Raw genomic sequence first — 57,500 nt, 5'->3', positions numbered from 1 at the left:
GGCGACTCGTCTGGCGGCGCCAGCACCACAACCAGACGCCGGGGATCGCCGTCCACCAGCAGCGGCGCCAGATTGCGCAACCGGTGCAGGCGTTTCATGCGCTCTCTGGCGTCGCGCCTCGTCATCGGCTCGACGACCAGTGCCGCCTCGCCGCGCACCGTCAGCAGCGCCACGCCAAACGTTCCGGCGTTCGGGTGGTACAGCTCCAGGTCGCTGAGCGTCTCCGCCTGCGGCGCCAGGGCGCGCAGCCGGTCAGCAAGCAGCAGTTGCAACCAGCCGCGGGTGAAAAAGTGCTCCGCTGGCGGGTCGGGAGACACCCAGACATGCACCAGATCGCACGCGCTGTCGTCGCCGGGACGCTGACGACGGCGCAGTACCCGCACCCCGTCGAGCAGGTCCCCCGCGCGTAACGGCGGCAGCAGGTCGGCAATGAGCCTCTCCAACGCCGTTCGCGCTGCATCCGGCGTCATCCCGGCGCACGCAGCGATCTCTTCCAGTGGCGCCACCGCGTGCAACGCCTCGCCGGTGAATGTGCCGGGTGCGTCTGGCGGCGCCCACGCCGCCACCCGGGCACGCTGCTCCTGTGTCAACCCACGCCCGCTGCGCACATACCGGGCGTAGGCGTCCGCCGGAATGCCGATTTCCGCCGCCGCTGCGTCCACCGTCAACCCGAGCGCCTGACGGCGCGCCTCGGCGCGCAACGCGAGTTCTGGCAAGCGATTGAGCGCACGCCGGATCAGGCGAAGCAGCGCTGGCGCCAGCGGGTGGCGTTGCAGCGCATCGGCCAGGCGCAATGCCTGGCGGGTGCGCGCACATTCACGTGAAGGCAGCCATACGTCAAGGGTGCGCAGTGCCAGACCGTGCTGCGCCAGCCAGGCGGCTGTCTGCGGCGCCTGGCGGCGTACATCAATCCCGGTTGCGGCGGGCGCCGCAGTCAGTGTTCCCCGATCGGCGTCAATCATGACGAGCGTGGGGAGAAGCGCATCCGGGTCGGACTGCGCACCCGACACGGACGGCATCGGAGCATCCGGGCCGGGCTGCGCGCCCGACACGGACGGCGCCGGTGTGACGACGGTCGTCGTCATACCGGCAGGGTCTGGCGTCCGACACGCCTGCGGTACCGCACTTGCGGATACCGCAGACGCCGGGCGGCGACGCCGACGCTGGCGCAGATGAGCGCCAGCGCCGGTTGCCCGAAAGGTCGGATCGCCAGCCACGGGATCAATTTTTCGGTTTTTCATGTTGATAACCACAGAAGTGTGGTATCTATACTTTACCACAGCCACAGACTTTTGTCTACGAGAAAACAGAACTGGCAAGCGCCTGCGGCAGCATCCGGCGACACTGCCCTATGAGAGCGAGACGCTCTCGCTCCGTCCTGTCTCTTCAATAAGGCGGGCGTGCAGAAAACGCACCTGAGCGAGAGTGAGGGATTTCGTTGCCGCGCCAGAGAGTTCAGCGCCGGACGATACTCCTCAATAAACGCCGCAACCTGGCAAGCAAATTCCCTATCGATGTCAGGAAGCGCCAGACTCATCGAGCTGATAACGAGTGGTTTTCTGCATTCTGTGCGCTTTTGCCCCTCACCCCCCATGCCCTCCTGCTCCCACACGGGGAGAAGGGGGAGGGTGGGGCGTCCTGAAGCCCTTTCTCCCGCCCTTCCCCCAAACGAGTGACCTGAATTCACTGTGTCAGGGGTAGCGCATTGCTGCCAGCGCCTGTATCCTGATCACTGCACGTTCCAGTGTATCAGGCGGATGGAGCAGGGCATGGCGAATCAGGATCAAAGTATCAGACGAATCCAGATCATCGCAGCAACGCTGGTGATCGTCACCAGCGGATTTTTCGTCGGGTTTGGCGCGCGAAACATTGTTACAGGCGATTGGGCAGTGGGTGCGGCATTTCTGGCGATCGGGCTTGCCAGCGTGCTCTTTTCGTTGAGATTTCGCCCCTTACAACATGATTACGCCTCAATCGAGATGCTGATCATACTGATCCTGAAAGCTGGTTTTAGTGTTGCAGCAGTAGCGTCCATCTTCCTGATCGTTTCCGCTCCAGACCGGATTGCCGTCTGGTTGGGCGATCAACCGGTAGCGCGTCAGGTGTCCAACCTCGTCGCATTGGCAGTCACCGTCGTGCTGGGCGTAGTACTACTGGTGTTGGCAATGACCTTTCGACGGGTGATCATCCCGCAACTGCGGTATGAAATCGAAATGCGCACGCGCGATCTCAGTGAGCAACAATCGATGCTGATCGCCCAATTGCGCGAAGCCGCCGTCCAGGAGGAGCGCAACCGCCTGGCGCGCGACCTGCACGACACCATCAAGCAGCAACTGTTCAGCATCAATGTCGCTGCTGCAACCGCACAGAGTCTGCGTCACCACGACCCTGAAGCCGCAGCGCAGCACATCCGGCATGTGCGCGACCTGTCGCAGGCGGCGATGGCGGAGATGAAGGCGCTGTTGACCCAACTGCGCCCGCAGCCGCTGGCAACCGTGGGGCTGATCGAAGCCATCCGCGATCAACTCGAGGCGCTGCACTTCCGCGCCGAGGTGACCACCGAACTGCACCATGATGCGTTGCCCGACGAGGGGCGCCTGCCGCCCGGCGCGCAGGAAACCATCTTTCGCGTCGTGCAGGAGGCGTTGTCGAACGTGGCGCGCCACGCGCGCGCCCGCCATGCGCAGGTGACCTTTGCCAGCGAGACGACGAACGGCAGGGAGTGGCTGCAGGTCGGTATCACCGACGACGGACAGGGGTTTGATCCGGCGACAACCTCTTCTGGCATGGGGCTGACCAACATGCGCACGCGCATCGAGGCGCTCGGCGGAACGCTGGAGGTGCACTCGACGCCGGACGCTGGAACGACAGTGCGCTTTCGCATCCCGCTCCTCGAACTCGAAGACTATGCGGAAAAGAAACGACGTATGAAAGAAGAGCACCTTCAGCAGGTCTATATTGCTGGCGGTCTGACGGCGCTGACGGGAACTGCGTTCGTTCTCGCTCTGTTCCCGCTGCTGATTGCGATCACCGGAAGCGGCATGTCATATCTGGCGGGCTTTGGGATCGTCGGCGCAATCGCCGGTGTGCCGCTGGCATTTGCAACATGGAACTGGCGCCGTCGTGCGCTGAAGCAGGACGCCGATCCGATCTGGCGGATGGTGTTGCAATCCTATGACCTAACGACGGCGATCTTTCTGCTGATCATCGTGGGATGGATCGCCTTCTCGCTGCGCGGCTTCGCCATCGCGCTGATCGTCGCCATTGCGCTGGTGGCAGCCGTCGTCAATCTCGTGCGCGTCTACCGCGTGCTCGACGCCCGGCTGGCAGAATGGACGACCGTGCCCGCGCTGCGGATCCGGTTGCACGAGAACTGGTTCATGCTTGCATTTGCGGTGGTGTTTCAAATCCTGGTCTACAGCGGGTTGTTTGGTCCGATGCAGGCGGTGCGACTCTTCCACGACGCCCTCGATCAGCGCTGGTTCGTCTCGTTCCTTGCGCTTGGATACCCGCTTTTTATGCTGTTCAACATCGCTGGCATCGTGCTTACCCGGTGGCAGATCCGGCGGTTGGAGGCGCTGGAGAGGACGCAACCGGTCGCCGAACCGGTCGGCGATGCGCGGGTGCGCCGGTTGCGCATGATCGCCCGTGGTCTGACGCTGGCATACCATGCGCTCTGCGTTGCGATCGGATTGTTCATATGGCTGCGTGTACCGCTGGTCGCGGCATCAGCAGGCGCGATTGCTCTCGTCCTGCTGGCGATCAAGTGGTGGGTCGAACGCACTCTCACGGCGCGTGTTGGCGAATGGTCGTCCCTTCAGGCGCAACAGTCGGCGATGGCACTCTACGTCACATTCCTGTTCACCAACATCGCTGGCATCCTGGGAGGCATAGCAGGTATGGCAATGGCATGGAGCGGGCTCGACACGTCCGACGCGGCGTTCGACACCGGCGCCGGTACGCTGCCGACGCTCGCACCGTGGACGATCATCGGCTTCGGAACGTGGTGGCTCGGCACATGGCTCTACCTGTCGATGCAGGTGATCGTCACCCGGCAGCGCGTCCGCGCCCTGGAGCGACCGGCGACGAGTGACTGATGAGAAAAGACTCAGACAGGTTCTAGAGCGAAATGCAAAAGGATTGAGCCACGTGCATGCCGGGTGCGCGGGCGTCCCGCCCGCATGACCGTATGAGGCGCGCAATTCCGGCGGTCAACTGTTTTGCAACTTCGCTCCAGGTATTCGGGTGTGTCACAAACGGGCGGGTATGTACGTCTTATAAGTGTCTGGCACAGAAAGGAAGGCGATTATATGTCACACACGATTGCACCAACCGCGGCGCGTGAACGGATCGACCTGCTCGACATCCTGCGCGGGTTTGCGCTCCTGGGCATTCTGATCGTCAACATGGGAATCTTCAGTTTCCCGTTCATTGCGCAGATCACCCGAACACCACGCGGCGACAGTGCGCTCGACCACGCGACGGAATTGCTCATCGCGGCGCTGGCGACCGGCAAGTTCTACCCGCTGTTTGCATTCCTTTTCGGGCTGGGCATGTGGATGCAAATGGAGCGCATTCAGGAGGCTGGCGGCAGTCCGGGGCGTTTTATGGTACGCCGCTTGCTGGTGCTGATGGGGTTTGGTCTGGCGCACGCGCTGCTGATCTGGAACGGCGACATCCTGTTCGTCTATGCGCTGGTCGGGCTGGCAGCGCTCCTCTTCCGCAAGGTTCAGCCGCGCACGCTGCTGATCTGGGCGGGTATCCTGATAGCGATCCCGATCATCATCGGCGCAGGCTTCGTGGCGCTGGGCGCACTGCTGTCGGGCGACGCGAGCGGCATGGCGGAAGGAATGGCGGCGATGCGCGACCTGGAGCAGCGCACGATCGAGACCTACGCCCGTGGCTCGTGGGGGCAGATCTTCGTCTGGCGCGCCGTTGAGTGGCTGATTACGATGGTGATCTTCTTCCTGTTTGGGAATGTGGTCCAGATCCTGGCGCTATTCCTGATCGGTATGTATTTCGGCAAGCGCCAGATCTTCCAGCGTCTGAACGAAAAGCCAGCGTCCGAGCGTCGGTTGCCTGCCGGAAGCGTGTGCCTGGCGGTGGGGCTGATCGCCAATCTCGCGCTGGCGTGGCAGATGCGGGTAACGGATCTCTCATCGCCACTTGCAGGATTGTGGTCCATCCTGACGCTGATCGCCGGACCGGTGCTGAGTTACGGGTATCTGGCGCTGTTCGTGACGCTGACGCGCACCGACGCCTGGCGCCGTCGCCTGCAACCGCTGGCGGCAGCGGGACGGATGGCGTTGAGCAACTACATCACCCAATCGATCATCTGCACTCTGATCTTCTACAGTTATGGACTGGGGTTGTTTGGACAGGTGGGCGCATTCATCGGGCTGGTGATCAGTGTTACAATCTGGCTGGTGCAACTGGGCGTCAGCGTCGTATGGCTGAAGCGCTTCCGGTTCGGTCCGCTGGAGTGGGCGTGGCGCAGCCTGACTTATGGCAAACGTCAGACAATGGCGCTGCCAGCGAGTCGTCCATCGGCGGCGTAGAGAACGACCACTTCTCGCTGTGTGGGAAAAGTGAGGAAAGTTCCAGGAGCAGGTTTTTTGGGAAGCCCCTGCGTGCCATCTCCCGTTGCAGGCATCAGGACGCCCAACTCCCCCCTTCTCCCACAAGGGGAGAAGGGGGGCAGGGGGGATGAGGGGCAACAGCGCGCCGGAATGCAGAACATCACGCATCTCTCCCAAGAAATCCACCCTTGAGAGACGGGGGATGAGGGGCAAAAGGGCGTCAGGATACAGAAAGAGACTGTTCTATGCATCCCATCCGTGTCGCACTGGTCGACGACCACAGCATTGTCCGGCGCGGGTTAAGCGCCTACTTTGCCGCTCAACCCGACATCACCATCGTCGGGGAGGCCGCCAGCGGCGAAGAGGCATTGCACCACGCAGCAACCTGGCAGGCGGATGTTATTGTGATGGACGTCCTCATGCCGGGCGGGATCGACGGCATCGAAACCACCCGCCGCCTGAAGCGTCTCCTGCCGCAGACACAGATCATCATCTTGAGCGGGTACGCCGACGACGCGCGGGTGATCGGCGCATTGCGCGCAGGCGCCATCACCTACGTGGAGAAGGACAGCCAGCCGGAACAGTTGCTCGAAGCGGTGCGCGGCGCCGCGCAGGGCAAAGCGATCTTCGAGCCGGCGCTCATGCAGCGCATTCTCCAGGCGCAGACGATGAGAAGCAGCGACGCGCTCACCGAACGCGAAGGGGAGGTGCTGAAACTGCTGGCGGAGGGATTGACCAACGCCGAAATCGCCGCGCGCCTGTCGGTCGGCGAAGAGACGGTCAAGACGCACGTCGCCAGCATCCTGCGTAAACTCGGACTGGCGCACCGCACACAGGCGGCGATCTACGCCCTGCGGCATGGGTGGGTGTAGCGGGAAGGGCGGCGGCGCCTTTTATCGAATTATTTTTACAAAAAGAAGGCGGTATGCAACACGAAATGCTCAACTTTGTGAAAGCCCTGTTCCACGTCGATCGCCTGCGAATGATTGGCGCGCTGACTACGCAACAAGGCGCAACCATCCAGGAATTGGCCCAAAGCCTGAACCTGCCGTTCCGTGACGTGTTCCACCACCTGACCTTTTTTGAGCGCCTCGGCGTAGTGCGTAAGCAAAACGACCTGTACATCCTGAACCCGGATGGCGTGGACTCCCTGGCGCGGCGCCAGTTCGATGGCCAGCCGCGCGAATCCTATACGCCCGCGCCGGACTTAAGCGAACAGCGCCGCAAAGTGCTGAAGGCTTATCTCAATGCGGACGGCTCGCTGAAGCAGATTCCTTCCCAACCAGGCAAACTGCAAATCATTCTCGATTATGTGGTGGAGGCTTTCACGCCTGGCGCGCTTTACACCGAAAAGGAAGTGAACACGCTGATGCGCCGTTTCCACATCGATACGGCTGCGTTGCGCCGATACCTGGTCGACCGGGGCATGCTGGAGCGTAAAAGTGACGGTTCGCAATACTGGCGGACCGAACCGGAGGCAGAATGACCGAAAACGCGGAACTTATCGCCATTTTCAAGGCTCTGGCAGACTCGAGCCGCCTGAAAATCGTCGGATTGCTGGCTCAACAGCCTTAGAGCCTATCCGAATAACCCAGCGGCACGCACGGCGATCACGCCACAGGCGAAAAGGTTACAGTTTTTCGGATAGGCTCTTACAGCGTGGAGCAACTGGCCGCTCTGCTCAATCTGAAGCCATCGACGGTTTCCCATCACCTGGCGCGCTTGAGTGAGGCGGGGCTGGTCAGCGCCCGCGCTGAAAGTTCCTCCAATATCTATTCTCTCGATAAAACCGCGCTCGAAGAAACCACCCGGCGCATTCTTTCCCGTGAAGAGATGTCTGAGGTTGCTGCCGACATTGACCTGGATGCCTGCGACCGCAACGTGCTGGCTGATTTCACCCGTCCTGATGGACGCCTGAAAACCATCCCTGCCCGGCGCAAAAAATTGGAGGTCGTCTTGCGGCGCGTCATCAAAGCCTTCGAGCCGGGAACCCGCTACAGCGAGCAACAGGTTAACGAAATCCTGGCGCGCTTCCACAGCGACACCGCCACCCTGCGCCGCGAACTGGTCGGGAGTAACCTGATGGAGCGCGAGGGCGGGGGAGGGGAATACTGGCGGGTAGCGTAACCTGGCGCAGCCGCGCCTGTACCGCCGCCCCATCCACTGTGGAGAGCAGTCGGAAAATGGCAAGCGTGCTCACAATCGCCGGCGCCAGGTGAACGAAAAAGGTCCAGGTGCATCTTCCATTCTAAAGTGGATTATTCCCAACGATACAGCCTCCTCACCAAAGGCCATAAGGCAAAACCGGGCAGCGCCACTCCGTTGACGAGCATAACGTACTGAATGCCGGTAGTGAAGCCAATCAGCATAGCCTGTACTGCCAGCCAGAGCAGCAGGAGGAATCCGAGGAAAAGCGTTCCCGTCCAGGCCCAGTAATGACCGCTCCAGCGGGTAAGCGCGTCAGCCCAGGCCCAGTTTGGGCGGGCAAGCAAGCCAAAGACGAGAACGAGCGGGGCTAGTCCTATCCCGAAGAGCAAGAAAAGCCCCGGCAGGATAAAATCCGGCACGGGCAGCAGCGGCAGGAGTACATCCACACCCATCGCATCCCCAGAGGGGTCGATCAGCATGGCGATACCGCCATATAAACCGCCAAAAGCCAGGAAAACCAGCCAGAGTAATAAAATCCAGAGGGGAAGTGGTCGTTTCATGGTGTGTCCTTTTGTGAGTATGACAGAGAACTAATCTGACAGATGGACATGCTCAGAAAGATGACGAAAGAACGCCACCGTCAGCCCGACTGCAAAAGCGCCCAGCACAATCCATGTGCCAACCATGCCGATATAAACGCCGATGGGGAAAATCAACCCGGCGAGGGTCTGGCTCACCGCCTGGGCAATGACGACCACCCCCACCAGCGAAATCAGGACGAGCAGCGGGGCGGCAAGCAGGTAGCCGAACGGTTTGCGCTGTAAGAGCAGAATACCCGTCAGGACTGTCGTCGGGACGATGACCGCCAGGTCAAGCCCGTGCGTGAACAGCGTCGTGTAGGGTCCAAGGACTTCGGGCGCGGTCCCGGCCAGGAGCGGGGTGAGCAATTCGCTTGTCCAGACCAGCATGGCGCCGAAACCAGCCACAAACAGGAAGAGCGCCATGCCGCGCCGCGGAAAGCCCGGCTGGACTCGTTGTGCGAGCGCGCTGGCGTCCAGACTCGTCAGGGCAAGCACAACCGCGAAGAAACGGGCGGAAAACAGGGCGGTATACACCAGGAACAAGGCGTTGAACGCCGCCGAAAACGTCATGGACGCGCTTTGGTCATCCATTCACTCCCAAAAAGATGGGTCGTTCAGCACCTGCACCACGCGCCGCCGCACCCAGGGCAGGCGTTTGAGCAGACCAAAGAACGGCACAGGGATGACTTCCTGGCTGGCGCGCCGCGCCGTCTGCCAGGAGACCGCCCCGCGCTCAGCCAGTTCCCGCCCGGCTTGCTCGAAAGCCGCCCACACCTGCGGGATTTTCGGAAAGCGCCGCTGCATGGTCTCGGCATTTTGGGCGGCGAAAAGTTCCGAAGCGTTCCGAACCAGCAGCCCGACCTGCTGCGCTTCCATGAAACGGGCATAGATGCGGAAATACCTGGCGGCATTGCGCCAGGAAAGCGTCTCCAGGTTGCTGCACACCAGGAGCGTCACGAACGGCTTGCGGGAAATCGCCGGGTTGACGTGATGATGAATCAGCCCGCCCATCATGCACACATCGGAGATGTCCATCGTGGAGTACGTCCGGTCGAGCAGGTTTTTCATCAGCCCGCTCATCGTCATCAGATAGATAGGCGTGGCAAAGATGAGCAGGTCGGCTTCCGCCATGCGGTCGAAGACGAAGCGGGCATCGTCTTTATCGTTGTACACACATTCCAGGTGATTTTTACCTTCCTGGCATTGATGACACGAGAGGCAGCGGTTGATTTTCAGGCGCGCCAGGGTGAGCGTCTCGAACCCGGCGCCGGCTTGCTGCGCGCCTTCACCCAGGCGCGAAAGCAGCCGGGCGGTGATGCCCCTCTCGCCGCGGTGACTGGCATTGAGCGCAAGGAGTTTCATGGTCGGTCCTTATGCCACCCGCCGGAAATCGTACCGGGCGAAGTGTTTCCAACCGCCATCGGGCTGTTGGGCGGTGATTTCCAGAGCCCAGGAATCGCTTTCCGGGAAGTAGTCGAAGCGGTCTTTGAAGGCGCTCTGCGGGTACAGGACAATGAACTCGATGACGTTGCCCGCCATACTGCCCGTGCCGTGCGGGATGGAATCAGCCGCGCCGAAGTTATCCATCCAATGCGCAATAACCTGCTGCGATTCGCCGTCGAACCCGATAAAGATGCGGGCTTCGCAGTGCGAAGGCGCCCGGACATCGTTCATCGAGATTTCGGTGAACTGCCCTTGCAGGGCTGGGGCGACGATGACATCGTACTGCGCTGGCTCGCCGGTCACATCGCCGGTTGCCGTCCAGCGTCCGTCCAGTTTTTGCATGAGCGGGGGGCGGTTGTCAGGGTTTGGGATCATTTTTCCTCCAATCCATTTCATCTACCGTTACCGATTTCCTGCGAGCGTTGTACAAACCATACTGTCGTCAGCAGAACGGCAACCGCCAGCAGGAAAGTCACCCCGGCGGCAATCCATCAGGCGCGTTGCGGTTGTTCAGGCAGGACAATCGGGTTATCCCCGTGTTTTCTATCAAACCTGCTGCTTCCGTCACTCCATCCGGCTTTGCACAAGCCGGGCGCCAGGGCGATGTAGGGCTGCACGTCGCTGCGCGCACCGATGGTGGGGAGGATGATGTTCACAGATCACCTTCGCCGAACTCGCCAGCGGCCGGCTTGGGCAAGACGATTTTCGCGCAAGAAGTCCTTTCGGCAAACGAGGCGAGAGAGCGCGCGTTGACTGGCTAATGGAACATTCGTCAAAATGAATAATGCGCTGCGTCAACCGCTACGACAAGCGCTGGATCACAACCCGGCGCCATCCATCAGCGTCCTGGACTCCCAATCAATCAAAACGACCGAAGCAGGCGACGAACGCGGCTTCGACGGGGGAAGACTATCGCAATCTGGAATCGAGTGAGGTCTTTCTTTATCCTGGTTCCATCGCAATGCTCCTGAGTCAGCTCTATCCGCGATCATAGTTTCTGATCACGCTCTTATTTGACAAAAAAACGGCTGGGACAATCAAAATCCAGGAAAATTTTGCCAGATCTGGGTTGAAATAGGATAGCCCGATGGAGAAAAGAAAGATAATAGGGACAATCAGGTTTCTTACCACGCCACGCTGGATGACCGAACCTGGCAGATTTTGTGAGGTAAGACGGCGTTTGTGCGAAGCATACACCCAGAGGAGCGTGGAAAGCATTCCCACCAGCGAAGCGCTCAAAGCGTAGAGGATGGTGGCGGTACGGTTTCCATTCTCACTGATGACAGCCGTTGGGAAGGGAATGAACGCCACCGCCATCAAGACGAGCAGGTTGATGAACATCAGGCGGGTATCATATCTTTCTATATGACGGTATTGGCGATGGTGAATGACCCAAAAATTTCCAATACTCAAAAAAACCGACCATATAACCAAGATATTTTGGCCAGATGGCAAGCAGCATATTCAAAAGTTCAGCGTTGCTGACGTGGGCGATTTCTTTTGGCAGGCGAATTTCCAGCGCCAAAATCGTGATAGCTATTGCAAAAACGGCGTCACTGAAGAAGACAATCCGCTCTATGCCCATTTCACCTTCATCGGCGTTCGGGTTGATTTGTTTGCTCATCGGTTTCTCCACAGTTAATCCCGCTTCGAGAGGATGCCTTGCGCCAACACCACAGCGCCCAGGGATATCAAAATAGACATCATCAAGATTTAGTGATATACTATTTTTGTACAATCTGAAAATGGAGAAAAACAATAGACTTCATCAAGGTTTAGTGGTATACTATTTTCATAAGAACCAAAATGGAGGGAAACGTGATGTGCAAGTATCAATCCATCATCGAAAATCCGGAGAAATTACGTTCTATGACCGGACTGACCGCTGATGAGTTTCACGCGCTGGTTCCGATCTTCCACACTGCATTTGAAGCGTACATGAAACATCGAACCATTGATGGTCACGTCCGATATTGCCGTCGCTATGTCTCTTATGCAAACTCGCCGCTTCCAACAACGGAAGATAAATTGCTCTTTATTTTGACCTATCTAAAACAAAATCCGACACAAGTGATGCACGGACACATCTTTCAGATGAGCCAGTCGAACGTGAGCAAATGGGTGCATCTTTTGCATGGGGCGCTCAACTACGCGCTATCCCAGCAACATCTCCTTCCGGCGCGCACTGCCGACGAACTGGCGCAGCGATTGCAGGAGGAACCGCCGCCTTCGGCGGCTCCAACCCCCCTTTTATCCATGACGGCGTAGAACGTCCCATTCATCGTCCGAGTGATAAATTTGACCGGGAATTGTATTACAGTGGCAAGAAGAAACGGCATATGCTCAAGAACGTTCTTGTTGTCGATGAGTTCGGCGCTATCCACTTTTTGAGCGATACATACGAAGGAAGGGTGCATGATAAATGTATCGCGGATGAAGCGGGATACACCCTTCCGAACGCGAGTATGCTCTATCAAGATGTTGACCACCGTACAGAAAATACGTTCGACATAAGAGCCTGAAACAAGTACGCGCCGCAGCTGATAGGATACCCAACGAGGTTCGCTGCCAACGACCCGAAGGGAGACCAATCATGCGCGACACGTACCGCCGGTATCGTGCCATAGCTCAGTGTTTGCTGCAACTCTATCCCCAGGTCGGTGGGCATCAACGGCGCCATCTGGCGACCTTGGCGCTCTTGATCTGCGGGATTGTCGGCAGCCAACACACCCAATTGCCAAAAGTGGTTGAACGGACGCCTGGCGGACGCGCCGCCGACGAGAGTGTCGTGATGCGTTTTCGACGCTGGCTCAAACACGACAACGTAACCTACAAGCGCTGGATGCTGCCCGTTGCCCAAGCACTTATCGCCATGTTGGGGCGTCGACCATTGGTGTTCGTCATTGATGGGAGTACCGTTGGGCGGGGATGCATGTGCCTGATGATCAGCGTGTTGTATCAGCGTCGGGCGCTTCCGATCACCTGGCTCGTGGTGAAAGCGCGCAAAGGCCATCTGCCAGAAGCACTGCATTGTGCGCTGCTCGAGCAACTCGCTCAGCTCGTTCCGGCCGAGGCGAGCGTGACGATCTTGGGGGATGGTGAATATGATGGCGCCGATTGGCAAGCCGCGATTACTGCGCGCGGGTGGAAGTATGTCTGCCGAACCGCAAGCAATATCCTGCTGACGCTGGCGGAGGCGACTATTGCTCTTGGCGATCTCGCGCCGAAGCGTGGCGAGGTTATCGCCGTCGAGCAGGTCTGCATAACGGCCGCACAGTACGGTCCGGTTAACGTGCTGGCGGTGTGGGAAGCGGCCTACGAGCATCCAATCCATCTGGTGACGACGCACGCTGACGTGGCGTATGCCTTGGCCTTGTATCGCCGCCGTGCGCAGATCGAAACCTACTTCTCGGATCAGAAGAGTCGCGGCTTTCGGATCAACCGTAGCCATATCAGTGATCCGACACGACTTGCGCGCCTGTTGATCGCGACCGCGCTGGCGTATCTGTGGGTCGTCTATCTGGGCGTGGTGGCGAGACGGGATGCGCTGCGTGGGCGCATCCATCGACCGGATCGCTGCGATCTCAGCTTGTTCTCGCTTGGCTTGCGGCTGCTAGCCTACTGTCTGCGCCATCGACGAACCATCCCGCGCGGGTTGCCCAAACCACTCTTCACGGCATGTCAAACCGCGTTCATATGTTCTGTACGGTAGTCAATCAAGATGCCGGGTTTCAAGGATTTAACCTGCCTGGCGTGCAGATTATGCAGCCAAAGAAGAAGCCGCGCAATGGAACGCTCACGCCGCAGGAAAAGGAGGAAAACCGGCGTATCTCATCTGTTCGCGTCCGTATCGAACATGTTATCGGCGATATCAAGCGGTATCGGATTATTCGCGACATCATCCGCTTCAGTTGTTCCGAATTTCGGGATATGGTCATGGAAACATGTTGTGGGCTGCATAACTTCCGAATTTGGTTGAAACGCAAAAAGCATTTCAAAAATCAAAACAAATCTTGATGAAGTCTATTGGCGTCTCTCGATAAACGGAATCCCACGGTGTATACAACAAGGCGGCCTAACTATTGATTATACGGACTCCGTTTTTGCCTCTCTAAAGGAGGGATATACGGAATCCGCAGATCCCTCCCCAGGGTTGACGTTTACGGCATCCGGTTCTACAACAGGACCCACCATGATCTGCTCCGGTCATTGCAAGACGGCTTATGGTCTTTGAGTAATTATTCCGCCATAGCCCGCGCAGGCGGGCTTCGCCCTGGCTAGCCGAGGGCTTATGGTCTTTGAATAAATAATCCGCTATCCGAGACCGACATACTGTAAAAGCTTTGACGAGCCGGTTGCAAACGACGCGAAGAAGGCATCCAGGTGGTTGCGCAACTGATCGAGATCCGTCGCCCAGCGATGCACGCGGGTGACCTCCTGACGCATCCACCGCCACAGCTTCTCGATCGGGTTACACCACGACGCATACGTCGGCAACGGCATCAGTTGGATGGGCAGGCGGACATCTCCAGCCCGGCGCACGGCCCGCACACTGGGGGTGGCCGGCCAATTGCCAGGACGGGAAAACGCCCAGCGGGTTGTTTGCGGCTCAAGCGCCACCAGGACATCCGGATGAAAATGGACCGGCCAATTATCCAGAATGACATCGATGCGCTCAGCCTCAGGATAGGCAGCGCGCCGGTCCGGGAAGCACGGCGCCAGCGTCGCCAGGCCAATCGTCTTCGCCCGCCGGGTGACCACCTGGCCCGTCACAACGTCCAAACTGCCCACGATGCGCAGTTCGCAATCGGTCGCCAGACTCCGTTCCGCCCGCACCTGATCGGCGCCCGCCCGCCCATACCCGTTGGCCAGGGTCGGTTGCCGGGTGACCGTGACTTCATCCAGATACACGGTCACCACCTGGTTGGGGTGCGCGCGGGCATCCTCCACCACGTCTGCGATCTCCTGCAGTTTGGCCTGATCGTGGGGATCAGGGCGATGCACATGACTGCGGGCGCGCTGCCAGGTGATGCCCAACCGATCCAGAATACGGGCGATCCCGCTCAGCGAGGCGTCGCGCCCCCACGCCAACTGGCTGCGGATGGCGTCCAGGGTCCAGCGCGTCTGGGTCAGCCCGCACTGCCGCGGGTCACGGCGGACCAGATGCTCTACCTCAGTCGCCGCCGTCTCAGGGTCATGGCGGTCAGGGGGAAAAAGCGGGCGTGCGCCCGCGTCCGTCCCGGATGGGGAGGCTATCGATGCCCTCGGCTTCCCAGCGATTCAGCCAGAGATAGACGGTTTCCGGATGGCGCGGACGCAGCAAGCGTTCGCGGGCCACGACGGCAGGCGGTACGCCAGACGCGATGAGCAGTAATGCCGCCGCCCGTTCGCGCAAATAGGGCTTGGGGGCGTGATCGCGCAGGTCTTCGAGGGCCTCCCGCTCCTCGACGGACACGTGAAGGGTCCGGCGTGCCGGCATCGCAACCTCCTGAGAAAGGCTTGACACGGATGAATATTAGTATAACGGAATATTTATTCAAAGTCCATCAGCCCCACGGCTAGCGCGGGATAGCGGAATAAATTCTCAATCGCCATGAGCCCGACGGCTTGTGCGGTAGAGCGGATTATAGCAGTTCTCAGATACATTGACCCCTGGTCGGGTCTGCCGTGTCGCGCGAGACGCCCGCTTCCGCTCGCTCCCCATCTCCGCGCCTCCGCGTGAGCCGGTCTGATGCACACAGAGACGCGGAGCACGCGGAGGGATGGCGCACAAGGCATCTGCGTTCGATGGCGGGTGCAACCCTGCCCAACCAGACCAATCTTTGTGAGAACTGCTATAATTCTCAATCTCCATTAGCCCCACGGCAAGGGCGAATACCGGATTATATTCTCAATCTCCATAAGCCGCCAAAGGGCTACGTCAAGGCTCATCCGAGACGCAATCCCTGTGCGGGTCTGGAGATGGCTTCGCCGCCTTCGATTACACTGCTTTCAGCCACATCGCAACCGGTTCGCCGCGTGGCGACGGCTCACACTGATACGGGCAGGGCAGGTGTTTGTAGCATAGCACAGCGGAACAGCTGTGTCTAGAGTCCACCCAAACCTCCAAAACCGGCCAGTCTTTCCTCCGCTCCGAAACTCCTGAACCGGACACGCCAGGTGATGCCGCTTCATCCTTATTTCATGGTAAACGCCAACCCCCCCCCAGAAATGGGCGCTCAGGAAATCGAAGCCTTTCTCACCCACCTGGCTCTCCACGAACACGTCGCTGCCTCTCCCCAACATCGGGTCCTCCAGGCTATCTTTTTCCTCTATTGCGAGGTCCTCGGACGGGAAATCACTGAGCCTATCCAGTCCCCGCGCGCCCGCAAACCCAAACGCCTCCACATCGTCCTTGTCTGTTCGGAAGCCCAGAACCTGCTCTCCTGCCTCTCCGGCGCCTATACTCCTGATCGCCCAACTCTTTCTCTCGCCCCGATGCACGGCGCACGTCCATTCGGAGCGTATCGGTGCGCCGCGCCCAGATCGCGTCCTTCCGCCACCGACGAACCGAAGGATAGACTGTCAGCCCTGGCGGGACGTCGCGGGGAAGCATGCACCAGGCGCATCCACGCCGCACGATGGGGACGATGGCATGCACCATCTCGCGGGAGAATCTCCCATCCATGTGATATTTCTCCCCGGCGCGCCTTGACAATCATCTCTAAATAGAGTAACATTGACACTAACAGGCGGAACGCCGATTTTTATTTCAGACGGGAATAGTGTAAAAATGACACTAAATCTCTCTCTCCACCCCGACATCCTCGACGCCATTCGCCGCGCGCTCGCCGAGGACGTGGGAACCGGCGATGTCACCACCAACAGCATTGTGCCGCCCGATGCGACAATGCGCGGGCGGATTGTTGCGAAGCAGGAGGGCATTGTTGCCGGGCTGGACGTGGCGCACGCGGTGTACCGCATGGTCGATGAACGGGTCGTCTTCACGACCGACGTTGCTGAAGGCGCGCGGGTTGCCAGGGGGCAGACCCTGGCGCTTGTCAGCGGTCCGGCGCGTGCGTTGCTGACCGCCGAGCGGGTGGCGCTCAACTTTCTGGGGCGGATGTCGGGCATTGCGACATTGACCCGTCGCTTTGTCGATGCGGTTGCCGGAACGCGCGCCGTCATTCTCGATACGCGCAAAACCGCCCCCGGACTGCGCATGGTGGACAAACTCGCGGTCCGGCGCGGCGGCGGGCGCAACCATCGCATCGGGTTGTACGACATGGTGCTGATCAAGGATAACCATATCGACTTCGCCGGTTCGCTGCGCGCTGCCGTGGAACGCGCCAGGGCGCACGCGCCGCACCTGGGGATCGAAGTCGAGGCGCGCTCCCTCGCCGATGTGCGCGAAGCGCTCGACCTGGGGGTGCAACGCATCATGCTCGATAACATGTCGCTCGACGCGATGGCGGAGGCGGTGCGCCTGGTCGCCGGTCGTGCGCGCCTCGAGGCGTCGGGCAACGTTTCGCTCGAAACCGTCCGGCGGATCGCCGAAACCGGCGTGGACGATATTTCCATCGGTGCGTTGACCCACTCGGCGCCGGTTTTTGATGTCAGTTTTGAATATCTCGCATCCGACGCTTCTGATGAAGCGCCGGAAACTACAGGGAGACCACAATGAACGCGCAGGAGATGTTTACGCGGTTGCAGGTGAAACTCGGCAATCTGGCGCCGGAGTTCGAGTTGCACTACAAGGCGGAACTGGCAGTCGAAATTCTGGAACTCAAACGGCAGCGCAACGCCGTCATTCTGGGGCACAACTACATGGAGCCGGCGCTGTTCCATTCCATTCCCGACTTTACCGGCGACTCGCTCGACCTGAGCCGCAAAGCCGCCACGACCGACAAAGATGTGATTGTGTTTTGCGGTGTGCGCTTTATGGCGGAAACCGCCAAAATTCTCAACCCGACAAAAACGGTGCTGCTGCCGTCGGAAAAGGCGGGATGCTCGCTCGCGGCAAGCATCACGGCTGAAGACGTTCGCGCCTTGAAAGCGCGCTTCCCCGGTGCGCCGGTCGTGTCTTACGTCAACACCTATGCCGATGTCAAAGCCGAAAGCGACATCTGCTGCACATCGTCCAACGCGGTCGCCGTGGTCGAATCGCTCAAGGCGGACACGGTGATCTTTGTGCCCGACGAATACCTGGCGCGCAATGTCGCCCGCGAGACCGGCAAACATATCATCTTCCCGACGCTGCACCCGGTGAATGGCGACACGCTGCTCGATTATCAACTGGTCGGCTGGCACGGACGCTGCGAGGTGCACGAAAAGTTCACCGTCGATGACATCCGGCGCGTGCGCGCGCAGTTCCCCGATGTGGTCATCCTGGCGCATCCGGAGTGCAGTCCAGAAGTGGTGGCGGCAGCGGATTTCGCCGGCAGCACCAATGCCATGATCCGCTATGTGCAACAGACCCGCGCGCCGCACTATCTGTTGCTCACCGAGTGCGCAATGGGCGACAATATCGCCGCTGCCAACCCGGAGAAGGATATGCTGCGTCTCTGCATGGTGCGTTGCCCGCATATGAATATGATCACTCTGGAAGATACCCGTGACGCCTTGTTGTTCAACCGGTATGTCATCGAGATCCCGGAAGACATCCGCCAGCGCGCGTATCGCGCAGTGGAACGGATGATCCAGATCGGGTGAGACCTGGACGTAGCCTGATCTTTTGTGACGATCCTTCTGGCAGCCGGCGCATCGAGCCGCCGGACTGTGGTTTCGCCCGACGGGCGACTGGAACGAGAGAAAACCGATGAAAACCACCGATGTTTTGATCATCGGCGCCGGTATCGCTGGCGCGGCTGCGGCGCTCGAACTGGCGCGCAATCCGCGTCGCCATATTACGCTGCTGACGCGCGAAATTGATCCGTGCGAATCGAACACCCGCTATGCGCAGGGTGGCATTATTGCGCGTGGACCGGACGACTCCGCCGATCTGCTGGTGCGCGACATTCTGGCAGCTGGCGCCGGTGCTTCATCGTCCCGCGCCGCGCAGATCCTCGCCGAAGAGGGACCGCGCCTGCTCGAAGAGGTGCTGATCCGCACGGCGCGGGTCGAGTTCGACCGCACACCGGACGGCGATCTGGCGTATGGCAAAGAAGCGGCGCATTCGCGCCGCCGCATTCTTCACGTTGGCGATGGAACCGGCAGGGCAATCATCAGCGCCATGATGGAAGCCATTCGTCAGCGCCCCAACATCGAAGTTATGACCGGTCTCACCGCCGTCGATCTGATCACCTCGCCGCACCATTCGCACAACCCGCTCGCAGCGTATGAACCTGTCGTCTGCCATGGCGCATATGTGTTTGAACGGAAACGCCGCACCGTCCACCGTACCCTCGCCACCTTCACCATCCTGGCGACCGGCGGGCTGGGGCGCCTCTACCGCAACACCACCAATCCGCCCGGCGCGCGCGGCGACGGGCTGGCAATGGCGCATCGCGCCGGTGCGCGCATCGTCAACGCCGAGTATATTCAGTTCCATCCCACTGCGCTCGCCGTGCCCGGCGCCGAAGGGTTCCTGATCAGCGAAGCGGTGCGCGGCGAAGGGGGCATTCTGCTCACCCCCGAAGGTCGTCCTTTTATGCACAAATACGCGCCGGAATGGAAAGACCTGGCGCCGCGTGACGTTGTTGCGCGCGCCATCCACGCCGAAATGGAAGAACACGGCTACTCCCACGTTCTGCTGGACATCGCCTCGCGGCTGAAACCGGACGTCATCCGTTCCCGTTTCCCTAACATCTACGCTGAGTGCCTGCGGGTCGGCGTGGACATCACCCGTGAGCCGATACCGGTCGTTCCGGCGGCGCACTACTCCTGCGGCGGGGTGCTGACCGATGAATGGGGGCGGGCGAGCATCGCCAACCTGTACGCGGTCGGCGAAGTCGCCTGCACCGGACTGCACGGCGCCAACCGCCTGGCATCGACCTCGTTGCTCGAAGGTCTGGTGTGGGGCGTGCGCGCCGCGCGCGACATCGAGGCGCGTCTGAACAACGACCCGGCGATCATCCGTCCACCGGCTCGCGACATCCCGCCGTGGGACGAGTCGGGATTGACCGAGGACTCCGACCCGGCGCTCATCCAGGGTGATATGCAGACCATTCAGAACATCATGTGGCACTATGTCGGGCTGATCCGCTCCGGCGACCGGCTCTCGCGCGCTATCCGTGAACTGCGCCACCTGCAAAACGAGATCGAGACCTTCTACCGCGCCACGAAGTTGAGCGATGGACTGATCGGGCTGCGCAACGCCGTCGAAGCGGCGCTGATCATCGCCCAGGCGGCGCGGCATAACCGCCAGAGCCGCGGGTGCCACTACCGCGTCGATTCAGTTGCAGTGGGAGAACGGTTGTTGTAGATCCGATGACCAGCACCTGTGTTGCCGTCGCCATCACAGGTGCGCCCCCGTGACCTTCAAGATATGTGCGATACAAACCTCAGACTGCATCACAACTCTACCTTGATTGCTAGTTGACGACCACCGACACCTCTGGCACGATCGCGGGCGCCAAACCAACATCATCGCCAGGAGGAGCCGACGGTCGCTCGCCCGATGATGCCTGCTTTTGTCGTGATCGACACGCTGATGGACCACCTGGGGCATCGCCGTGATGTGCGGGCGCAGGTTCCCGACTCCGAGATTCTGACGATTGCGGTCGTCGCCGCCACGTAGTTTGGCCGTCATCACGAACGGGCGGCGCCGATGATGCGCGAGTTAGGCTCTCTGTCGGGGCGGATCAGCGTCTCGCGCTTCAATCGTCGTCTGCATCAGCTCGCCGATTGGATGGCCTGGATTCCGGACGTGTTGGGGGAGGTGTTCACCACGGGCGACGGGTTCATTATCGATAGCCTCCCCCTGCCAGTCTGCCGTCGCGTGCGCGCCCGGCGCTGTCGGAAGGTGCGCGGGCGCGAATTCTGCGGGTAGTGCGCGGCGAAACGGGAGACGTTCGTTGGATGGCGTGTGCATCTGGTCTGCCGCCCGGATGGCGTGCCCGTGCGCGTTCAGATGCTGCCCGCAGGGGTGCATGACCTGACGACCCCCCCGAACCCCCCCGCGCGCGGGGGGGACTGGGGGGGTGCGTATGGCCTGCCCACCGGGGCGCGGCGGTTGGGCGTAGCGACCGTAAGGGCGAATAATTATTCGCCCTTACGGTCGCCCTTACGGTCGCCCTTACGGTCGCCCTTACGGTCGCCGCAACAGCGCCGCTGATGAGGCCAGCATCCTGGCGGAGACGGGGGTGCGCCTGGTCCCGATGCGCCGGGCGACCATGCGTCCGCACGCCTGGTTTATGGACGCCATCGAATTGCGCGCATATCGTCATACGATTGAGACGGTCAACAGTCAACTGGAGAAGATGGGCATTGAGCGGCTTTACGCACGTACCAATGCCGGGTTTGAACTGAAGGTGCACGCAACGCTCATTGCACTCATCTGTACGAACATGAACTAGCAATCAAGGTAACTCTGTATCTCCAAAACCCCCGCTGCTGCCGATCCGGGCGCCGCCGCGCTGCGCCCCTACGTCGCCTCGCGCCTCATCCTTCATCACCCTTCTTCCATTTCGACCAGCGTTGCGCCTTTGGCGACCAGCGCACCGACAGCGTAGGGCAGACGCAGGATGATGCCGTCGTGAGGGGCGGCGACGATATGTTCCATTTTCATCGCCTCCAGCACCACCAGCGGTTGGTGCGCCGCCACGCGATCCCCTTCGTTCACCAGAATGCGCACAATCGTGCCTGGCATCGGCGCTTCCAATCCGGCGCGGCTGTGACTATGCCCGCGCACCCCAAGATGTTCAACATCGAGCGTTGCGTGAGAGAGATAAAAACGCTTCCCCTGCCATTCGACGCGCAACCCGGCGCCGTCGCGCGCTATGCCAAACCGCTCGATGCGTCCGTCCGTCGTGCGCACGATCAGGTGATCGGGGTGCGTTGCCAGCACCCCGACGGTGCAGGTCGTTCCATCGATCTCAACGCGCCACTCGCTGGCGCATTCGGTGACGCGCACACAACGCTCGCGTTCCCCGTCACGGTAGCGGAGCGGCATATCGGCACGCAGCAGGCGCCACGGTCCCAGCGCAGACCACGGATCGCGCGCAGCGGCTCTTCCGAACGGCAGCGCGAGAACATCGGCGATTGCCGCCGCCAGCACCACCTCGTCCGGCAGAGGCGCAGGCGCAGGGAGACGCGCCGCTACCTGATGGGTCGTCAGAAAATCGGTGGTCGTTTCGCCAGCGGCGAATGCCGGATGTGCAGCGATAGCGCGCAACAACGGCAGGTTGGTCGTCACGCCTTCGACGGTGCAGGCATCGAGGGCGGTGCGCAACTTCGCAATTGCGACGGAGCGATCATCGGCATGAACGATCAGTTTCGCCAGCAGCGAGTCGTAGTACAGCGTTACCTCGTCACCGGTTTCAAAGCCGCTATCACAACGAATATCGTCCGGCAGATCGAAGCGCGTGAGCCGTCCACCGGCTGGCAGGAAGGTCACCGGGTCTTCGGCGCAGAGGCGCACCTCGATGGCATGCCCGCGCTGCTGCACATCTTCCTGGCGGAAGGGAAGGCGCGCGCCGCCGGCGATAGCGATCTGCAACTGCACCAGATCGACGCCGGTCACTGCCTCGGTGACCGGATGTTCGACCTGTAAGCGCGCGTTGACTTCAAGGAATGCAAAACTGCCGTCAGTTTCGTCGTACAGGAACTCCGCAGTACCGGCATTCACGTAACCGGCGGCGCGCGCGAGGCGCACTGCCGCTTCGCCGATCATCTCGCGCTGTTTGGGAGTCAGCGCGGGGGAGGGCGATTCTTCGACAATCTTCTGGTAGCGACGCTGGATCGAGCACTCGCGCTCGAACAGATGCACGGCGTTGCCATAGGCGTCCGCCAGGAACTGGACCTCGATATGGCGCGGACGGGCAATCAGCTTTTCCAGGAAGACCGTATCATCGCCGAACGCGGCGCGCGCCTCGCGGCGGGCGCTCTCCAGCGCCGGCATCAGTTCATCGGCGTTCGTGACGATCCGCATGCCGCGTCCACCGCCACCCGCGCTGGCTTTGATCAGCAACGGATAACCGATCCGCGTCGCCTCGCGCAGCAGCGTCTCGTCACTCTGATCGGCGCCGTGGTAGCCGGGCGCCACCGGGACGCCGGTAGCGAGCGCCAGGCGGCGCGCGGCGATTTTATCACCCAGCGCCTCGATCGCTTCCGGCGGAGGACCGACGAACGCCAGACCGGCATCGCGGCAGGCGCGCGAAAAAGCAGCGCGTTCAGAGAGGAAGCCGTAGCCGGGATGGATCGCCTGCGCACCGGCGCGCAACGCTGCCTCGATGATCGCCTCGATGCGCAGATAACTCTCCGGCGCAGGCGCGGGACCAATCGGCAGCGCCTCGTCCGCCATGCGCACGTGCAACGCCCGACGATCCGCCTCGCTGTATACGACAACGGCGGCAATACCCATCGCGTGACAGGCATGAATGATCCGAACGGCGATCTCGCCGCGGTTGGCTATCAGAAGTTTGGCAAACACGGCTTTTGTTCGACTTCTCTCATGCGTGAGCGGATGACGGAGAGTGTCCCGCGCGCCCTCCGATGGTGTCTGGTTCGATCAATCACTGCGCAGGACGTTCTCTGTGAGATGCCATTATAGTGCAGATAGCGCACCTTCTGGCAACCAGGCGGCGGGGTTCTGAATAGCCGATAGGCGATAGGCGATAGGCGATAGCCGATACTCGATACTCGATAGCTGATAGCCGATAGGGGCGCCTGGCGTGGGGCTGATGGAGATTGAGCATTGAATCCGCTCTGCCGAATGAGCCGTCGGGCTGATGGAGATTGAGCAATACATCCGGTATGCGCCCTTGCCGTGGGGCTGAAGCCCTCGGCTATGGAATGCAAAGCCCGCCTGCGCGGGCTTTGGCGGATTATAGCAGTTCTCAGATACATTGACCATCGTCCGGGTCTGCCGTGTCGCACAAGGCGCCCGCGTCCGGCGACGGGTGCAGCCCCGTCCAACAGTCCCTGCGGGAACCGCGCTGCCTCCGCGTGAGCTGGTCTGATGCACATAGAGACGCGGAGTAACTGTGTTGCTTGTCAAGGGGCGCTCGTATGCACAGCCGGATCCCAGGGCTTTTGCTGACGCAATATTGCGCCGAGAATAGTCAGCAGCTTGCGCATCGCAGCGACGATGGCGACCTTGCGCGGCTTGCCAGCTTGACACAGGCGCTGATCGAAGGCGCGCCTGACCAGACGGCGCCGCGTGGCCGCCAGGGTCGCCATGTACAACACGCTGCGCCCATCCCTCCTGCCGCCGGAGATATGCCGGGGTTTGTGCTGTGCGCCGCTCTGATTGGCATACGGCGCAACGCCCACAAAGGCCGCCGCTTCCGTGCGATTGATGGTCCCCAGTTCGGGCAGGCGGAGCAGCAGGTTCAGTGCGGTGATCGCGCCGATGCCGGGCACGCTGTCGCGCAGCTCCCGTTTCCGGCGCACCTCGTCGGTGCGCTCCGCCTCGTTGTCGCGTTCCTGCTCAAGCGCACGGATCTCCTGATCCAGCCAATCAATATGCTGCTGGATGCCCGGGCGGAGGTTCGGCGCGGCAGCCGTCAACCGATTGATCTCAGCCGTCCGCATCTGAATCAACTGCTCCCGCCGGACCAGCAGGTCGCGCAAGGATGCGCGCTGCTCGTCCGTCGCCTGGTGGTGCGGCGGGCGCACCCGTTCGGCAAAGCGGGCGAGCAACCGGGCATCCAGGCGGTCGGTCTTCGCCTGGCGTCCTTCCGCGTGCGCCAGGGCGCGCACGCGGCGTGGCTGCACCCGCGCCGTCGGCAAGCCAGCCTGGAGCAGTTGGGCGAACACCATGCGCTCCAGCCCGCCGGTCGCCTCCAGCACAATCAGGGTCGGCTGCAGGCGCTGGAGTCGCGTGACCAGGAGCTGGACACCTTCGTCGGTAGACGGTATCGTCTCGCGTGGCGCGTGCGGGTCGGCGCCAAACGCCACATCCAGCGTCTGTTTGGAGACATCAATGCCGATAAAGAGCGACTCACGGGAAGCCATACACAGAACCTCCTGAGGAAAACGGCGCCAGCCTTGCTAGCATATGCGGGTTTGAGGGCCCAGATAACTGTTCGGCTTGGTCGCGTTGAAGGACACGGCTACCCAACACTCCGCGGCGATCTCGTGAACCTGGCGCAGAACGGTATACCGTGTCCCGTTAGATTATACTAGCACGCGGAGGGATGGCGCACAAGGCGTCTGCGTTCGATGGCGGGTGCAACCCCGCCCGACAAGCCCAATCTTTGTGAGAACTGCTATATTTACTCAAAGACCATACGCCCTCGGCTCTACGAGGTGAAGCCCGCCTGCGCGGGCCAGAGTCGTGCACCCTGCTCCAGGAGCGGGAGAGACGCCACCTCCGGTGCGCGCGCCTCCGGCGCGCATCCGGACGCCACCCTTCCCCTTCTCCCCGTGTGGGTTGAAAGGGGGGCGGGGGTATGAGGAGCAGCAGGAGAAGAGGCAGGGGAACGAGGGGAAACACTGCCCCCTTCACCCCTCAACCTTCCTGATCCCCAGCGGAACCAGCGCGCCGTCATGCCAGATCCCTTCGACCTGTACCATCCCGTAGCGCACCGCGCCGCCGGGGGCGGCGGTGAGGCGTGCCAGGAGTGCGGCGTCGCGCAACGGGGCGCGCAGTTTCACCTGGCGCGCCTGGGGCGCTGGCGCACCGCCGGGATCAAGCGCCTCGACGAGCACTGCTTCGCCGGCGCTGGCAACCAGCGCACCGGTCACCCGCACCGCCTGACCGGATGGCGGCAGCGCCGCCAGCAGCGCGACCGTCGTTTCCTGCCAGGGAAGCGGCGTGAGGGTCGGCGCGCGCATCCGGTAACCAAAGGCGCCCTCCGGTCCGAACGCTCCTGGTCCTTCCAGATCACCACTGACGGCGACCGCCAGGTACTGCGCATCACCGGAAGGCTGAGCGCGCCTGACGATATCGGCGAGCCGGTCATCGGGATCGAGCCACACCTGGCGATCAGGCGGATCGGTGGGGAGAGGGGTTGCGCCAGCGCTGAAACTCAACCCTGCAACCAGGCGCGCGCCGCTTGCGTCGATCAGCAGGTACGCCCCGATGGGTCCTGATCTTCGAGGCGAGGCGAGCGCCGTGTCGAGGGGAATAAACGTCGGTGCAGGAAGAGAAGCGTCGCCTGGCGACTGACTGCATGCCGCCAGAACGATACACATTACCATGGAGAACATGAAGAGCTTTTGCATACCCTGGTATCGTACCACGAAAGTGTCAGACAGATGTTTGATAGGTTTTGACAGCTTTCACAGGGTATTTGAAGGGATCTCCCTGCTATACTCGCCCGTAACAAACTACGGAATGTGCAAAACATCACAGGAGAAACAACACGCATATGGGAACGCGCAACTCACGGATCAGCGGGTTCTATCACCTCAGCCCCCGCGAACGCCTGGAAGTCGTCCGGTCATTCGACGGGCTGAATGATGAGGATCTGCGCCAGCTCCACGGCGGCAATGGCGCCCTGACCGTCGAGCGCGCTGACAAGATGATCGAAAACGTAATCGGCACCTTTGAACTGCCGCTTGGTATTGCGACCAACTTCCTGATCAACGGACGCGATGTGCTCATCCCGATGGTGGTCGAGGAGCCATCGATCGTGGCAGGCGCAAGTTATGCGGCAAAACTGGTTCGTGATGGCGGCGGGTTCCAGGCCAGTTCAACCCCGCCCCTCATGATCGGTCAGGTGCAACTGGTTCATGTCGCCGATCCGCAGCGCGCCCGGTACGACATCCTGGCGCAGCGCGACGCTCTTCTGGCACTCGCCAATCGCCAGAGCAGCAGCCTGGTAGCGCTCGGCGGCGGCGCCAAAGATATCGAGGTGCGCTTCTTTGAAACCAGCCCCATGGGACCAATGCTGGTGGTGCACCTGATCATCGACTGCCGCGACGCGATGGGCGCGAATGCAATCAATACCATGGCAGAAGCAGTGGCGCCGATGCTCGAAGAGATCAGCGGCGGCAAGGCGTACCTGCGCATCCTCTCGAACCTGAGCGACCGACGCCTGGCGCGGGCGCGGGCGATTGTGCCAGCGCAGTCGCTGGCGCGCGACGGTCTGAGCGGCGAAGAGGTTGTCGAAGGGATTCTGTGGGCGTATGCATTTGCGGTCGTCGATCCGTACCGCGCAACGACCCACAACAAGGGGATCCTGAACGGCATTGATCCGGTGCTGATCGCCACCGGCAACGACTGGCGCGCCGTCGAAGCTGGCGCACACGCCTACGCTGCACGCAGCGGTCGGTACACATCACTGTCGCACTGGGAGCGTGATGCGCACGGCAACCTGGTCGGCACGCTCGAAATGCCGCTCGCGGTTGGCGTTGTCGGCGGTGCGACGAAGGTTCACCCGGCGGCTCAGGCAGCGCTCAAACTGCTTGGGGTCACCCACGCGCACGAACTGGCGGAGATCTGCGTCTGTGCCGGTCTGGCGTCGAACCTGGCTGCAATGCGCGCCCTGGCGACGGAAGGCATTCAGCGCGGGCATATGAGCCTGCACGCGCGCCAGATCGCGCTGGCTGCCGGCGCGCAGGGGTCTGAAGTGGATATCATTGCAGCGCGTATGGTGCAGGAACGCCAGATTAAGCCAGCTCGCGCCGAAGCGCTCCTGACGGAATTGCGCGCTGCCGGAACAGGGCAGGCGCCGTCTGCAATGGAACCGGACCACTCCGCCGCAGTGGTTGAAACCACGTCTGTATCTGGCGGGTAGGGCGTTCAAGCAGCGCGTCTGATCCCGCGCTTCGTCAGACCACGCCGCACAGACAGCGAAGGGGAAAGATACCTGACGTTTGACATCACCTGACTGACGACCTGGAAGAGAACCCGGAACGCTGCATCCCGCCGTTGTGATGCAACCACGTATGTGCAGACGCACGGTGTGCGTTCCGCGTTCTCTTTTCGTGTGTCTGGAGGAGCATTTCTTATGATGAAGCCTGAACGACCTGTCGGTATCACGGGGTATGGCGTCTACATCCCGCGCTTCCGTATCGCAGCGCGGGAGATTGCCCGCATCTGGGATGGCGCTAGCGGAACGCCGGTCGACTCGAAGAGCGTACCCGGTCCCGACGAAGATACGATCACAATGTCGATAGAAGCGGCGCGCAACGCGCTGGCGCGGGCGCGCATTACGCCCGATCGCCTGTCGGCAGTCTGGGTTGGCAGCGAGAGCCACCCTTACTCGGTCAAACCGTCCGGCACGCTGGTCGCCGAGACGCTCGGTGCAACGCCGTGGGTCAGCACGGCAGATTGGGAATTCGCATGTAAAGCCGGTTCTGAAGCACTGACCGCTGCGATGGGAATGGTCGGCAGCGGCATGGCGGAGTATGTGCTTGCGATTGGCGCCGACACGGCGCAGGGTCGTCCGGGCGATGCGCTGGAGTACACTGCCGCAGCCGGTGCAGCTGCGCTGATCGTCGGTCCGGCGATGGATGCGGTCGCGGTCATCGAGGGAACCACCTCGTATGTAACCGACACCCCTGACTTCTTTCGCCGCGCCGATACGGCGTACCCGGTGCACGGGCATCGCTTCACCGGCGAACCTGCCTATTTTGGTACGGTGCGCAGCGCAGCCGAAAAGTTGTTGCACGATCTGGGCGCAAAGCCGTCGGATTTCACCTATGCCGTGTTCCACCAACCGAATACGCGCTTCCCGCAGACGGTGGCACGACAACTGGGGTTCACGCCGCAGCAGATCGCGCCGGGGTTGCTCTCGCCGAAGATTGGCAATGCCTATTCGGCAGCGGCGTTGCTCGGTCTGTGCGCCATTCTTGATGTGGCGCAACCAGGCGATACGATCTTTGTGACCACCTACGGTTCAGGCGCAGGCTCCGACGCCTATGCGCTGCGGGTGACTGATGCGCTGCCGGATCGTCGTGATCGCGCACCGTTGACCGCCGCCTATCTGGCGCGCGAAACATTTGTCGATTACGCCGTGTACGTCAAGTGGCGCGGCAAACTGGTGATGGAGTGATGGTTATGCGACATGTCTATATTATTGGAACCGGCGCAACGCCGGTTGGAGAACACTGGGATCGCAGCCCCGCGTCACTCGCAATCGAGGCGTTGACCGGTGCGCTGGGGACTATCCCTGCATCACGGATTGGCGCGCTCTATGTTGCCAGCGCTCTCAGCGGATCGCTGCACACCCAGAGTCAGATGGCTGCGCTGATCGCAACCGCCGCTGGCATCCCCGGTGTCGAAGCCGTGACCGTCGAGGCAGGCGGCGCGTCGGGTGGAGTGGCACTGCGCCAGGCATGCCTGGCCGTTGCAGCCGGTGCGGTCGATCTGGCAATGGTTGTTGGCGTCGAAAAGGTGACCGATGTGCTTGATGCGCGGCGCGAAGCGGCGCTGGCGCTGGCTACCGATGTTGATTGGGAAGCCATTCACGGGGTGACGCTGACTGCGCTCTGGGCGTTGCTCATGCGGCGCTACATGCACGAGTACGGCTACACTGCCGACGATTTTGCGCCCTTCCCGGTCAATGCCCACGCGAATGGCGTTGCCAACCCACGCGCGATGTACCGTTTTGCGATCACCGCCGAGAAGGTGCGCAGCGCCCCAATGGTTGCCGAACCGCTCGGATTGCTCGACTGTTCGACCGCTGCCGATGGCGCGGCTGCCGTGCTGATCGCCAGCGAAGGTCTGGCGCACGAACTCTGCGCCACGCCGGTGCGCATCGCAGGCTCGGCGACGGCGACCGACACGCTGGCGCTGCACAGCCGCCCCGATCCACTGTGGTTCCCGGCAGCGGCGCACTCCACAGCGGCGGCGCTGCGCACGGCGCGCCTGACGCATAGTGACGTGCAGGTATTCGATGTGACCGACCCGCACGGTATCGCAGCCGCGCTGGCGCTTGAATCGAGTGGGTTCGCCGAACGTGGAACAGCCGTAGCGCTGGCGCGTGAAGGCGCAATCACGCCGAAGGGGCGGTTGCCGCTGGCGACCGGCGGCGGGTGCAAGGCGCGCGGTGACGCGGTTGGCGCCAACGGCGTGTATCAGATTGTCGAACTGGTTGCACAGTTGCGCGGGCAGGCAGGCGCAGCACAGGTGAACGGCGCGCGCGTCGCACTGGCGCAGTGCATGGGAGGCATTGGCGCCACGGTCGCAACACACATTCTTGCGCTCGAATGAGGTGGAGGTTCAACGATGGATCTGGCAAAACACTGGCGTCTTCGCCATGCGCGGTACCGTCTGGAGGGGCAACGCAACCGGCTTACCGGTGAAGTGCGTTTTCCGCCCGCGCCGCCGCTTCCGGGCGAACGTGAAGATATATGGGAGCCATATATCCTGAAAGGACGTGGGCGCATCTACTCGTTCAGCGTTGTGCGCCAACCGCCGGAAGGGTTCGACGATCAACCGCCGTACCTAGTGGCGCTCGTGCGTCTGGATGAAGGACCGCTGGTAACCGCGCAACTCACCGACTGCGATCCTGATCAGGTCGCAATCGATATGCCGGTCGAAATGGTCACGCGCCGCCTGCGTGATCTTGGACCGACGGGTCTGATCGTGTACGGCTACAAATTCCGCCCGATTGTGTCGTAGCGTGACCTGGCGTCGTCGCAGCGGCGCCGGGACATGACGCTTCTGCCCCATAATGGCAGGTGGGCAAAGGCAGTACCTTTGCCCACCTGTATACTCTTCGCCCCTGAGCAACATAGCACAGGGCGCAGAAGCTTCGTTTCACCACATCGACCGCAGCACACCAACGACGCGCCCCTGAATATGAACGCGCGCTGCATCGACGTAGATCGGCTCCATAGTGACGTTAGCAGGTTGCAGACGCACCTTATCGCCCTCGCGATAAAAGCGCTTGAGCGTCACGGCATTATCGTCCTCGATGCGCACCGCGACCATCTGACCATTATCGGCGGTCTCCTGATAGCGCATCAGCACAATATCGCCATCGTCGATCAGCGCATCGATCATCGAATGACCACGCACCTTCAGTGCATAGACGTTCTGCAATTTCTCAGGCGGCGCCAGATCGACAGGAACCTCGATCATCTCGACGGCGGTGGTGCTCGTGTCTTCCGGGTTGGGCAGCGGCTGACCGGCGGTAATGACACCCAGGAGCGGCACCCGACCGCCCTGCGCACGGCTCAGGGGCATCGGTGTCATGTTCTTGATCTTGATGCCGCGCGATACCCTGCCGTCGCGATCAATCAGGCCCTTGCTCTCCAGAGCGCGGAGATTGTAGGCAACAACCGATGTCGAGGAAATGCGCAGACCATCCTGTATTTCGCGGATGGAGGGCGGATAGCCGTGTTCCTGGGTAAACTCCTCGATGAAGCCAAGAATATCGCGCTGCCGCGCCGAGAGTTGATCTGATGATCGCATACGTTTTGCCCTTTCATCTGGCGCCGTTCCACAGAACCGCAAGCCTGTTCGATAGAACTTTTGTGGTAGATTCATTATGACATAACACACCTGTTCTTGTCAAGCCCATATTTTCTACTTTTTCTCCCTCACTACGCCCGGTTTGCATCTCGTCGCGCGGTATAGTACAATGCGCGACTCGGAGCTACCGGGCAATGCCCTTAGCTTGAGGCGAAGGTATTTGCAACACGATAAGGAGCATCGATTTCAGTATGTCGGAAAAATTCACACTATCGCTCGAACCGCGTTCGGTTTTGGGCAAGAAGGTCAAACGGCTGCGGCGCAGCGGCATCCTGCCGGCGACAGTCTATGGGAAGGGCATCGAACCAATTGCCGTGCAGATCGATGCGCGCAGTTTCCAGGCGATCTATCGCCAGGCCGGGCGCACCTCGCTGATCGAACTGCACATCGCCGGTCATCCGCCGCTCGCAGCGTTCATCCATGCGTTGCAGCGCCATCCGGTGACGCGCGATATTATTCATGCCGATTTCCGCGCGGTCGATCTGCGCCAGGAGGTGGAGGTGGCCGTCCCGCTCCATATCGAAGGGAAGTCGCCGCTTGTCGAAAGCGGCGAAGCAGTGCTGAACCAGGTGTTGAGCACAATCGAAATCCGTGCGCTGCCAACCGCAATCCCTGCTCACATCACGGTCGATATCAGCGCGCTCGATTCGTTCGACAAGAGTATCCACGCGCGCGATCTGATGCTGCCGCCCGGCGTAACGCTGGTGACCCCCGGCGAGGAACTGGTGGTGGGTCTCGCGCATACGCGCGCGGCTGAGGGCGAAGAAGAGGAGGCGGCAGCCGAGACGCCAGCCGAGCCGGAACTGGTGCGCGAACGCCGCGAGTCGAAGGAAGAGGAAGAAGAATAGTCTTCGTTTCCCCGGAATCAAAAAACCCTCGCTGTTGCGAGGGTTCTTTGTTTGCCCTGGGCATCACCGCGGATGGACTTAGCGCACCACCTCGACAGTGATGCCCTTACGCTTATTACTCATGGGCATCACCTCCTTTACGCCTGAACGGCAATTTTGAAGGATTGACATTGCAAATATACCGAAAATCGCTTCGCCTGTCAAGCGCCATTTTTCCGGTCACTACGGGGTCGCCAGTGTCGGGGTTGCCGGCGCCGGAGTTTGATCCGCCGTCCCCGCACTAAGGGTCGGCGTTGCCCGCAGCGACGGCGATGTATCCACCAGCGAGGGGATGATCAGCGGTTGCCCGACCTGCAATGAATCAGGATCGGTCAGGCCGTTGGCGGCCATGATCTCAGCAACCGTTGTGCCGAATGCGATTGCCAGTTCGCTCAGCGTATCGCCCGGCTGAACGATGTACAGCCCGGCTGGCGTCGGTGAGGGAACGAGCAATGTGGCATATGCGGTCGCAGTGGCGTCCACATCCAGCGTCGGCGCTGGAGTGATCTCAAGAATGACCGGCGCCGTCGGGCGCGGGGTTGTCGGTTGTGGCGGCGCAGGGAGTGTGCATGCCGACAACCATGCCGTCAGGATCAGGATCAGGACAATGCGGATCATACGATGTCCGGTATGCTGGCAGATACTCGTCAACCCGAGTGCCATCACAGATGTGCAATCTTGACGCACCCCAGGGAGCGTGCTATCCTCAGCGGCGCGGCGGAGATGGGAAAATGGCTCCTTTCTGCGCCGCAGCGCCACTGCTGACGATGCTGGTCATTATAGCACGAGGTTCATTACTTGCTATGAGGATCGCGCTCGACCTGCGCTTTGTCAATGATCACTTTCCGGGAATCGGACGCTATGTGTTCAGCCTGGCATCGGCGCTGGTCTCCCTGGACGCGCCGCACGAGTTTGTGTTCCTCTCCACGTCGGATGCGCCGCGCCGCACACACGAACGACCTGGCTCTTTCGCTGCCGCAAATACGCGCTATGACCTGGGGCATCTGCTGCGTGCGTCGCAGGTGCTGGCGCTTGCCGCTCCACCTCCCTTCAGCGTCGCCGGACAGGTTGCTCTTCCTGCGTTGCTGCGGCAGGCGCGCGCCGATCTCTTCCATGCACCCTACTATCTCTTTCCCTATGCCGGTCTCCCGTGTCCTGTCGTAGTGACGCTCTATGACATCATTCCGCGCCTCTTCCCACGTGAGTCGTCGCTGCGCGCGCGCCTGTTCTTCGATCTCTCGACCCGGCTGGCGTTGTGGTCGGCGCGACGGGTCATCACACTGTCACGCTGCGCACGCGACGATATTGCCCGCGTATACCGCATGTCGCCAGCGCGCATCGATGTGGTGTACGGCGCCGCCGACGCGCGCTTCCGCCCCGCCGACCCGGCAATCGTGGCGGAGGTGAAAACACGCTATCGCCTGCCAGACCGCTACATCCTCTGTGTGGCATCCGACAAGCCGCACAAAAACGTTAGTACACTGGTAGAGGCGTGGCGCAGGTCGGCTTCTGGACGTTGCGAGGCAGCGCCTTTGCTCGTGCTCGCCGGTCACCGTGACCGTGGGGTGTTATCCTTTGACCATCCCGCCATTCGTGATCTGGGAGCGGTTGCGGAAGCCGATCTTCCCGCCCTGTACAGCGGTGCGCTGATCTTTGTCTATCCGTCGCGCTACGAAGGGTTCGGCCTGCCGCCGCTGGAAGCGATGGCATGCGGTGCAGCGGTGATCTGTAGCCGCGCTGGAAGTCTGCCAGAGGTCGTTGGCGATGCAGCGTTGCTGATCGATCCCGACGATCCGGGGGCGCTTGCAGCGGCAATCGACCGCGTCCTGGCAGATACGGCGCTGCGTGCGGCGTTGAGCGATGCCGGGCGTCGGCGCGCTGCAACGTTCTCGTGGCAGCGCACCGCCGAAGAGACGCTGGCGGTCTATGCGCGGGCAGTACGATGAGGGATTCGCTCCCTCATCCCCCAACCCCCTTCTCCCACACGGGGAGAAGGGGGATTCTGGGCGTCCTGATGGCTGAAACGGGAGATGGCACGCAGGGGCTTGCCAAAAAATCTACCCCTGTGAGCCCCTCATCCCCCCTGCCCCCTTCTCCCACAAGGGGAGAAGGGGGAGATGTGGAGCGTGCTGGATTGATTCAGCCCGCAGGGCTTTGGCTCGTCATCTGGCATGCGCCCTCTGAGGCGCGGCGGTTGTCTGAAAAAGGAGCACGACGTATGCCTCTCGCCGATCTGCGGAAAGAGTACACCCTGCACGGGTTGAGTGAGTCCGACCTCGACCCCGATCCGTTGCGCCAGTTTCAGCACTGGTTCGATCAGGCGCTCAACGCCGGGTTGATTGAACCGAATGCCATGACGCTGGCAACCGCCACCCCCGATGGCAAACCATCAGCACGGATGGTGCTGCTCAAGGGAGTGAATGCTGGCGGGTTCGTCTTTTTCACCAACTATGAGAGCCGGAAGGGATTGGAACTGACAGCCAACCCGTGGGCGGCGCTGGTGTTCTACTGGCCCGAACTGGAGCGTCAGGTGCGCGTCGAAGGGCGCGTCGAACGGGTCTCGCCGGAGGAATCCGACGCCTATTTCGTCTCACGACCGAACGGCAATCGCATTGGCGCATGGGCATCGCGCCAGAGCGCGGTCATCAGCAGTCGCGCCGAACTGGAACAGCGTGTCGCCGAACTGGAGGCGCTCTACGCCGACCGCGACATCCCGCGCCCGCCATACTGGGGCGGGTTCCGGGTTATTCCTGATATGATCGAGTTCTGGCAGGGACGCCCCAACCGCATGCATGATCGTCTGCGCTACCGACGCACCAACGACGGATGGATCATCGAACGATTATCACCATAACACTGGAGTACTCCCATGAACCCAATCCTGGCACATCTCGGTTTCCGCCCCGATGATCGGGTCGTCATCATCCATGCCGACGATCTCGGCATGTGCCACGCGACCATTCCCGCCGTTGCAGAACTTTTCGACGCGGGGCTGGTCTCGTCGGCGGCGACGATGGTTCCCTGCCCCTGGTTTCCGGCAGTCGCCGCATATGCCCGCGCCAACCCCGCCGTTGATATTGGCGTCCACGCCACGCTCACCTGCGAATGGGAAGCCTGTCGCTGGGGTCCGCTCAGTACACGCGAACCGGCATCGGGGTTGCTGGACGATGAGGGGTACTTCCACCGCACGACCGCTATGGTTCAGGAGCGCGCCGATCCGGCTGCGGTTGCTGCGGAACTGAACGCTCAGATCGACAGGGCGCTCGCAAGCGGTATCGATGTGACCCATATTGATTCGCATATGGGATCGGTGTTTGCCCCTCATATGCTGCCGGTGTACCTTGCTGCCGCTGCGCGCGTGCATGTGCCGCCGCTTGTGCCACGCCTGAGCGAGGAACGCATGCGTGAACAGGGCATGCCGGACGAGATGATTGCCTTTGCGCGTGAGAGCGCACAACACCTGGAGGCGCAGGGGGTGGTGATGGTCGATGATCTGATCGGCATGCCGCTCGACCGGTATGAAGAACGGATCGAGACGGCAAAACAGGTGCTTGGCACATTGAAACCGGGGCTGACGTACCTGATCATCCATCCGGCGATTGACACGCCGGAACTACGCGCCATTGCCAGCGACTGGCGCGCCCGCGTCGCCGATTACCAGGCGTTTTGCAGCGCCGAACTGCGCGCCTGGGTTCGTGAGCAGGGCATTCAGGTCGTCGGCTGGCGCCCGATACGCGACGCGATGCGCAGTCGGTAATCATCGGTATACTCCTACAGCGAAGCGCAGAATTATTGAACCACGTGCGTGCCGGGTGCGCGGGTGTCCTGCCCGCCTGCACGCAAGACGTGCGCGACCCCGGCGTTCAACTGGTCTGCGCTTCGCTGTAAATAGCAGCAAGGGGGGAACCTTTTCGTTCCCCTCTGCGTGCATAGAAACTCTTCCTGCGGCTATGGCCGATACACGACCGGAATGAACACCTGATGCGGGATGATTACCACTGTGCGCGGCAGCGGGGAGTAGTCCAGCGGACTAATGCCTAATCGACCGAATAGATTACGCCCCCAGCACCGCGCCGCGCCGGTATTCAGCACGGCGCAGGTATGCTCGCTACCCGCCGCCAGCGCGGTTATTCCGCTCAGTCCGCTCACCGCCACCGGCGTCAGGCGGTCGGTCGTCGTCCCGTCACCCAGTTGCCCAAACTCGTTCTTCCCCCAGCACTGCACCGTTCCCGTCGGCATCAGCGCGCAGGTATGATTAGCGCCTGCCACCAGCGCGGTTACCCCGCTCAGCCCGCTCACCGCCGCTGGCGTCACGCGGTCAGTGGTTGTCCCGTCACCCAGTTGCCCAGACGAGTTCCGCCCCCAGCACTGCACCGTTCCCGAATCCATTAGGGCGCAGGTATGATTGGCGCCTGCCGCCAGCGCGGTCACCCCGCTCAGCCCGCTCACCGCCGCTGGCGTCACGCGGTCGGTTCTTGTCCCGTCGCCCAGTTGCCCAGACGAGTTCCGCCCCCAGCACTGCACCGTTCCCGAATCCATTAGGGCGCAGGTATGATTGGCGCCTGCCGCCAGCGCGGTCACCCCGCTCAGCCCGCTCACCGCCGCTGGCGTCACGCGGTCGGTTCTTGTCCCGTCGCCCAGTTGCCCAGACGAGTTCCACCCCCAGCACTGCACCGTTCCCGTATCCAGCAGGGTGCAGGTGTGACTATTGCCCGCCGCCAGCGCGGTTGCCCCGCTCAGCCCGCTTACCGCCACTGGCGTCACGCGGTCGGTTCTTGTCCCGTCGCCCAGTTGCCCAGACGAGTTCCGCCCCCAGCACCGTACCCTCCTCGTATCCAACAGGGCGCAGGTGTGACTATCGCCTGCCGCCAGTGCGGTCGCTGCGCTCAGCCCACTCACCGTTACTGGCGTCAACCGGCGTTCCGTCGTCCCATCGCCCAATTGCCCAGACGAGTTCCGCCCCCAACACTGCGCTGTCCTCACATTCATCAAGGCACAGGTGTGACCATCGCCCGCTGCCAGGGAGGTCGCCCCGCTCAGCCCGCTCACCGTTACCGGCGTCAACCGGCGTTCCGTCGTCCCATCGCCCAGTTGCCCAGGGGAGTTCTCTCCCCAGCACTGTGCCGTCCTCGTCTGCAGCACGGCGCAGGTGTGCCTATCGCCTGCCGTCAGCGCAGTTGCCCCGCTTAACCCGCTCACTACCACCGGCGTCAACCGGCGTTCGGTCGTCCCGTCGCCCAGTTGCCCGAACTCGTTCCGCCCCCAGCACTGCACCGTCCCCGTCTGCAGCAGGGCGCAGGTATGCACACCACCCGCTGCCAGCGCGGTTGACCCGCTCAGCCCGCTCACCGACACCGGCGTCAACCGGCGTTCGGTCGTCCCGTCGCCCAGTTGCCCAGAGGAGTTTAACCCCCAGCACTGCACTGTCTCCGTCTGCAGCACGGCGCAAGTGTGGAAGTCACCCGCTGCCAGCGCGGTCACCCCGCTTAGCCCGCTTACTGCCACCGGCGTCAACCGGCGTTCGGTCGTCCCGTCGCCCAGTTGCCCAGATGAGTTCAACCCCCAGCACCGTACCGTGCCCGTATCTAGCAGGGCGCAGGTATGCTCGAAACCTGCTGCCAGGGCGGTTGCCCCGCTCAGCCCGCTCACTGCCATTGGCGTCAGGCGGCTGGTTCTCGTCCCGTCACCCAGTTGCCCGGCCCCATTCCCTCCCCAGCACTGCACCGTACCCGTATTCAGTGCAGCGCAGGTGTGACGACCACCCGCCGCCAGCGCGGTCACCCCGCTCAGCCCACTCACTGCCACCGGCGTCCAGCGGTCGTTCGTCGTCCCATCGCCCAGTTGCCCATGCTCGTTCTCTCCCCAGCACCGCACTGTCCTTGTATCCAGCAGAGCGCAGGTGTGCCTATCGCCCGCCGCCAGCGCAATCACCCCGCTTAGCCCGCTCACCGCCACTGGCGTCACGCGGTTGGTTATCGTCCAATCGCCCAGTTGCCCGGAAGAGTTCAATCCCCAGCACTGCACTGTCCCTGTATTCAGCAGGGCGCAGGTATGATATCGACCCGCCGCCAGCGCGGTCACCCCGCTCAATCCGCTCACTGCCACCGGCATCGCGCGATCAGTAGTCGTCCCGTCGCCCAGTTGCCCAGACCCGTTCCATCCCCAGCACCACACTGTCCCTGTATTCAGCAAGGCGCAGGTATGATATCGACCCGCCGCCAGCGCGATCACCCTGCTTAGCGGTAGCGGCGATGCCGGAGCTTTGCCCGGATTGGTCATGAGTCTCCCCTCGCTGCCGGTGCTGTCTATCCAGGTGTGTGCTACACCTGGGTACAGATACCTATCGAGTTTGACCGGTCGTTTATCAATTGCCACATCCGACACCTTTCTTGCCTGTGCTGGCGTGGACGAGAGCACTAATGTCAGCGCGATGAGGGCGATGATCACGTTCCGCTTTCGCATTGCGTAGTCTCCTTCCTCCTGCTGCTAACAGAACTTGTACGTGTTCACATTTCTCCTGGGAGCAAGGTCATCTTGCCCGCGTCGTCGACGCGATGAGGGCCGGACGCCCTCGCTCCCAGGCGCGTGTGTTAACCGAGGTGTGAACAGTTGCCAGAATACAGATTCTTCACCCGCTATATCTCATCCGGCATCTCAACCCCGAGTTCACGCAGTTTTGCCCAGGCTGCTTCACGGGCGGCGCGTTCGGCTTCCGCCTCTGTCGGCGCAATCCGACCGTCGGGGAGCATGAGGCGGAGCAGAGCGCCGTCGGGTACGAGCCAGCATTCCAGTTCATCGCTCCAGACACGCCCCTGTGCATCGGCATTGACTTCGACAACGCGGTCGCCTGTGCAGCGCCAGACGCGCAGCCGACCCATTGCAGCGGGCCAGTATGGAGGATCGTTCGGATCATAAGCAATGTACTCGCGAACTCCCAAATCTGCATATCTGGCCGGTTTTTTGGAGATATTCGCCTGCCACGTTTCTTCGGAACTGAACTCAAAAACGACCTGAGGCGGGGGACGATTCGCTTCATATAATCTCCAACTGCGAAACTCACGTGATGCCGGGTTGGGGATGCTGATTCCCTTGAATACTGCAATATCGGGCGCCATTGGATATTCGTAGCGACGACGATGACGATAGATGTTGAGATTACTGACGATAAAGCAAGGTCTGGCGCGGAACAGATGCGTCAAGACACTGAGCAGGTAGTGGATTAACGTCGATTGCGCCGCGCTCTCACCCATTAAGTCCTCTTTCGTAGGATGCATATCGTAATAATGGACGAATGGTTGCTCATCAAGATCGTGAGCAACCATTCGTGATGGCTTCTTTATTCGCATCGAACCTCTCCTTCCTGATTGGAGATCATCCGTCAGGCTGATTCTGGTCCTTTTTGCGCGATGCGCCAGAGCGCCGCACCCGCCCGCGCACATAACCGCCGCGAAACGCCAGCGCCAGGAGGAATGCCAGTATGAAGAAAATAATCAGCGCCTCGCCCCAACCGATTGTCATGATACTGCTTTCCAGCGCGTTGGTTCATTCCAACGCAGCACAGGATGAGTGATTTTCTGTATTCCAGTGCGCTTTTGCCCGTCATCCCCCTGCCCCCTTCTCCCACAAGGGGAGAAGTGGGATTTTGGTCGTCCTGATGCCTGAAACGAGAGAGGGTGCAGACTGAAGCCCTCCGTGAGCGATTGGAAGCCCCTGCGAGGATGGAGCGTCTCTTCCGGTGTGGCGCGCCGGAGGCGCGCGCACCTGAGGTGGCGTCTCTCACACTCCTGGAGCAGGGCACACGATTCTGGCCCGCGCAGGCGGGCTTCGCCTCCCATAGCCGAGGGCTGATGGTCTTTGCGTCATTATTCCGCTCTAGCCCGTGCAGACGGGCTTCGCCCTGGATAACCAGGAGCTCATGGTCTTTGAAGAAATAATCCGTCATAGCCCGCGCAGGCGGGCTTCGCCTTGCATAGCCGAGGGCTGATGGTCTTTGAAGAAATAATCCGTCATAGCCCGTGCAGGCGGGCTTTGCCCTGGATAACCAGGAGCTCATGGTCTTTGAAGAAATAATCCGTCATAGCCCGCGCAGGCGGGCTTCGCCTTGCATAGCCGAGGGCTTCAGCCCGACGGCTAGCGCGGGATAGCGGATTTATTTCTCAATCTTCATCAGCCCCACGGCTCGCGCGGTAGAGCGGATTCAATGCTCAATCTCCATCAGCCCGACGGCTCATTCGGCAGAGCGGATTCAATGCTCAATCTCCATCAGCCCCACGCCAGGCGCACCTATCACCTATCACCTATCGCCTATCGCCTATCGGCTATTCAAAAGCGGTGTCAATGTCATCACGCGCTCGCCTGTGGCACACCCGGAGACGCGCCGTTATTCGGGCGCGCCACATACTGTTCCATCAACGCAATCGACTCGGGTGCGCGCCAGCAGGCGACGAAATGCCCATCGCCGTAATCCTGGAAGGGCGGCTCTTCGACTTTGCAGCGTTCGATGGCGATCGGGCAACGGGTGTGGAAGTGGCAACCCGGCGGCGGATTGAACGGACTGGGCACATCACCCTCCAGAATGATGCGTTGTCGTTTGCGCTCGACGGTCGGATCGGGAATCGGCGCTGCTGACAGAAGCGCCTGGGTGTAGGGGTGCATCGGCATGGAGTAGAGTTTCTTCCCCTCTGCCAGTTCAACCACCTTCCCCAGATACATCACCGCCACGCGGTCGCTGATATGCCTGACGACCGCCAGGCCGTGAGCAATGAACAGGTAGGTCAATCCAAGGCGGTGTTGCAGGTCTTCAAGCAGATTGAGCACCTGCGCCTGGATCGAGACGTCGAGTGCCGACACCGGTTCATCACATACGACAAATTCCGGTTCGACCGCCAATGCGCGTGCGATGCCGATGCGCTGACGTTGACCGCCGGAAAACTCGTGGGGATAGCGATTGATAAAATAGGGGTTAAGACCGACGAGTTCGAGCAGTTCCTGCACCCGCTCACGGATGGCTGCCTTCCCCTGACGCAGATTATGGACGGCAATCGGCTCACCGATGATGTCGCCCACCGTCATGCGCGGATTGAGCGACGCATACGGGTCCTGGAAGATCATCTGCACCTTGCGCCGCATCCGGCGCAACTCTTCCCCGTGCAGGCGGGTCAGATCGGTTCCCTGGAACAGCACCTCGCCAGCGGTTGGCTTGTAGAGTTGCAAAATGGCGCGACCGGTGGTGGATTTCCCGCATCCGCTCTCTCCCACCAGCCCCAGCGTTTCGCCCCGTTTGATCGAGAATGTCACGCCATCGACGGCTTTGACATAACCGACGGTGCGCTTGATAATCGCACCTTTCGTCACGGGGAAGTGCATCTTCAGGTTCCGCACCTGGATCAGATCGGTCGACGTGGCGCTCATATCTCTACCCTCTCACCTGATCATCATCGCATCGCTATGCTGGCACCTCGCCGCCGGTTGTAGGGAGCGGCGTTTCGAGCGTAATATCGAACAGGCAGGCCGCCTTGTGACCTGGAACCACCTCGCGCAACGGCGGAACCTGCTGATCGCACGTACCGGGGATGAAATAGTCGCAACGCGGACTGAAGGGGCAGATCTGCGGCAGGTTGATCAGGTCGGGCGGCAACCCGCGAATAGGGGTCAACGTTCGCCCTTCCTCCTCATCGAGGCGCGGGATTGAACGCAGCAGACCAATCGTGTACGGCATGCGGGGACGGGCGAAGATCTCTTCAGTAGGACCCTCCTCCACCACCCGCCCGGCATACATCACGATCACCCGGTCTGCCATCCCGGCGACGACGCCAAGGTCGTGGGTGATGATGATCACTGCCGTGCCGAGTTCGTGCTGCAACCGCTGGATGAGTTCGAGGATCTGCGCCTGGATCGTCACATCGAGCGCAGTTGTTGGTTCATCGGCGATCAGCAACTCCGGGTTGCACGACAGCGCCATGGCGATCATCACGCGCTGGCGCATTCCGCCGGAGAACTGATGCGGGTAGTCATCGAGGCGGCGTTCGGCGCCAGGGATGCCGACCATCTGCAACAGTTCGACCGCCCGGTTGCGTGCTTCTTTGGGCGTCAGTTTCATGTGCAGTTCAAGCGACTCGGTGATCTGGCGCCCGATCGTCAGCACCGGATTGAGCGATGTCATTGGATCCTGGAAGATCATCGCAATCCGGTTGCCACGAATGTGGCGCATTTCTTCTTCGGTGTAGTCGAGCAGATTGTCGCCATCGAAGATGATCTGCCCGCCGACGATCCTGCCCGGCGGATTGGGAATGAGGCGCATAATTGAGAGGGACGTGACGCTCTTCCCCGAACCGCTCTCGCCGACGATGCCGAGAGTCTCACCGCGATCAACGTGGAACGAAACATTATTGACGGCTTTGACGATCCCGTCCTGGGTCTTGAACTGAGTCTCAAGGTTCTTGACGACGAGCAGCGGTTGCGACATAGGCGCTCTCCTTTATGGCGAAACCTCGTGTGCAAAATGGCAGGCTGACCAGTGACCAGGCGCTTTTTCTTCGAATACCGGTTCGACCTCACGACATATGTCGCGCGCCATCCAGCAGCGCGGATGGAAGCGGCACCCCTTCGGCGGATTGATCGGACTCGGCACATCCCCCTGGAGAATGATCCGTTCACGCCGGATGGTCGGGTTCGGGATGGGAATGGCGGAAATCAGCGCTTTAGTGTACGGATGGAGCGGGCGGCGAAAGAGTTCCATCCGATCCGCCAGTTCGACCATCTTTCCCAGATACATCACGCCCACCCGGTTGCTGATATGCTCGACGACGCTGAGATTGTGTGCAATGAAGAGGTAGGTGAGACCGAACTCCTGCTGCAGATTGCGCAACAGGTTGAGCACCTGCGACTGGATCGACACATCGAGCGCCGACACCGGTTCATCACACACGATCAGTTTTGGATTCATCACCAGTGCGCGCGCAATTCCGATCCGCTGACGCTGACCGCCGGAAAACTCGTGCGGGAAGCGTTCCATATGACTGGGATGCATACCGACCTTCGCCAGCACCTCGCGCACGCGCTCGATACGCTCGGCTTTGCTGCCGATGCCGTGGATCGTCAACCCTTCCGCCACGCTCTCGCCGATCGTCATCCGCGGATCAAGGGAAGCATACGGGTCCTGGAAGACGATCTGCATATCGCGACGCAGCGCCTTCAACTGACTGCCGGAAGCGGCAAGCACATCCTTGCCATCGAAGATCACCTCACCATCGGTTGCCTTCTCAAGTCGCAGGATTGTGCGTCCGGTCGTGGTTTTGCCGCACCCGCTCTCGCCGACCAGACCCAGGGTTTCACCACGTTTGAGGGTGAAACTGACGCCGTCGACGGCTTTGACGACCGCAACAGTACGGCGCAGGATACCGCCTTTGATCGGAAAATGCTTGACCAGATTATTGACTTCCAGCAGCGTATCGCTCGACACGCTGCGTTGCCCTGCTGTTGTCATAGAAATACGTCCATTGATCAGGAGGTTTGAGCATCGGGAGCATACAGCCAGCACCGCACCTGCCGCCCGCCTTCCAGGTCAAACATCGGCGGCGGCTCATCGCAACGTGCAAACCGTCTGGCGCAACGGTCGGCGAAACGGCACCCGGCGGGCGGATTGATCAGGCTCGGCACAGTGCCGGGAATCGTCGCCAACTCATCGACAATTTCACCCAGGACGGGGATTGACGCCAGCAATCCCTGGGTGTAGGGATGTTTCGGTTCGGCGAAAATGCTGCGCACATCGGCATATTCAACCACCTGCCCGGCATACATCACAGCGACCGCATCGACCATTTCGGCAATCACCCCCATATCGTGGGTGATCAGAATGATCGAGGTATTGATCTTCTCGCGCAGTTCGCGCATCAGGTCGAGGATCTGCGCCTGGATCGTCACATCGAGCGCCGTCGTCGGCTCATCGGCGATCAGCAATTCCGGGTTGCACGCCAGCGCCATCGCAATCATCACCCGTTGCGCCTGCCCGCCGGACAGTTCGTGCGGATACTGGTTGATGCGCCGTTCCGGGTCGGGCAGCCCCACCAGCGAGAAGAGTTCGATGGCGCGCCGCCGCGCCTCTTCGCCGCGCAACCCCTGGTGGATCTCCAGCGCCTCGATGAGTTGATCCCCCACCCTGAAGACCGGATTGAGGCAGGTGGTGGGTTGCTGAAAGATCATCGAGATGCGATTGCCGCGGATATGGCGCATATCTTCTTCGCTCAGCGAACGGATATCCGTGCCATCGAAGATGATCTGCCCCTCGACGATCTTCCCCGGCGGGTCCTGGATCAGGCGCATGATCGAGAGCGACGTGACACTTTTGCCACAACCGCTTTCCCCGACGATGCCGAGCGCCTCACCACGGTGCACCGTCAGATCAATCCCATCGACCGCGCGCACCACGCCAGCTTCGGTAAAGAAGTAGGTTTTCAACCCTCGCACTTCGAGGAGAACATCGCCGTTTGCGGATTTTTTGCGCGGAGTTGCTGCCGGTGCAGGAACAGATGAAGTCGTCACGTTTCTCTTACTTCTTGTTACAGTTTCAAGCGCGGATCGAGAGCGTCGCGCAATCCATCACCGATAAAGTTGAACGCCAGCGAACAGAGAAAGATCGGCAAACCGGGGATGAGCGGCATCCACGGATGATTGAACATATAACTGGTTGCAAACCCCATCATATTCCCCCAGGTCGGCGTCGGGTCCTGCACGCCGAAACCGAGGAAACTGATTGCCACTTCGCTCACCAGCGCGCCATTGAGACCAAGGGTAAACGCCACGATCAGCGGCGGGAAGGCATTCGGGAAGACGTGCTTGAGCAGGATCCACGCATTCGAGCCGCCGAGGGCGCGCGCCGACTCGATGTACTGCATTTCGCGCACCTGAAGCACCATGCCGCGCATCAGACGCGCCACACCGACCCAACCGAGCGACGCGAGCACCAGGATCAGCAATGCCACCTGCGTCGCCTCGCGGTTGGGCACTGCCATGATCCAGGCGACCGGACCGATGATCCAGGACGGGAGAACGATCAGGTCAGCATTCTGGATCATGATTGCACTGAGGATCAGCAGGATCGGCAGATCGGGGATCGTTGCGACAAACTCCATGATACGGCTGATTGTATTATCGACCCAACTGCCGAAGAACCCCGCCAGCAAGCCAAGGGTTGTACCAATGATCGCCACCAGCGTCGTGACCGAAACCGCCACCATGAGCGACACCCGTGCTGCATAGATTACGCGGGTGAAGAAATCGCGCCCCAGGTGGTCGGTGCCAAGGATATGGAGTTGACCCGTGGCCGGGTCAGCGCTCATTGGCGGGAGGCGGGTGCGGTTCAAGCCGATATCGTCACGCGGGAAAGGAGCGATCCAGGGCGCCAGGATCGAAGCGGTAAAGATCAGGATCAAAACGGCAAGACTGACCATTGCCAGTCGGTGCCGGCGAAACCGGCGGAAGACAACCGCCCACTGTCCTTCAGAGCGCGTCTGCAACCGATCAAGCGCGCCAGGCGCCGCTGGCGCCGATGTTGTCGTGGCCATGGTTACGTTCTGCTCCTCACGTGAGCCGGATGCGCGGATCGACAACCGTGTACAGGATGTCGGAAATGAGATAACCAATCAACACCAGAACGGTACTGATGAACAGGATCGACATAGCAACCGTATAGTCGCTGCGTCCAAGCGCATCGACCAGCAACCGCCCCATACCGGGCCAGTTGAACACCGATTCGGTAATGGCTGCGCCAGCAACCAGCGTTGGCAGCACCCCCGCGAGCAGGGTCACGAACGGGATCAACGCATTGCGCAGCGCGTGCCTGGTAATCACTGCCCGTTCGCGCACGCCTTTCGCGCGTGCTGTGCGCACATAATCCTGCCGCAGCACTTCGAGCATACTGGCGCGAATGAAACGGCTCCACCCCGCGATATTGAAAAACGTCAACACCGCGCACGGCATAATAAAGCGCAGGGTGCGATCAAGCGCCGAACCGGCCTGCACCGTCCCGACCCACGGAATATCGTAGTTGCGAATACCCTGCGCACCGCCCGACGGCAGGTAGGGCAACCCGGCATCCTTCGCCAGCACCGAGAAGATCAGGATCGCCATGACCCCCATGAACAGGGTTGGCAGCGATGACCCGATGAAGGTAATGCCGGTCATCGCATAGTCGAAGCGCGAATACTGACGCACCGCCGAATAGATGCCCACCGGCACACCGATCATAATCGCCAGCAACGTCGAAACGCCCATCAATTGCAGCGTATACGGCAGGCGACTCATCAGCAGATCGCTGATCGGGCGATCACGCGCAATCTGCTGCGACAGACCGAAGTCGCCAAACAGAATGCCGCGACTCGTGCGGCGCTCCGCCAGATTCGCCAGTGTTACCACCCGGACGCACCCCTCCTCGATGATCTCAACCGTGCCATCGGGGTAGCGCAGGCGCACCTGACCGGGGATTGCACACCCGACAACCGTGTCCGGCGGGATCAGATTCACCCCGCCGATCTGCACAGGACCGGCAGGGAAGCCGATCAACCAGCGGGTAAAGCGGATGGGGAGATAGAGATCAAGTTCATAGCGAGCTTTCAAACGCGCAATATCTTCTTCGGTCACCCGGCGCTGCCCGGTATTCTGCATCTGCTGCAAAAACAACAACGGTCCGCCCGGCGCAATATATAACAACGAGTAGCCGAGCATCGCCGAAAGAATGGCGACGATGACCATTTGAATCAGGCGACGGATAAGATACGTTGTCATACCATCCTGCTCACACGATGTACTTTTGTTAATTATATATGAATGCGCGTGCAGGGACAAACCCCGCACGCGCCTTTTTGCCCCTACCGGTTTACCGGATGAACAGGTTCATATCCATGTGCTCCCAGGTCGGGCTGGCGTCGGTCTTGGCTTCGATCTTGCCCTCTGCCGCCGCCTTGAGCACCGTTTCCACCTCCGGACCGGCGCCGAGCGTCGCCTTCTCAAGAATGTCGACCTCGCCGGTCAGCAGCGCTGCTACTGCCGCATTGGTGTCGGCGTAGAACTGGATGATGACATTCTTGACCTTCGGCGCGCCGAGCACGAAGTTCGGGTTTGCCTCGAACTTCATGAACTCGCCCTTCTTCCACTCCTTCAGGATGTATGGACCATACCCCAGCGGAATTTCGGCGACTTCCGGCAGAGTTGCCCACTCTTTCGCCGGCACATCCGCCAGTTTCCGCCCGTCCGAAACGGTCACATGCGAGGGGTAGCCGCCGTAGGGAGCAGTGAAGTAAATTGGCCACTGCACGCCCGGCAGGAACTTGATGGTGTAGCTGGTATCGCTGTTAAAGGTGACACCGTTGAGATTATCGTGCGACTCGCAGAAGGTCAGGCTGACCGCCCCTGAGTCGGGATCGCACGCGATCTTGACGCCCAGTTCCAGGTCGGCCTTCTTCAGCGGTTCGCCGTCCGACCACTTAATGCCTTTGATGAGATCGTAGGTGACGGTGAGCTGGTTCATCTTCACCGTGCCACTCTCGTACTTGACCGTCTCACCGTCGGAGTTGATGATCTCAACGCCCGGCTTGAGTTCAACGGCAGCGCCCGTCGCGTCCCAGACCTTATCACCTTCTTTGACTTCGACGACCTCATTCTTTGCCTTGCCGGACTCAATCGTCGCAAGACCATCCTGCAGCACCGGCTGGAAGTCGTAGCTATACTGGGTGGTCAGCACGCCTTCGACGAGTTGCGCCGCCTGGCGCTGCACTGCCGCGCTCTCGACCAGCGTGAACATCGAAGCTGGCTCCTGAGTGAAGCCCAGGATAATGGTGTCGCCGCCATCGGCGCGCTCCCACTGATACGCATTCGCGGTGATATACTCGGTCGGGTCGGGCTTGAGACCCCTCAACGCCTTGTTCCAGGCATACGCCTCGAGGCGCTGGAACAGCGGCAGGCTGACCATGTCCTTGGTGAACTCGACCTGGAACGCCTTGTAGTTCTTGATGCGCTCCTCGCGGTTCAGCGTATTGTTCGCCGCAGTGATCGCCTTGCTGGCCGTCTCGTTGCACCAGCCCATATAGTTCTGCCCATTCCAGTTGTTATCCGGCAGCGGAATCTGGTCACAGGCATACAGGGTGCGACCACCGGGATCGGCTTCACCAACCCAGGCGAATGCGCCAAGTTCAAAGTCGCGCCGGCGCAGACCGGACGCGCCACCGAACCACCAGGATGCCGGGGCATGCTTGCGGATGATCTGGATGCCGCAATTATCGAGCAACTGCTTCTCCAGCACGGTTGCCCAGGTGATGCGGAACTGCGCATTGGTGGTGGTGAACTCGAGCGACAGCGGCTCGCCATCCTTCGCGCGCACACGCTGACCTTCAGGCAGTTTCCAGCCCGCCTCTTCGAGCAGCGCCTTGCCCTTATCAGGGTCGAACGGATAGACCACGATCCCGTCCGCTTCGCTGGCTGCCGCCCAGTGCGTCTTCGGCAGGTTGGTATCCATCAGCAACTCTTGCTGCTGCTCCGGCGTCAGGTAACTGTAGACCGACTGGATCAACTCGGGGCGGTTGGTGCAGTACGCAATCGCCTGGCGCACCCGCACATCGCTGAGGATCGGGTGCGGTGTGGTGAACGCCCCTGATGGAGCAGCCGTCGGCGCCTCAGCCACAACCGTCTCGCGCACAACGACCGTCTCCCGAACCGGCTCTGCCGTTACGACCACCGTTTCGCGGATCGGTTGCTGTGCCGTCCCGCCGCCGCAGGCTGCCAGGATCGGCGCAACCAGCGCGAGCAACAGGGTCAGCGCGATCTTCCTGTCGAGAATCTTCATGGAACAATACTCCTTTCTCAGGTCTTCCAGACCGGAGGACATCCCTCATCGACGTCCGCAAAGGAATCTGCAAACGACATGCAGGTTTGTGCGATAGGCAACCTCCTTGTTGATATGCTATCCGCTTATCAGGGACTCGCACCGGACATCGGCGCGAACGGTATGCATCCAGATACAGGCACACTGTGATGCTGCCAGGTTGCATCCATACCGAACTACTGGAAGAGCGCGGCGCCTCCTTGCTGGCGAGGATACACAACACGCGCAGACGATCGTCGTGTGCGCCTGGATGCGCCGGATTAACTCAACATCAACGGTTGCACGAAATGGTAACACGCTGCTACAGGTATGTCAAGCCGAATACTGTGCATGCACAACCGTTGACAAGCCGCATTGAGGCGCTACAATAACATCATAAGCAGACAGGGCGAGACCATGTACGCGCTCTCTTCCACATCGGCGACGCTTCCGATCATTCTGCACGCTTCACGCCTGCTTGCCGGCGATCAGGCGCTTGAGATGCGGTTGCCCGGTGTGTTCGATCTACTGCGCACTGCCATTCCCTTCCACGATGGACGTGTGACCTGGTGGCGGCATGAACCGATCGCAGCGTCAACTGGCGATCAGTGGTATGCGCCGAACGGCTGGAGTCTCCCATGGCACGATGATCTGTTGCACGAGGTTATTGCCCGTGGCGCTCCCTGTCGTCGTGTCGTGGATGCTGCCGGTGACCCGGCGCTTCACTATGGTGCGCCGATCATCTGGAACCGGCGTCTGTGGGGGGTGCTGGAACTGCGTGGCGACCATCAGATGATTATCGGCGACGAGGAACAGGCGCTGATCGATGCGCTGAGCCCGCTGCTGGCAGCTGCAATCGCGTCCAGTAGCAACACGAATATTGATACGCCAATCCTGACGACGCGCCAGCAGCGTGTGCTCGATGCCCTGCGCGCCGAACTCGAAGCGCCGCTCGATCTTGGTGAGCTTCTGACCTTCCTGTTGCGCTGGGCGCTCGATGCGACCGGCGCCGAAGCTGGCGCGATCGGCGTGGTCGACCGTGAGCGCGGTGAAGTGACGCTTCAGGCATATGAAGGGTACGGCGCCAATCCGCTCAGTCGCGACGCTTTCGGCGAAACACGGCGTCGCTGGAACTGGAGCGTCGGCGTTGCGGGAAAGGTCGCGCGCACCGGTCGCGCCATTTTGCTGCGCGATGTGTCACACGACCCGGATTATCAGGCGCTCAATCCTGAGGTGCGTGCAGAACTGGCAATGCCAATCGGCGCCGATCAACCGCTTGCCGTGCTGATCCTCGATAGCCCGCGCTCAACCGCGTTCGGCGACGGCGAAGTGGCGTTCGTCAAGGCGTTGTGCGATCTGGCGGTCAATCCGCTGCGCCGCGCGCTGCACTACCAGCAGTTGCTCGAAACCAGCACGCACCTCGGTCAGGTCTTTTCCAGCATTCCCGGCGGGCTGGCGTTGATGGATCAACAGGGGCGCGTGCTGCGCCACAACCCGGCATGGCTGACGATCTGGGGGTTGCCGTCCGGATCGATGCGCGATCCGTTCTATGTGCCGCTCGACCTGGTGCCGCTGTTGCTGCCGCGGCTGCGCGATCCGCTTGCGCTGACCGGGATGTGCGCCGAAGGTCAGCGCGCCCCGACTGAAGTGCAATCGCTGCTGGTGCAGTTGACCAGCCCGCATCAGGAGTTGATGCTCCTCTCGGTGCCAACGCGCGATAGTTTCGGTTCGCTGACCGGTCGGTTGTGGATCGTCAGCGATGTGACACGCGAACGCGAAGCCGATCGCCTGAAGAGTGAGTTCCTCTCGATCATCTCGCACGAACTGCGCACGCCACTCACCTCGATTATGGGGTACACCGAATTGCTGCTGGCGCGCGAGTTCAGTCCTGCCGAACGGCGCGAATTTGTGCAGACGGTATACAACGAAGCGAATCATCTCTACCAGATCGTCGAAGACTTGCTGGGGGTGACGCGGCTGGAAGCCGGGAATGTGCGCCTCAATCAGTGGGCAGTGTCACTGCGCCAGATTGTGAGCGACCTGACAGCGCAACTCAATAATCAGATCAGCGGCAAACATACGATGCTGATCGACATTCCGCCGCATCTGCCGCCCGTCTACGCCGACCGTGACAAGGTCCGGCAGGTGCTGGTGAATCTGATTACGAATGCGGTCAAATACTCGCCGAATGGCGGCGAAATCCGCCTCACAATCTCCGATAACGTCGAACTCCCGCCCGATCACCCGCGCGGGAAGTTTGTGCGCGTCGCGGTGAGCGACCAGGGAATCGGGATTGCGCCAGAGGACCTGCCGCGTATCTGGGAGCGCTTCTACCGCGTTGACAACGGCAATACGCGCCGCATCGGCGGCACCGGTCTTGGTCTTTCGATTGCCAAAGCTCTGGTGGAACTGCACGGGGGGCGCATCTGGGCGGAGAGCAAACTCAACAAGGGCAGCACGTTCTACTTTACACTCCCCGTGGCAACGGATCTGGTGCGGAGATAGGGGAGTGGGGGGCAGGAATAACGTATAGATGTGCTCATGAAGAAATCCGACCAATGACCTACCTCGACGCTGCCTATACTATCCTCAAAGCTGCCGGTCAACCGTTGCACTACGAGGCAATCACCCAGGAGGCGCTAAAGCAGGGGCTGATCAAGCCACAGGGAGCAACCCCGGCTGCGACGATGGGCTCCCGGCTCTACACCGACACGCTGGAGGAAGGCTCACGATTCGTGCGCGCTGGCAGGGGAACGTTCGGTCTGGCTGAATGGCGACCCAGGGGCATCGACGCCCACGTGTCCGACATCAACGCAGACACGCGAAAACAATTGCGCGAAATGGTCCTGAACATGCCGCCAGACCGGTTCGAGGCGCTGATCCGCGAGTTGCTGATCCGCATGGGCTTTGATGAGAGTACAGTCCAGATCACCCCGTATCGCAGCGATGGCGGCGTTGACGTCATTGGCATCTACCGCGCCGCCGGACTGACCGAGGTGAGCGCTGCGGTGCAGGTGAAACGCTGGAAGGGCAACGTAGGCGCGTCGATCGTCACCCAGTTGCGCGGTTCGCTGCAGGTGCATCAGCAGGGTATTATCATCACTACCAGCGACTTCACGAAAGATGCGCGTCGAGAGGCTGTCGAAGCGAACAAAACGCGGATTGGTTTGATCAATGGTGATGAACTGATCGATCTGCTGGTGAAGCATCAGGTAGGCGTGGTCAAGCGCACCCTGGAGGTAACTGTCCTGGACGACGAGTATTGGAGCGAGTTGATCGGACAGAGCAGTGCGCCTTCTGTCCCGACGGTTTCGCTTCCGGATCCAGTCGCACCCAGACCAGCCCCGACTGTCAAAACAAGGTTGATGCCAGGGAAACCCAAAGGCTTCATTCTGTTTGGCGAATTCTACGCTGCGAACACCTGGCGCGGGGTGTTGTTGGGTGTCTGCCAGGCGCTGGCGCAGCGTTGCGACAATTTCGCAACGGTTGCGACCATTATCAAGGGGCGCTCGCGGCAGCACATTGCTGACAGCCCGACTGGTATGATCTCCCCGGCGCCCATCCCGGGCGCTGCGTTGTGGATCGAGACCAATCAGAGCGCACGATCAGTGCTATGGATTATCGCGCAGTTGCTGGAAGCGCTGGGGCGCTCGCCGAACGACTTTGAGATTGTGGTCAGTTGAGCATCGCTGTCCAGCGTCCAGCGTTCAACGTGTAACGGTAACCACCCCCAGATCGATCGGTCCCGCATCATTGATCGGCGTCATTGTCGCGGCATCGTACATGCCCGCCAGCAGGCGATAGGTTCCCGGCGCCACCGTTTCAGGAACGAACAGGTCCTGATCATCGCGCACCAGGTCTCCCGGCTGCCAGGCGCTGGTCGGGCGACGCCCCTCGAGCGGCGGCACATCGCGCTGCGCAACTTTGTTCCCCGCTGCATCGACGAGGTGCACATACACGGTATAATCCAGCGGGAGCGGGCGCGTTGCGCGCCAGAAGAGCGCCAGCGGCAACACGCCGCCTGCCTGTACCTTTCCCGGATGGCGATACCCATCAAGCACAACCGCACCGGCGCCGAGCGTTGCTCCTGACGGTGTGCGTGGCTCGATTGACGCCTCAGGCGCACCGGTATCAAAGATCGCCAGTTCAGGTCCGTGCCGCTCACCCGACCGCAGAAAGCGCGCCGCCGGTTCGCCAAAGGCATTCAGCGCCGCCACGCCCGTATCACGGTCAAGATGCACCACCACAAACCGAATGCCCTGCTCGCGGTACCAGGCGAGTTCGTGCCGGATGGCAGGCTCGCCGCCAATAGCGCGCAAACGCGGTGAAAGGATGAGGGTATTGTCCTCCAGCCAGACCCGCTCGCCATCCGTTGTGCGCGCCTCCAGCCATTCCCCCGCCAGAATGCGCGTCGTCGGACGGGAGCGCAGCGTTTCGTCGTGGATCGCCTGCACCAGCGGTTCAGCCATCAGCAGCGCGGCGACTGCCAGCAACAGCGCAGTGCGGTTGCCGGTCAGCCGACGAACGAATGCAACCGGCGCTGGCGCTTCCCTGCGTTCGGATTGCACTGCCGTATCTCGCTTCGCGGTTGTCCACCAATCAACGATAGCAACAACCAGCGCTGCGGCAAGGATGCACAGGAATGGCAGCAGCGGCATCGCATTGCGGAAGAACACGACCTTCACCCCGGTCAGTTGCAACACCGCAGGAACGATAACCGCCAGAACGAGGATATCGGCTGATTTGCGTCGCAGGAAAGCCAGCGCTACCCCTCCCAGACATGCCCACGCCAGCAGCGTCCCTTCACGGGTCAACGCCCACCAGTAGAACAGCGCCGGTTGGTCTGACTCGGCGCCCGGATGCCCGTCGAAACGGTAATGTCTGATAATCCCGGCGAGATCGGTGAGAATGCGTGGCAGATCGCGCAACCAGAACGGGACGCCGAGTGTAAAACCCAGCAGGATGCCAGCGAGAGCGGCGAGGAGAAGGTTGAGGGTTGAAGGTTGAAGGTTGAAGGTTGAAGGTTGAGCGGTGAAGGTTGAAGGTTGAAGGTTGAGCGGTGAAGGTTGAAGGTTGAAGGTTGAGCGGTGAAGGTTGAACGTTGAACGTTGGGAGGATGGTTGAACGTTGGGGGTTGAAGGTTGAAGGTTGAGCGGTGAAGGTTGAACGTTGAACGTTGAACGTTGGGAGGATGGTTGAACGTTGGGGGTTGAGCGTTGAGTGTCGGACATGCGACGATGCGCAACTAACACAATCGATGCCAGCAGCGCGATCACGAGTGCGCCAGCGTTCCATTTGGTCGCTGTAGCGATGCCGACGCCAAACCCGGCGAAGAGCGCCAGCGCCAGCGTCGACCGGAGCGTTTCCCGCCCCCCGTCGTGCTCCGGCGCAACACCAAGCCGTGCGATAGCCAGGAATGCCAGCAGGGTGAAGAACATCGCTGGCGTATCGGTCGTCACATAATGCGCATCGCCAGCCACCGCTGGCATGACCGCGATCAGTGCAGCCGCCAGCAGTCCAGCCGTGCGCCCGTAGAGGGAACGTCCCGCCAGGAATGTCAGCGCAACAGCGCCCGTGCCAAGCAGGGCGGTCAACGCGCGCGCCCAGACATAGAACCGCACCGGATCGATGTCGGCAGGGGTGCGGTAGAGACCGGCGCCAGCACCCCAGAGAAAGTGGAACGTCGCCACGCCGACCTGCATATAGACATAGAGTGTCGGGTAGGTGTACGAAAAAGGAGTATACTCACCCGTGCGCAGCATCCGCAGCGCCTCGTCGGCGACCGCCCATTCATCAGGGTGCTCGAAGTAGGGCAATCCGAAGCGCAATCCCCAGACCCGCAACCCCAGCGCCAGCGCAAGGATGCCGACCAGAGCCACTGCGGTGCGCGTGACGCGCACCCGCGCCACCACCTGCGGATGCGCAAGGATCGACCCCAGCAACGCCAGTGCCAGCGCACCCTGCACCGGCACGGCGGCAGCGCCGAGAACGCCGCGCCCCAGCGCCAGCGCCAGAAACAGCGCCAGCGCCAGCACTCCAGGCGCATACCGCAGCAGGCGTGGTCGATCACGCTGCGTTTGCGCAGCAACACGCGGTTCAACCGGAACATTCGCCATGCCCGGCATTATACCATTGACAATCCCGTATCCGCATATGAGCCAATACAGCGATTGATCGCCGCCCATCGCGGAACGATTGAGCGTGAAGAGTTTGCTGCTACGGTCACGCTGGAGATTATCGCGCCGGACGCAAACGTTGCCGCGCTGACCGGTGCGCTGCGCACAATAACGGCAGGACAGGTGCAGATTGCAGCAGTGTGAGTGCGCGAAATCTCATTGATGCACCGGTGACGATCTGTTACTCTGATGCAAGAGCGCAGCGACCCCCTCTTGCATCGTTGCAAAGTACTGAATGCCGTGTATCTCCAATCGCTCACGGACGATGCTTTCAGCAATATCGGGGCGCACGCCGCACAGCACGATCTGCGCCCCCATCAGGCGAGCGCCGTCGGCTGCCTGGTGCAGCGCCACGGCGAGGGAATGATCAAAACCGGTGATGCCGGTCAGATCGAGCAGCACCTTCTGCGCGCGTCGTTGCTCGATCTGGTTCAGCAGCAGCGTAACCATCGCCTGGCTGCGTTCGCCGGTGAAGGCGCCGATCAGCGGCAGCGCCAGCACCCCTTCGCTCAACGGGATCAGTGGCAGCGTCAAACGAGTGATCATCGCGTCTCGCTGGCGGATCTCATCGAGCGAGCGTTCCAGCGCTGCGGTGCGTTCTTCGAGCGCAGCGTGCGATGCCGCCAGCGCCGCTCTCTGGCGTTCCGCCGTCGTCACATCGCGGAGGAGCAGCACGCTGCCGGAGGTATGATCACCCTTGATAGCAACCTCTGAGACGATCAGCGTTGCTTCGGCCTCACCCTCACGATGAAAGCGCCGCACACCGGCGAGACGATCCTCCGACATCGTGCAGTCCTGAAACCCTGCGCGCGCCAGAGCTGTTTCGAATGTCGTCTCGCCATCGTCGTTCAGCGACGCCAGTTGCCGCGCTGCGCGGTTCGCAAAACGAACCTGCCGCTGCGCATCGATAATCACCACGCCATCCGGCAGAGACTCAACGGCGGTGCGCAGCGCAACCTGTGATGGGCGAAACATCTGATACCGCAATGTCAACCATCCAAATGCAAGATAGAGCGGAAGCATGCTGACATAATTCAACGCCAGCCAGTACATCGGACCGAACCATGCGCCTGCTGCAAAGGAGAGCGCCAGACCGCCCGACAGCCACGCCGCCGGTACGCGCACACTGCGCCGACGCGCGGCAACCGTGATCAACATTGCTACAGGAACAAGCAAGCCGCCGAGAATATACGATATGATCACCAGCATATACAGTGGACCGTTCAAAAGACCCGGCATGCCTGTTGCTTCGGATGCGTCCATACGTCTGACCAGACCGAGACCGCTATACCAGTCCAGCGTCAGGAACAGCGCCATGAACAGGTACGGCGCCGCAAGCGCCCGGCGCACTGTCGGTTGTGCATACCGGTGCGGAATAAAGATCGCCAGAATCAGCCAGATCAGTAACCAGGAAGATACAGCAAGCAACGGCGCCGACAATCCATAGACGAACCACACTTCCCACGGATCGCTTCCCGTGAAGCGCAGCACAGCGCAATACATGAGCAGAACAGCGCTGAGAGCAAACAATGCGAACAGGCGGTTTGTCGTTGCGCGCCAGTCCTGTATCAGCACATACACACCAGTCGCAGTCAGAATGATCATGCTCAGGAGGATGAGAACAAAGTTGATCATATCCCCCTCCGAAACTTATTCGTATTCTGTATCAATACGTGTGCCGCACCCGACATTGCCTGCATCGATTATAATGACCGACAACCGGCATCTTCAACTGTACAATGGTCACATCGGGGTACTGTACCTGGTGCGTGGAAGCAGTTCCTTTGATCGTCCATCGTATTATGGATCGTCGCCGGGTCGAACCTGCATTTCAGGAGGAAGAGTGTATGGAACGTGCGAACGCCTTCGACTTCTTGGGTCCGAGAACGCTGGTGGGTCCTGAACTGAAGCCGGGTGATCGAGCGCCCGCATTTAAGCTGACGACCGGAAAAGCAACGATCAGCAGTGAGCAGTTTGCTGGCAAGCCGCTGGTGATCAGCGTCATTCCGTCGATCGATACCGGCGTCTGTTCCAAACAGACCCGGCGGTTCAACGAAGCAGCGGCGGAACTCGGCGATGCGGTCAACATCCTGACGGTCAGCGCCGATCTGCCGTTTGCCCAGGGGCGCTGGTGCGGCGCTGAGGGGGTGGATAAAGTCATTATGGCGTCTGATCACCTGGATATGAGTTTTGGCGCCGCCTACGGCACGTATGTCAAAGAATTGCGCATCGAAAGCCGGGCGGTGTTCGTGGTGGACAAAGATGGCATCATCCGCTACGCTGAATATGTGCCGGTTGCCGGTCACGAACCGAACTACGACGC

At 61.0% G+C, this 57,500-nt stretch carries 51 protein-coding genes and 4 pseudogenes (2 of these 55 cut by a window edge); 27 read left to right on the top strand and 28 right to left on the bottom strand.

Annotated features, from left to right (window positions below; translation table 11 throughout):
- On the bottom strand, positions 1-1,241 hold the 5' portion of the coding sequence (locus ROSERS_RS02355; RefSeq protein WP_011955239.1) for a hypothetical protein. The gene continues 148 nt to the left of window position 1, outside the view; 1,241 of the gene's 1,389 nt are visible here — the first part of the coding sequence; its start codon is at positions 1,239-1,241; the stop codon falls past the left edge of the window.
- A 528-nt stretch (positions 1,242-1,769) separates the two neighbouring features.
- On the opposite strand from ROSERS_RS02355, the gene ROSERS_RS02350 reads away from it, so the two are divergent.
- The 5 genes from ROSERS_RS02350 (at position 1,770) to ROSERS_RS02330 (ending at position 7,706) form a co-directional block, all read left to right on the top strand.
- Entirely contained in the window at positions 1,770-4,097 is a 2,328-nt protein-coding gene (locus ROSERS_RS02350) for a sensor histidine kinase (protein WP_011955238.1), read from the top strand.
- A gap of 213 nt (positions 4,098-4,310) precedes the next feature.
- Positions 4,311-5,558: a DUF418 domain-containing protein gene (locus tag ROSERS_RS02345; RefSeq protein WP_011955237.1), complete on the top strand. Its 1,248-nt coding sequence runs from the start codon at positions 4,311-4,313 to the stop codon at positions 5,556-5,558.
- 266 nt (positions 5,559-5,824) lie between these two features.
- Positions 5,825-6,451: a response regulator gene (locus ROSERS_RS02340; protein WP_011955236.1), complete on the top strand. Its 627-nt coding sequence runs from the start codon at positions 5,825-5,827 to the stop codon at positions 6,449-6,451.
- Between the two features lie 53 nt (positions 6,452-6,504).
- On the top strand, positions 6,505-7,065 hold the full coding sequence (locus tag ROSERS_RS23890) for a DUF2087 domain-containing protein (RefSeq protein ID WP_011955235.1): 561 nt from the start codon (positions 6,505-6,507) through the stop codon (positions 7,063-7,065).
- Positions 7,066-7,223: 158 nt separating this feature from the next.
- On the top strand, positions 7,224-7,706 hold the full coding sequence (locus ROSERS_RS02330; protein ID WP_332249092.1) for a DUF2087 domain-containing protein: 483 nt from the start codon (positions 7,224-7,226) through the stop codon (positions 7,704-7,706).
- A gap of 131 nt (positions 7,707-7,837) precedes the next feature.
- Here ROSERS_RS02330 and ROSERS_RS02325 read toward each other — a convergent pair whose 3' ends face one another.
- The 5 genes from ROSERS_RS02325 to ROSERS_RS25750 all read right to left on the bottom strand — a co-directional run bounded on the left by ROSERS_RS02325 (position 7,838) and on the right by ROSERS_RS25750 (position 10,407).
- Positions 7,838-8,287, bottom strand: a complete 450-nt coding sequence (locus ROSERS_RS02325; RefSeq protein ID WP_011955233.1) for a hypothetical protein — start codon at positions 8,285-8,287, stop codon at positions 7,838-7,840.
- A gap of 30 nt (positions 8,288-8,317) precedes the next feature.
- Positions 8,318-8,878 (bottom strand): hypothetical protein, encoded by a 561-nt coding sequence (locus ROSERS_RS23885; RefSeq protein WP_157040937.1) that lies wholly within the window; start codon positions 8,876-8,878, stop codon positions 8,318-8,320.
- 21 nt (positions 8,879-8,899) lie between these two features.
- Positions 8,900-9,670 (bottom strand): flavodoxin family protein, encoded by a 771-nt coding sequence (locus ROSERS_RS23880; RefSeq protein ID WP_011955231.1) that lies wholly within the window; start codon positions 9,668-9,670, stop codon positions 8,900-8,902.
- A gap of 9 nt (positions 9,671-9,679) precedes the next feature.
- Entirely contained in the window at positions 9,680-10,126 is a 447-nt protein-coding gene (locus ROSERS_RS02310; protein ID WP_011955230.1) for a DUF1579 family protein, read from the bottom strand.
- 116 nt (positions 10,127-10,242) lie between these two features.
- A complete protein-coding gene (locus tag ROSERS_RS25750; RefSeq protein WP_157040935.1) occupies positions 10,243-10,407 on the bottom strand; it encodes a hypothetical protein in 165 nt (54 codons plus the stop codon).
- Between the two features lie 121 nt (positions 10,408-10,528).
- On the opposite strand from ROSERS_RS25750, the gene ROSERS_RS25745 reads away from it, so the two are divergent.
- Positions 10,529-10,684 carry a hypothetical protein gene (locus tag ROSERS_RS25745; RefSeq protein WP_232282749.1) on the top strand — a complete coding sequence of 52 codons (156 nt, stop codon included), beginning with the start codon at positions 10,529-10,531 and terminating at the stop codon, positions 10,682-10,684.
- A 45-nt stretch (positions 10,685-10,729) separates the two neighbouring features.
- Here ROSERS_RS25745 and ROSERS_RS23875 read toward each other — a convergent pair whose 3' ends face one another.
- Together ROSERS_RS23875 and ROSERS_RS23870 are read right to left on the bottom strand one after the other, a co-directional pair.
- Positions 10,730-11,164 (bottom strand): TMEM175 family protein, encoded by a 435-nt coding sequence (locus tag ROSERS_RS23875; protein ID WP_198136347.1) that lies wholly within the window; start codon positions 11,162-11,164, stop codon positions 10,730-10,732.
- Positions 11,103-11,375, bottom strand: a complete 273-nt coding sequence (locus tag ROSERS_RS23870) for a TMEM175 family protein (RefSeq protein ID WP_049767456.1) — start codon at positions 11,373-11,375, stop codon at positions 11,103-11,105. Before ROSERS_RS23870 ends, ROSERS_RS23875 begins: the two co-directional genes overlap by 62 nt.
- 197 nt (positions 11,376-11,572) lie before the next feature.
- On the opposite strand from ROSERS_RS23870, the pseudogene ROSERS_RS23865 reads away from it, so the two are divergent.
- The 3 genes and pseudogenes from ROSERS_RS23865 to ROSERS_RS02290 all read left to right on the top strand — a co-directional run.
- A pseudogene (locus ROSERS_RS23865) lies at positions 11,573-12,231 on the top strand (transposase family protein); the annotation flags it as partial.
- Positions 12,232-12,344: 113 nt separating this feature from the next.
- Complete coding sequence (locus ROSERS_RS02295) at positions 12,345-13,463, top strand: transposase (RefSeq protein WP_011955227.1); 1,119 nt, start codon at positions 12,345-12,347, stop codon at positions 13,461-13,463.
- Positions 13,457-13,768, top strand: a pseudogene (locus ROSERS_RS02290) (transposase family protein); the annotation flags it as partial. The gene ROSERS_RS02295 and the pseudogene ROSERS_RS02290, both read left to right, overlap by 7 nt.
- Before the next feature lie 297 nt (positions 13,769-14,065).
- Here the strand turns inward: ROSERS_RS02290 and ROSERS_RS02285 are convergent.
- Positions 14,066-14,914 (bottom strand): IS630 family transposase, encoded by an 849-nt coding sequence (locus ROSERS_RS02285; RefSeq protein ID WP_232282836.1) that lies wholly within the window; start codon positions 14,912-14,914, stop codon positions 14,066-14,068.
- A 40-nt stretch (positions 14,915-14,954) separates the two neighbouring features.
- Positions 14,955-15,230, bottom strand: a complete 276-nt coding sequence (locus ROSERS_RS26640) for a helix-turn-helix domain-containing protein (protein WP_041332799.1) — start codon at positions 15,228-15,230, stop codon at positions 14,955-14,957.
- 683 nt (positions 15,231-15,913) lie between these two features.
- Here ROSERS_RS26640 and ROSERS_RS27275 point away from each other — a divergent pair.
- Positions 15,914-16,081: pseudogene (locus ROSERS_RS27275) on the top strand (phage integrase N-terminal SAM-like domain-containing protein); the annotation flags it as partial.
- 16 nt (positions 16,082-16,097) lie between these two features.
- On the opposite strand, the gene ROSERS_RS27270 reads toward ROSERS_RS27275, so the two are convergent.
- A complete protein-coding gene (locus ROSERS_RS27270) occupies positions 16,098-16,394 on the bottom strand; it encodes a transposase (RefSeq protein ID WP_442969651.1) in 297 nt (98 codons plus the stop codon).
- Positions 16,395-16,523: 129 nt separating this feature from the next.
- Between ROSERS_RS27270 and nadC the strand changes: the two genes are divergently transcribed.
- From nadC to ROSERS_RS02250, 5 genes are all read left to right on the top strand, one after another.
- Entirely contained in the window at positions 16,524-17,414 is an 891-nt protein-coding gene (gene nadC, locus ROSERS_RS02270; RefSeq protein ID WP_011955225.1) for a carboxylating nicotinate-nucleotide diphosphorylase, read from the top strand.
- Positions 17,411-18,442 carry a quinolinate synthase NadA gene (nadA, locus tag ROSERS_RS02265; protein ID WP_011955224.1) on the top strand — a complete coding sequence of 344 codons (1,032 nt, stop codon included), beginning with the start codon at positions 17,411-17,413 and terminating at the stop codon, positions 18,440-18,442. The genes nadC and nadA overlap by 4 nt, the downstream gene beginning before the upstream one ends.
- Before the next feature lie 106 nt (positions 18,443-18,548).
- Positions 18,549-20,153 (top strand): L-aspartate oxidase, encoded by a 1,605-nt coding sequence (nadB, locus tag ROSERS_RS02260; protein WP_011955223.1) that lies wholly within the window; start codon positions 18,549-18,551, stop codon positions 20,151-20,153.
- Positions 20,154-20,498: 345 nt separating this feature from the next.
- Positions 20,499-20,720 carry a hypothetical protein gene (locus ROSERS_RS02255; RefSeq protein WP_049767452.1) on the top strand — a complete coding sequence of 74 codons (222 nt, stop codon included), beginning with the start codon at positions 20,499-20,501 and terminating at the stop codon, positions 20,718-20,720.
- Positions 20,721-21,033: 313 nt separating this feature from the next.
- Complete coding sequence (locus ROSERS_RS02250) at positions 21,034-21,246, top strand: hypothetical protein (RefSeq protein WP_041332792.1); 213 nt, start codon at positions 21,034-21,036, stop codon at positions 21,244-21,246.
- 95 nt (positions 21,247-21,341) lie between these two features.
- Here ROSERS_RS02250 and ROSERS_RS02245 read toward each other — a convergent pair whose 3' ends face one another.
- From ROSERS_RS02245 to ROSERS_RS02235, 3 genes are all read right to left on the bottom strand, one after another.
- Positions 21,342-23,321: an acetyl-CoA carboxylase biotin carboxylase subunit gene (locus ROSERS_RS02245; RefSeq protein ID WP_011955222.1), complete on the bottom strand. Its 1,980-nt coding sequence runs from the start codon at positions 23,319-23,321 to the stop codon at positions 21,342-21,344.
- A 563-nt stretch (positions 23,322-23,884) separates the two neighbouring features.
- A complete protein-coding gene (locus ROSERS_RS02240; RefSeq protein ID WP_011955221.1) occupies positions 23,885-24,847 on the bottom strand; it encodes an IS110-like element ISRfsp2 family transposase in 963 nt (320 codons plus the stop codon).
- 489 nt (positions 24,848-25,336) lie between these two features.
- Positions 25,337-26,044 carry a hypothetical protein gene (locus tag ROSERS_RS02235; protein ID WP_232282748.1) on the bottom strand — a complete coding sequence of 236 codons (708 nt, stop codon included), beginning with the start codon at positions 26,042-26,044 and terminating at the stop codon, positions 25,337-25,339.
- Positions 26,045-26,202: 158 nt separating this feature from the next.
- Here ROSERS_RS02235 and ROSERS_RS02230 point away from each other — a divergent pair.
- From ROSERS_RS02230 to ROSERS_RS02215, 4 genes and pseudogenes are all read left to right on the top strand, one after another.
- Positions 26,203-27,576, top strand: a pseudogene (locus ROSERS_RS02230) (hydroxymethylglutaryl-CoA reductase, degradative); the annotation flags it as partial.
- A 213-nt stretch (positions 27,577-27,789) separates the two neighbouring features.
- Positions 27,790-28,836 (top strand): hydroxymethylglutaryl-CoA synthase, encoded by a 1,047-nt coding sequence (locus ROSERS_RS02225; protein WP_011955218.1) that lies wholly within the window; start codon positions 27,790-27,792, stop codon positions 28,834-28,836.
- Positions 28,837-28,841: 5 nt separating this feature from the next.
- Positions 28,842-29,996, top strand: a complete 1,155-nt coding sequence (locus ROSERS_RS02220) for a thiolase C-terminal domain-containing protein (protein ID WP_041332788.1) — start codon at positions 28,842-28,844, stop codon at positions 29,994-29,996.
- A 15-nt stretch (positions 29,997-30,011) separates the two neighbouring features.
- On the top strand, positions 30,012-30,407 hold the full coding sequence (locus tag ROSERS_RS02215) for a Zn-ribbon domain-containing OB-fold protein (protein ID WP_011955216.1): 396 nt from the start codon (positions 30,012-30,014) through the stop codon (positions 30,405-30,407).
- Between the two features lie 138 nt (positions 30,408-30,545).
- On the opposite strand, the gene lexA is transcribed toward ROSERS_RS02215, so the two are convergent.
- Entirely contained in the window at positions 30,546-31,202 is a 657-nt protein-coding gene (gene lexA, locus ROSERS_RS02210; protein WP_041332785.1) for a transcriptional repressor LexA, read from the bottom strand.
- Positions 31,203-31,453: 251 nt separating this feature from the next.
- Here lexA and ROSERS_RS02205 point away from each other — a divergent pair, with 251 nt between their 5' ends.
- Positions 31,454-32,110, top strand: a complete 657-nt coding sequence (locus tag ROSERS_RS02205) for a 50S ribosomal protein L25 (RefSeq protein WP_011955214.1) — start codon at positions 31,454-31,456, stop codon at positions 32,108-32,110.
- 222 nt (positions 32,111-32,332) lie between these two features.
- On the opposite strand, the gene ROSERS_RS02200 is transcribed toward ROSERS_RS02205, so the two are convergent.
- Complete coding sequence (locus ROSERS_RS02200; RefSeq protein WP_083763355.1) at positions 32,333-32,767, bottom strand: LysM peptidoglycan-binding domain-containing protein; 435 nt, start codon at positions 32,765-32,767, stop codon at positions 32,333-32,335.
- A gap of 113 nt (positions 32,768-32,880) precedes the next feature.
- Here ROSERS_RS02200 and ROSERS_RS02195 point away from each other — a divergent pair, with 113 nt between their 5' ends.
- The 3 genes from ROSERS_RS02195 to ROSERS_RS02185 all read left to right on the top strand — a co-directional run bounded on the left by ROSERS_RS02195 (position 32,881) and on the right by ROSERS_RS02185 (position 35,906).
- Positions 32,881-34,095, top strand: a complete 1,215-nt coding sequence (locus ROSERS_RS02195) for a glycosyltransferase family 4 protein (protein ID WP_232282747.1) — start codon at positions 32,881-32,883, stop codon at positions 34,093-34,095.
- A 272-nt stretch (positions 34,096-34,367) separates the two neighbouring features.
- The gene (gene pdxH / locus ROSERS_RS02190) at positions 34,368-35,003 is read left to right on the top strand and encodes a pyridoxamine 5'-phosphate oxidase (protein WP_011955211.1); all 636 of its coding nucleotides are present in this window, start codon (positions 34,368-34,370) and stop codon (positions 35,001-35,003) included.
- 15 nt (positions 35,004-35,018) lie between these two features.
- On the top strand, positions 35,019-35,906 hold the full coding sequence (locus ROSERS_RS02185) for a polysaccharide deacetylase family protein (RefSeq protein WP_011955210.1): 888 nt from the start codon (positions 35,019-35,021) through the stop codon (positions 35,904-35,906).
- 191 nt (positions 35,907-36,097) lie between these two features.
- On the opposite strand, the gene ROSERS_RS02180 is transcribed toward ROSERS_RS02185, so the two are convergent.
- The 10 genes from ROSERS_RS02180 to ROSERS_RS02140 all read right to left on the bottom strand — a co-directional run bounded on the left by ROSERS_RS02180 (position 36,098) and on the right by ROSERS_RS02140 (position 48,983).
- Positions 36,098-38,428 (bottom strand): RCC1 domain-containing protein, encoded by a 2,331-nt coding sequence (locus ROSERS_RS02180; protein WP_198136346.1) that lies wholly within the window; start codon positions 38,426-38,428, stop codon positions 36,098-36,100.
- 356 nt (positions 38,429-38,784) lie between these two features.
- A complete protein-coding gene (locus ROSERS_RS02175; RefSeq protein WP_011955208.1) occupies positions 38,785-39,495 on the bottom strand; it encodes a Uma2 family endonuclease in 711 nt (236 codons plus the stop codon).
- A 25-nt stretch (positions 39,496-39,520) separates the two neighbouring features.
- On the bottom strand, positions 39,521-39,667 hold the full coding sequence (locus ROSERS_RS25735) for a hypothetical protein (protein WP_157040932.1): 147 nt from the start codon (positions 39,665-39,667) through the stop codon (positions 39,521-39,523).
- An 825-nt stretch (positions 39,668-40,492) separates the two neighbouring features.
- On the bottom strand, positions 40,493-41,560 hold the full coding sequence (locus ROSERS_RS02170; RefSeq protein WP_011955207.1) for an ABC transporter ATP-binding protein: 1,068 nt from the start codon (positions 41,558-41,560) through the stop codon (positions 40,493-40,495).
- 34 nt (positions 41,561-41,594) lie between these two features.
- Entirely contained in the window at positions 41,595-42,614 is a 1,020-nt protein-coding gene (locus ROSERS_RS02165) for an ABC transporter ATP-binding protein (protein WP_011955206.1), read from the bottom strand.
- Positions 42,615-42,626: 12 nt separating this feature from the next.
- The gene (locus tag ROSERS_RS02160) at positions 42,627-43,634 is read right to left on the bottom strand and encodes an ABC transporter ATP-binding protein (protein WP_041332777.1); all 1,008 of its coding nucleotides are present in this window, start codon (positions 43,632-43,634) and stop codon (positions 42,627-42,629) included.
- 17 nt (positions 43,635-43,651) lie between these two features.
- The gene (locus ROSERS_RS02155) at positions 43,652-44,689 is read right to left on the bottom strand and encodes an ABC transporter ATP-binding protein (protein ID WP_011955204.1); all 1,038 of its coding nucleotides are present in this window, start codon (positions 44,687-44,689) and stop codon (positions 43,652-43,654) included.
- A 17-nt stretch (positions 44,690-44,706) separates the two neighbouring features.
- Positions 44,707-45,711 carry an ABC transporter permease gene (locus ROSERS_RS02150; RefSeq protein WP_011955203.1) on the bottom strand — a complete coding sequence of 335 codons (1,005 nt, stop codon included), beginning with the start codon at positions 45,709-45,711 and terminating at the stop codon, positions 44,707-44,709.
- Between the two features lie 16 nt (positions 45,712-45,727).
- Complete coding sequence (locus tag ROSERS_RS02145; protein ID WP_011955202.1) at positions 45,728-46,930, bottom strand: ABC transporter permease; 1,203 nt, start codon at positions 46,928-46,930, stop codon at positions 45,728-45,730.
- Positions 46,931-47,021: 91 nt separating this feature from the next.
- Positions 47,022-48,983: an ABC transporter substrate-binding protein gene (locus ROSERS_RS02140; RefSeq protein WP_011955201.1), complete on the bottom strand. Its 1,962-nt coding sequence runs from the start codon at positions 48,981-48,983 to the stop codon at positions 47,022-47,024.
- A gap of 435 nt (positions 48,984-49,418) precedes the next feature.
- Here ROSERS_RS02140 and ROSERS_RS02135 point away from each other — a divergent pair, with 435 nt between their 5' ends.
- Together ROSERS_RS02135 and ROSERS_RS23855 are read left to right on the top strand one after the other, a co-directional pair.
- Positions 49,419-51,506, top strand: a complete 2,088-nt coding sequence (locus ROSERS_RS02135) for a sensor histidine kinase (RefSeq protein ID WP_011955200.1) — start codon at positions 49,419-49,421, stop codon at positions 51,504-51,506.
- 53 nt (positions 51,507-51,559) lie between these two features.
- On the top strand, positions 51,560-52,684 hold the full coding sequence (locus ROSERS_RS23855; protein ID WP_011955199.1) for a restriction endonuclease: 1,125 nt from the start codon (positions 51,560-51,562) through the stop codon (positions 52,682-52,684).
- A gap of 24 nt (positions 52,685-52,708) precedes the next feature.
- On the opposite strand, the gene ROSERS_RS26635 is transcribed toward ROSERS_RS23855, so the two are convergent.
- The gene (locus ROSERS_RS26635) at positions 52,709-55,117 is read right to left on the bottom strand and encodes a phospholipid carrier-dependent glycosyltransferase (RefSeq protein ID WP_232282746.1); all 2,409 of its coding nucleotides are present in this window, start codon (positions 55,115-55,117) and stop codon (positions 52,709-52,711) included.
- 54 nt (positions 55,118-55,171) lie between these two features.
- On the opposite strand from ROSERS_RS26635, the gene ROSERS_RS26370 reads away from it, so the two are divergent.
- The gene (locus ROSERS_RS26370) at positions 55,172-55,321 is read left to right on the top strand and encodes a DUF1949 domain-containing protein (RefSeq protein WP_198136345.1); all 150 of its coding nucleotides are present in this window, start codon (positions 55,172-55,174) and stop codon (positions 55,319-55,321) included.
- Positions 55,322-55,333: 12 nt separating this feature from the next.
- On the opposite strand, the gene ROSERS_RS02120 is transcribed toward ROSERS_RS26370, so the two are convergent.
- Positions 55,334-56,812: an STAS domain-containing protein gene (locus ROSERS_RS02120; protein ID WP_011955197.1), complete on the bottom strand. Its 1,479-nt coding sequence runs from the start codon at positions 56,810-56,812 to the stop codon at positions 55,334-55,336.
- Between the two features lie 212 nt (positions 56,813-57,024).
- On the opposite strand from ROSERS_RS02120, the gene tpx reads away from it, so the two are divergent.
- Positions 57,025-57,500, top strand: partial view of a thiol peroxidase gene (gene tpx, locus ROSERS_RS02115; protein ID WP_011955196.1) — the 5' portion only. The gene runs 31 nt beyond the window's last position; 476 of the gene's 507 nt are visible here — the first part of the coding sequence; its start codon is at positions 57,025-57,027; its stop codon lies off the right edge, out of view.

This window comes from Roseiflexus sp. RS-1, assembly GCF_000016665.1.
Classification (GTDB): Bacteria; Chloroflexota; Chloroflexia; order Chloroflexales; family Roseiflexaceae; genus Roseiflexus.
Note: the sequence above shows the minus strand (reverse complement) of the source record. Positions and strands in the feature narration are given on the sequence as shown.

Excerpts from the sequence above, each read along its gene's own strand:
- ROSERS_RS02350 (WP_011955238.1), top strand. The coding sequence starts at position 1,770 with ATGGCGAATCAGGATCAAAGTATCAGACGAATCCAGATCATCGCAGCA.
- ROSERS_RS02345 (WP_011955237.1), top strand. The coding sequence starts at position 4,311 with ATGTCACACACGATTGCACCAACCGCGGCGCGTGAACGGATCGACCTG.
- ROSERS_RS02340 (WP_011955236.1), top strand. The coding sequence starts at position 5,825 with ATGCATCCCATCCGTGTCGCACTGGTCGACGACCACAGCATTGTCCGG.
- ROSERS_RS23890 (WP_011955235.1), top strand. The coding sequence starts at position 6,505 with ATGCAACACGAAATGCTCAACTTTGTGAAAGCCCTGTTCCACGTCGAT.
- ROSERS_RS02325 (WP_011955233.1), bottom strand. The coding sequence starts at position 8,287 with ATGAAACGACCACTTCCCCTCTGGATTTTATTACTCTGGCTGGTTTTC.
- ROSERS_RS23885 (WP_157040937.1), bottom strand. The coding sequence starts at position 8,878 with ATGACGTTTTCGGCGGCGTTCAACGCCTTGTTCCTGGTGTATACCGCC.
- ROSERS_RS23880 (WP_011955231.1), bottom strand. The coding sequence starts at position 9,670 with ATGAAACTCCTTGCGCTCAATGCCAGTCACCGCGGCGAGAGGGGCATC.
- ROSERS_RS02310 (WP_011955230.1), bottom strand. The coding sequence starts at position 10,126 with ATGATCCCAAACCCTGACAACCGCCCCCCGCTCATGCAAAAACTGGAC.
- ROSERS_RS25745 (WP_232282749.1), top strand. The coding sequence starts at position 10,529 with ATGAATAATGCGCTGCGTCAACCGCTACGACAAGCGCTGGATCACAAC.
- ROSERS_RS23870 (WP_049767456.1), bottom strand. The coding sequence starts at position 11,375 with ATGAGCAAACAAATCAACCCGAACGCCGATGAAGGTGAAATGGGCATA.
- ROSERS_RS02295 (WP_011955227.1), top strand. The coding sequence starts at position 12,345 with ATGCGCGACACGTACCGCCGGTATCGTGCCATAGCTCAGTGTTTGCTG.
- ROSERS_RS26640 (WP_041332799.1), bottom strand. The coding sequence starts at position 15,230 with ATGCCGGCACGCCGGACCCTTCACGTGTCCGTCGAGGAGCGGGAGGCC.
- ROSERS_RS27270 (WP_442969651.1), bottom strand. The coding sequence starts at position 16,394 with ATGGTGCATGCCATCGTCCCCATCGTGCGGCGTGGATGCGCCTGGTGC.
- nadC (WP_011955225.1), top strand. The coding sequence starts at position 16,524 with ATGACACTAAATCTCTCTCTCCACCCCGACATCCTCGACGCCATTCGC.
- nadA (WP_011955224.1), top strand. The coding sequence starts at position 17,411 with ATGAACGCGCAGGAGATGTTTACGCGGTTGCAGGTGAAACTCGGCAAT.
- nadB (WP_011955223.1), top strand. The coding sequence starts at position 18,549 with ATGAAAACCACCGATGTTTTGATCATCGGCGCCGGTATCGCTGGCGCG.
- ROSERS_RS02255 (WP_049767452.1), top strand. The coding sequence starts at position 20,499 with ATGATGCGCGAGTTAGGCTCTCTGTCGGGGCGGATCAGCGTCTCGCGC.
- ROSERS_RS02240 (WP_011955221.1), bottom strand. The coding sequence starts at position 24,847 with ATGGCTTCCCGTGAGTCGCTCTTTATCGGCATTGATGTCTCCAAACAG.
- ROSERS_RS02235 (WP_232282748.1), bottom strand. The coding sequence starts at position 26,044 with ATGTTCTCCATGGTAATGTGTATCGTTCTGGCGGCATGCAGTCAGTCG.
- ROSERS_RS02225 (WP_011955218.1), top strand. The coding sequence starts at position 27,790 with ATGATGAAGCCTGAACGACCTGTCGGTATCACGGGGTATGGCGTCTAC.
- ROSERS_RS02220 (WP_041332788.1), top strand. The coding sequence starts at position 28,842 with ATGCGACATGTCTATATTATTGGAACCGGCGCAACGCCGGTTGGAGAA.
- ROSERS_RS02215 (WP_011955216.1), top strand. The coding sequence starts at position 30,012 with ATGGATCTGGCAAAACACTGGCGTCTTCGCCATGCGCGGTACCGTCTG.
- lexA (WP_041332785.1), bottom strand. The coding sequence starts at position 31,202 with ATGCGATCATCAGATCAACTCTCGGCGCGGCAGCGCGATATTCTTGGC.
- ROSERS_RS02205 (WP_011955214.1), top strand. The coding sequence starts at position 31,454 with ATGTCGGAAAAATTCACACTATCGCTCGAACCGCGTTCGGTTTTGGGC.
- ROSERS_RS02200 (WP_083763355.1), bottom strand. The coding sequence starts at position 32,767 with ATGATCCGCATTGTCCTGATCCTGATCCTGACGGCATGGTTGTCGGCA.
- ROSERS_RS02195 (WP_232282747.1), top strand. The coding sequence starts at position 32,881 with ATGGCTCCTTTCTGCGCCGCAGCGCCACTGCTGACGATGCTGGTCATT.
- pdxH (WP_011955211.1), top strand. The coding sequence starts at position 34,368 with ATGCCTCTCGCCGATCTGCGGAAAGAGTACACCCTGCACGGGTTGAGT.
- ROSERS_RS02185 (WP_011955210.1), top strand. The coding sequence starts at position 35,019 with ATGAACCCAATCCTGGCACATCTCGGTTTCCGCCCCGATGATCGGGTC.
- ROSERS_RS02180 (WP_198136346.1), bottom strand. The coding sequence starts at position 38,428 with ATGACCAATCCGGGCAAAGCTCCGGCATCGCCGCTACCGCTAAGCAGG.
- ROSERS_RS02175 (WP_011955208.1), bottom strand. The coding sequence starts at position 39,495 with ATGCGAATAAAGAAGCCATCACGAATGGTTGCTCACGATCTTGATGAG.
- ROSERS_RS25735 (WP_157040932.1), bottom strand. The coding sequence starts at position 39,667 with ATGACAATCGGTTGGGGCGAGGCGCTGATTATTTTCTTCATACTGGCA.
- ROSERS_RS02170 (WP_011955207.1), bottom strand. The coding sequence starts at position 41,560 with ATGAGCGCCACGTCGACCGATCTGATCCAGGTGCGGAACCTGAAGATG.
- ROSERS_RS02165 (WP_011955206.1), bottom strand. The coding sequence starts at position 42,614 with ATGTCGCAACCGCTGCTCGTCGTCAAGAACCTTGAGACTCAGTTCAAG.
- ROSERS_RS02160 (WP_041332777.1), bottom strand. The coding sequence starts at position 43,634 with ATGACAACAGCAGGGCAACGCAGCGTGTCGAGCGATACGCTGCTGGAA.
- ROSERS_RS02150 (WP_011955203.1), bottom strand. The coding sequence starts at position 45,711 with ATGGCCACGACAACATCGGCGCCAGCGGCGCCTGGCGCGCTTGATCGG.
- ROSERS_RS02145 (WP_011955202.1), bottom strand. The coding sequence starts at position 46,930 with ATGACAACGTATCTTATCCGTCGCCTGATTCAAATGGTCATCGTCGCC.
- ROSERS_RS02140 (WP_011955201.1), bottom strand. The coding sequence starts at position 48,983 with ATGAAGATTCTCGACAGGAAGATCGCGCTGACCCTGTTGCTCGCGCTG.
- ROSERS_RS02135 (WP_011955200.1), top strand. The coding sequence starts at position 49,419 with ATGTACGCGCTCTCTTCCACATCGGCGACGCTTCCGATCATTCTGCAC.
- ROSERS_RS23855 (WP_011955199.1), top strand. The coding sequence starts at position 51,560 with ATGACCTACCTCGACGCTGCCTATACTATCCTCAAAGCTGCCGGTCAA.
- ROSERS_RS26635 (WP_232282746.1), bottom strand. The coding sequence starts at position 55,117 with ATGGCGAATGTTCCGGTTGAACCGCGTGTTGCTGCGCAAACGCAGCGT.
- ROSERS_RS02120 (WP_011955197.1), bottom strand. The coding sequence starts at position 56,812 with ATGATCAACTTTGTTCTCATCCTCCTGAGCATGATCATTCTGACTGCG.